Source organism: Lactobacillus sp. ESL0233 (assembly GCF_003692995.1).
Lineage (GTDB): Bacteria > Bacillota > Bacilli > Lactobacillales > Lactobacillaceae > Lactobacillus > Lactobacillus bombicola.
Window position 1 is genome coordinate 519045 of record NZ_REHH01000007.1, and the last position, 57671, is coordinate 576715.

Consider the following 57671-nt stretch of genomic DNA (forward strand, 5'->3'; position numbering starts at 1 on the left):
CAAAAATACCAATTTGCTTACCATCATGTACCTTTAATTTTTCTGCTTGAACCTCTACTACAGAGTTATTTTTTAAATCTTTTGCAATCGCAACCATTTTTCCCTCTATATTAAAGCACGTCTAATTCCTAATCCAATGCGGTTAGGTGTGTATATTTTAACTAAGCAATTTGCCGGTACCGTAATAAAACCAATACCACCAAATAATAAGTCACTTTTGACACTAGGATGAAACTCTTGACCCTTAAGTGCAGGCAAATTAGTAGTGTCTGCTGGCGGGGCGAGCAATTCACCTAAATGCTTTAGATAAAATTCATCAGCATTTTCCGTCTTAGTACGATGAACATATAAATCACGTGCAACATACACAGTAAAACTTGTAGGTTCACCTTTTAAGTAGTCGATTCTACCTAAACCAGCTAAAAATAATGTATTGCCGGGCCGTAATTGATATGTTGCTGGCTTCATTGGCTTTTGCGGTGAAATTACCGCTAAATCTCTTGCATTCAAACGCGTAGCCAGTTGATTTTCAGACATTATTCCAGGAGTATCAACTAAGAAATGACTATTTTCTAAAGGAATTTCAATTTTGTCAAGTGTTGTACCAGGAAAGCGTGAGGTTGTAATGAGATCCTTAATATCGCCCATTTGATTAATAATTGCATTAATTAAAGTTGACTTGCCAACATTAGTCATACCCACAAAATATACGTCTTGCTCTTGAGAACGCTTGTCTAAATATGAAATTAAATTAGCTAAATTTTTTTGTTTTTTGGCACTAACTAAAAATATTTTTTTAGGGAATAAGCCAACGCGATTTGCCTCTTGTCTCATCCAGTCTTTAATTTTACTTTGACGTGAGTTTTTAGGAAATAAATCAAATTTGTTACCAACTAAAATAAAATCATTATTCCCAATAAAACGAGTTAGAGAAGATAATAATGAATTCGTGAAGTCAAATAAATCTACCACGTTAACAATTAATGCTTTTTTTTCAGCTAAAGAATTAAGTAGTGCTAAAAAGTCATCGTTATCAATAGCAACTGGCATAATTTCATTATAATGTCGCAAACGAAAACATCTTTGGCAATAGATATCATTATCTTCAGTATCAATAGCATCTTTTAATCGCTTAGCTGGCAAGTATCCTGCTTCATTAATTTCATCAGATTGCAACACAGCGCCACAACCGATACAAATAATTTTGTCATCCATTTTTTAATGTCTCCTTAAAAGTTATCGGCTGGGAAAGTGCTAAAAAGAAAAAAATTATTTTTTCTAAAAAACGATTAATACGCGTATTCCACTTATCGGTCTTAACCAATGGCTTGACTAAAACTGATTTAACGCCAGCAAAATTTCCTGCCTGTATATCAGTAATCAACTGATCGCCAACCATCATTACCTGATTAGGTGCTAAACCCATTTTTTCCCTTTTTCTTGTAATTGCAAATGGTAAGGGTTTCCTTGACTTAGCGATAAATTCAATATGGTAGGGAGTAAGGACCTTGCTAATTCGTTTGGCATTATTATTTGAAATTACCACCAATTTAATCCCAGCATTTTTTAAACGCTGATTTAACATGTCCATTTCCTTAGCTGTTTCAAACTTATCCCAAGCCAAAAGAGTATTATCTAGATCTGAAAATACCGCTTTAATACCCATTTGATGAAGTACATTGGTATCTAAATGATAAATTGTATCAATTGTATAACATGGTCTAAATAACATTTAACTTTCCCTTCATTAACATGTCCATAGTCTAATATATCAGAGAATAAGCTTCAAGTGATAAATTTTGACATAAAAAAACGGCGCAACCGCGCCATTCTTTAACTTATTTTAAAGCATTTTTAGCTGTTTCAGCTAATTGTGCAAAAGTCTTTGAATCACTATATGCAATATCGGCTAACATTTTACGGTTGATATCAATACCCGCAACTTTCAAGCCGTGCATTAACTTAGAATATGAAAGATCATTTTGTCTTGCTGCAGCATTAATTCTCGCAATCCATAACTTTCTAAAGTCACTCTTACGTCTTCTACGATCACGGAATGCATATCTGTAAGATACAAATAATTGTGTACTTGCAGCTTTAAATTGCATATGCTTTGCGCCACGGTAACCCTTAGCGAGCTTCATAATCTTTTTACGACGTTTACGTGTTACTGTTCCACCCTTAACTCTTGGCATCTAAAATTCCTCCTAAATATCGCTGTTACTTTAATAATTAACGCATTTGTGAGAGCATCTGCTTGATGCGCTTCAAGTCGCTACGCGAAACTAAAGTAGCCTTTCTCAAATGACGACGTTGTTTCTTAGTCTTACCGTGGAAACGGTGACCAGTAAAAGCGTGATGACGCTTTAATTGACCAGAAGCAGTTCTTTTAAAACGCTTTGCTGAAGCGCGGTGGGTTTTCATTTTAGGCATTTCTAATTCCTCCAAATTAACTATTTATTTTTATCACTCTTGGGAGCGAGTATTAAGAACATTGAACGACCTTCCATCTTTGGCTTGCTTACAACAGTAGCAATGTCCGCAGTGGCTTCTGCCATTTTTTCTAGCACATCACGTCCTAATTCTTTATGAGTAATAGCTCGACCCCTGAATCTAATTGAAACACGAACATTAGCTCCTTCTTTAGTAAGAAACTTTTGCGCATGCTTTAATTTAGTGTTAAAATCATTGCCTTCAATTGTTGGACTTAGGCGTATTTCCTTCACACTAACTGTCTTTGACTTTTTGCGTGATTCTTTAACCTTCTTTTGTTGTTCAAAACGGTATTTACCGTAGTCCATTATACGAGCAACTGGTGGTTTGGCATTAGGCGAAATTAGAACTAAATCTAAATTTGCAACACTTGCTTGGCGTAAAGCCTCAGCTTTGGTTACAACACCAACTTGTTCACCATCTTCATTAATTAAACGAACTTCGCGTGAGCGAATTTGGTCGTTTAATATCAAATTCCTTGGTATAATTCTTCACCTCCATAGTTAACTTGAGGACAAGAAAAGAGCGGGTAATAAGTAACCCGCTCTTAATCAACAGAAAATATCGATTAGCCCAGAGGTCAACTTAACTTAGGCGAGAAGCGGGAAGCTTCTTCTTGTTCTCAACTAACGTGATTATACACGTCTTCTACTAACTAGTCAAATTGTTTTAATAAATAAAGTATTATATTTATTAAAGTAATATAAAAATTGTAGCTAATCAATTTAATTATAAAGAGTTTTATAATTAAATCCAGGAACTCGACCAAACCATTTTTTAATTAAACGGTTATATTGGCCATCATGTTGCATTTTTACAATTGCCCGATTAATAGCACGCTCGAATTTTTCTTGATGCTTGTTAATGGCAATTCCATAGGGTTCATGGGTAAAGGTCCCTCCGCGCACCTCTAATGTCGGGCTTTCAACCGCAAGACCATATAAAACACCGTTATCACTGGAAAGGGCATCCCCCTGACCAGCTTTTAATGCAACAACTGCTTGACCATAGTCTTGCATTTGCACCACCTTAGCTTGCGGGGCTATTTTTTTAATTACTTCAACTGAATTATCACCAATAATTCCAATAACGGTTTTCCCTTTTAAATCATGAACGTTTTTTATTTTAGAATCTTTTCTAACTAGCAAAGACTTCCCCGCAGCAAAATATGGACGTGAAAAGTTTACCAGTTTCTTGCGCTGCGGCGTAATAGTCATTGTGGCAATTACAGCATCCACATTACCATTTTTAAGAAGTGGAATTCTTGACTGAGCAGTTGCTAAAACAAATTTAGCTTGACTACGTGAGCCTAAAATTTCTTTCGTTACAGCTTTAGCCACATCAACGTCAAAACCTTTTTCCCGATAATCTCTAACATCTGTTAAACTGAATAGCCTGACATCACTTTCAATTCCCCATGTAATTGTTTTAGAAAATTGTGCATTCTTTAAAACATCTTGATCAGAAACTCGCTGACTGCAACCTGCTAACAAACATAGACTGATTAATACCGGAATTAGGTCAAAAATTTTCTTCATATTGACTCTCCCAATAATAAAACAACGGCTGCTCAACAAATTTCAAAGTAGCTCTTAATTACTTATTTTTTGCGTGAATAAGATTTAACATCTTGATCAATTTCTTGAATAAATTGGTCTAAACTTTTAGCTACTTCTTCCTCCGTTCCATAGCGCCGAACATTAACACCATTTGCCTTCATTTCGTTGTCACCTAAAACTAAGGTATAAGGAACTTTTTGTGTCTGCGATTCACGAATTTTATAACCTAATTTTTCATTACGTAAATCTGCTTCTGCTCTAAAACCACGCTTATTTAATTCATCACGAACCTTTTTAGCATAATCAGAATGCGCATCAAGATTAACAGGAATTACTTCAACTTGAACTGGAGCAAGCCACGTTGGAAAGGCACCTTTATAAATTTCAATTAAATAAGCAATAAAGCGTTCCATTGTGCCTACAATTCCGCGGTGCATCATCACTGGGCGATGCTCTTCCCCATCTTGCCCAATATAAGTCAAATTAAATCTTTCTGGTAACATAAAGTCGAGTTGAATTGTTGACATTGTTTCGTCAGCACCCAGAGCTGTTTTAGTTTGAATGTCTAACTTCGGACCATAAAAAGCAGCTTCACCTTCTGCTTCAACATAGTCAAGTCCCATGTCATCCATCGCTTTTTTAAGCATTGATTGACTTCTTTCCCACATTTCATCATTAGCAAAATACTTTTCTGTATTCTTCGGATCGCGATATGACAGTCTGAAATAGTAATCAGTAATATCAAAGTCCTTATAAACGTCCATAATTAATTTCAAAATCTTAGAAAATTCTGCTTGTACTTGGTCAAGCGTAACAAAAGTATGACCATCATTTAAAGTCATCTCACGTACTCGTTGCAAACCTGACAAAGCACCAGATTTTTCATATCTGTGCATCATTCCCAATTCAGCAATTCTAATAGGCAATTCGCGATATGAACGGATATGATGCTTATAAATTTGAATGTGTGACGGACAATTCATTGGACGAATTTCAAGCATTTCACCATCGCCCATGTCCATTGGAGGAAACATATCATCACGATAATGTGCCCAATGACCTGAGGTCTTATACGCATCTACATTTAAAAGAACTGGGGTATATACATGTTGATAGCCATCTGCAACTTCACGATCAATAATATAACGCTCAACTACGCGCCGAATAGTTGCTCCTTTTGGCATCCAGTATGGTAATCCTGCACCAACTTTAGGATCAACAAAGAATAAATCAAGATCACGCCCAATTGTGCGGTGATCACGTTCTTTAATTTCTTCACGGCGCTTTAAATCAGCCTCAAGATCAGCCTTTTTGAAGAAAGCCGTTCCAGAAATTCTTTGTAGCATTGGATTAGATGACTGCCCCTGCCAATAAGCACCCGCAACCGACAATAATTTAAATTGCTTAATTTTACCAGTATTTGATACCAAAATATCAAAGCCAAAATCAATAAAGTCACCTAACTTATATGCTGTAATTTCATCGCTTGCTTCAGCTTGCAGTAAATCAAGTTTAAAAGCATTATCTCTGAAAATTTCTTGAAGTTCTGCCCGTGACATTGTCACTGCTTCAATTTTTTCACCAGCCTTAATTAAATGCTTAACTGCTTTTTCAAGTTCAGGTAATTCACTAATCTTGATTTGGTTTTCTTTGTCAGTATCAACAAAGAACCCATCTGTCTCAGTGCCATGTTCACCTAAACGTAACTCTGGATAAGCTTTCTTCGCTGCTACTTCAAAAACAAAAGCTGCACTAGCTCTTAAAATATTTAAACCTTCTTCATCCCGATCAGTAATAATCGCCACCTCAGCATCTTGACTTAGTTCATATTCTACTGGATGAAGTTGTCCGTTAACTCTACCAGCAAGTGCTGCTTTGCCAAGAGAAGTTGAAATGCTGTATGCTAATTCACTAATAGTGACTGTTTGTTCAAAAGCTCGTTTTGATCCATCTGGTAAAATAATTGAAAAGCTCATATTTCCTCCAAATAATAAAAAAAGTCCCAGTGCATTATGCACTGGGACGTATTTAGCGTGGTTCCACCCAATTTAGGCTAGTTCTGTCTAGCCCACTCTTTCTGAATTGATAGTGGAATTCACCCAATTATTTACTCTTTAACAATGAATAAGTGGGGTGTCGACTCTAATGAAAAACTTCCAGAATACTGTCTTTCTCTCTGATACGAGCAACATCATGTTCATTCATTTAATACAATTATACATATTTAACATTTAATTGCAATAATTTTTTAAAAAGCAAAAACATCCACCAATATTTATTAAATTAACTACGCCGATTGGGTCCGGATACAATTATTTCTGTTGCGAGTGTCTTTACACGTTCCATCAGTCGCGCTGCTTTTACTGGGTCAATTGCATTTTTGGTTTCCTTAAAATGTTCTTCTAAATCTGCCATTGCAAAATTAGAGGAGAAAAAGGTCGGCAGTTCATTGTCCATTCGTGCCTGAAGAATTATGCCCAAAACCTCATCTCTTGACCATTGACTTAATATTTCAGCACCAACATCATCTAAAATCAACAAGTCACAGTGAGCTATACGCTGGACTTCATTGGCTAAACTGTTGTCGCCAAAATGACTCGCTAAGTTAGCAATAAAAGTTGGTAAATGCAAAAAAATAACCTGTTTATTCATCGCTGCTATCGAATTAGCAAGACCAGCTAGTAAATAAGTCTTGCCTACGCCAAAATCACCTGATAAATACAAACCCTTTTGATGAACATTTGTTGGATATTTGCGCAAAAATTCTTGAATTTTAGCAATAGCTGTTCTGCGGCCTGCAGTCACTTCCACTTGACTTAAACGTACATTATGCAAATTTAGTGGTAAATTAATTAAACGAACATGCTTTTTGATACTATGATCTCTATCTTGAGCTAATTTGCTTTCTTCAGGAACATACTTAAGTGTAATTGCATTGCTACTTAACATCAATTCTGGACGATAGCCAACAATCACCGGATCTTTATGATGTTGCGAGATATAAAATTCGTATAAACTAGAAAGGCTCGCATTAATCATTTCATCCGTTATTTTATCTTGGTAATTATTAATAAATTTTTGAATTTTAGGATCAGCTAAAATTTGCTTGCGAATCTCGTCAAAATTATTTTTCTTAGTTAGTTTTGAATTATTGTTAATTATTAGCTGATTTATTGCACGCATTTTTTACCTACTTCATACCATTTTCACTTTCAAAATTCTTAAAGAAGTTCTTTAAATCATCTACTGAAACATCAGTTTCATCCTTTGCCTGATGTCTACTCCAATCGGTACCCTTTTCTACTGATTTTTTACTATAGTTACGATAATGACTAACTTTATTCTTTTGTTTAGCCTGTTTTCTTTTAGCAATATATTCTAAAGCTTGTTCTCCTGAATGGACCCCATGTTGCAACCAATCATGTAAAATTGTATTAGTTAAATTATAAGAAAGCTTAGGGCTACTTTGCAGACAAATATACGTTAATATATTAAGCAAGTCTGCTGAGATACCTTTCTGGTTATATAAATTATCAAGTAATTGATACTCATTTGCATCAACAAAATCATGACTCTCATTTTTTAAGTAATAGATAAATTGCGCCGGAGTTTTTTCATGTGCTAATTGCAAAATTTCCTGTTCTTTTTTACTGAATTGCTTATCATTAAAAGTTGAATTTACTTGAATTGTCCGTTTTTGATTCTGTTGCTGTGTATCTGTGCCATGAATGGTGTTTGCAATCGTTCGCTTAATTAATGGCATGTTCAATTGATATTCACCGTGCAAACAAGATAAAGTTTCATCAACAAATTCTTGTTCGGCTAGACCATATGTCCGCATTAGACCGCGAATTGCTTCACGATTTTTATCAATTTCACTATTTGGGATTTGATATATTTCAAATTGCTGTTTCATAAAATCCCAATCAATACTGTCTTGTTGATTGATACTTGCTTGTTGATTTTGATCAACCTGGTTTTCACGCACTGCTTGTTTGACTTCTGGTGAAGGATCGATTGCCTCTGCTTTTGGCAAACTAAAAACATCCATAAATGAAGCGGATATATCTTGTGCATTGGCCAATCCGGTCACAGTATTTTTATTTTGCTTATTCTCATGTGCAAAATCACTACTTAGCTTTTGAAAAACTGTAACACCAACTTTTTCTTTTAATAAACTAGCTAATAATGTTGTGGCAAAAAATTCACTACTACTGGGCACTTCTGCCAAACGAAAAGTTAAAACTTGACCCATAATCTTATTATCGAGTAATTTTGTTTGAACTAATCCGACAGCTTCCAACTTATGTAATGCGCTAAACAAGCTTTTAAGGTCGCAATCTAGTTGTTCTTGTAGACTATACAGTCCATGTGCATCTGACAGAATCATTTGTGGATAGTAATCCTCATTTAAGCTTAGATATAAAGCTAGCGCTAACGCGCCAATTAATGGTTGATATAACTTAACCAGAATGCGTAGTGCAGTTACAGAAATTTCTACCCGATTAATAATTAAAAAAGGCTGTTTAGGATTGGGTGTCATAAACATGACTAATTACCCTTCTCTCTTTTTGCCATCATATCTTCCATTGTCTTCATAAAACTAGACATATCCTTAAATTCACGATAAATTGATGCAAACCGAATATAGGCAACATCATCTAATTCAGCTAATTCATCCATAACCAATTTTCCAATTTTTTTAGATGAAATCTCACTAATTCCTTGTTGTCTAATTTTATTTTCTACATGATCAACTAGTTGTTCAAATTGAGAACTAGTAATGGGGCGTTTTTGTCCAGCAGCCATTACACCATGAAGTATTTTTTTGCGGTTAAATGGTTCCCGTGTACCATCATTTTTAATTACTAATAAAGGTGTTGTCTCAATTCGTTCAAAAGTAGTAAACCGAAAACCACAATTTTCACATTCTCTTCGCCGTCTTATTGATCTATTTTCATCACTAGGTCGTGAATCAATGACACGAGATGCATTTTGTCGACAATTAGGACATTCCATACTCTGACTCCTTAATTATTTTACTAATCAATTTATCTAATTTAGTTTCTAAAACTTTTATTGTACTGGTATTTAAAATTACATAATCAGCCAACTTTGCTTTTTGGGCTAACGACATCTGGCTATTAATTCGAGCTATCGCATCTTTTTCAGTTAAATTGTCTCGTACCATTAAACGCTTGATTTGTTCACTTTCTGGTAAAGCAATTAAAATACTACAATCACATAAATTTCGAGCTTTAGATTCAAAAAGTAGTGGTGCATCAAGAACAACAATCAGCTCACCTACCTTTTTATATCGAGTAATTTTAGCCTGAATTTCTTTTAAAATCAATGGATGTGTAATAGCATTCAGCCTTTTCAATTGCTGCTTATCATTAAAAACTATTTGCCCAAGTTTTGCACGATTAATTGATTTATCTGAATTTAAAATATTACATCCAAATTCTGTCACTACAACTTTATAGCCTGCATAATCTATATTTAAAATCTCATGAGCAATTCTGTCACTATCAATGACTGGTATCTTCTTTTTACGAAAGAATGCATCTGCCGTACTCTTCCCGCTAGCAATTCCACCAGTTAAGCCTATCACGATAGTCACTTATAAATCACCTGACAATTGGGACAAAATGTAGTACCACGTCCTGATACCTTGATTTTTTCTAATAAAACCCCACAACGTGAGCAAGGCTCACCTTTATGTCCATATACCTTCAGTAATTTTTGAAAATCGCCCGTATCACCGTTTGCATCAAGATAAGTATGTATGGTTGTGCCGTGCTTTTTTATGGCCAAGTCAATTAGTTCATTAATATTATCGTGCAATTGATGTCCTTGAAACTGCGGAATTTGATTGGCTAAACTTAGTGGGTGAATTTTTGTTTGCCACAATACTTCATCAACGTAAATATTACCAAGTCCAGCAACAATTGTTTGGTCAAGCAGTACATTTTTTATATTCTTTTTTTTGCGACTAAGTGCATTCATCAAGTACTGTGTAGTAAATTCAGATGAATTAGGTTCGCAGCCCAATTTACTAATACCAGTTACTTCCTTTTCTGTACCAGTCTTAACCAATTGCATGCGTCCAAATTTACGGACATCATTATAGCGTAATGCTGTTTTGTCTGTAAAAGCTATTTGAACATGATCGTGCTTATCTTTAGGTGTATTAACCTCTACTAAATGATATTTACCTTCCATCCGCAAATGAGAAACAATAGTTAATTGACCACTTAAACGAATTAGTAAATATTTTGCATAACGATCTATCGTTTCGATTTTCTTACCTACTAATTGCTGAATAAATTGCTCAGAATCACTAGCAATAATTTTGGGATACCACACCGTAACTGCTTGAATCGTTTTTCCTTTAACCAAAGGAAGAAGAGTTCGGCGAACTGTTTCTACTTCTGGCATTTCTGGCATTGATCTATCTCCTTACTTTGCATCAAACCAATCATGACCATAGCCTGAATCAGCAACCAATGGAATATCTAAATGTACTGCTGATTGCATCACTGCAGGAACAATCTCTTTGATAGTTGCTAACTCATCTTTAGGAACATCAAAAATCAATTCATCATGAACTTGAACAACCATTTTTGTTTTTAAATGAAGTTCATCTAACTTGCGTTGCATATTAATCATCGCAATTTTAATAATATCTGCTGCAGATCCTTGAATTGGCGAATTAATTGCAGTACGTTCAGCAAATGATCGAATATTAAAGTTTTTAGCGTGAATATCTGGTAAATAACGCCGGCGATGCATAATAGTTTCAGCATAACCCTTTTCACGAGCTATTTGAACCGCTTTATCCATATATTCTTTAATTTGGGGGTATTGTTCAAAGTAATTATCGATAAATTCTTGAGCTTGCTTACGACTGATATTCAAATTTTTGGATAGGCCATAATCTGAAATGCCATAAACAATACCAAAATTAACTGCTTTGGCTCTACGCCTCATTAATGGGGTTACTTCTGCTGGAGATTTCAATTTGAAAATTTTCATAGCAGTATGCGCATGAATATCATAGCCAGTTCTAAAAGCTTCTTGCATTTGCTCATCACCAGAAACTTGAGCTAAAATCCGTAATTCTATTTGAGAATAATCGCAAGAAAAAATGTAACCAGCTGGATCACTTGGTACAAAGGCTTTTCTAATCTGCTTACCTTCCTGTGTCCGAGTAGGAATATTTTGTAAATTCGGATCAACAGAGGATAAACGCCCAGTTGCTGTTAAAGTCTGTAGATAGCGCGTATGAACTCGTCCATCATGCTTAATTACATCAAGTAACCCATTAACATAGGTTGACTGAATTTTGGCAGTTTGCCGATAAGTTAAAATATCAGCAATAATGGGACTTTGATCTTGCAATTGTGTTAAAACATCAACTGAAGTTGAATAACCGGTTTTTGTTTTTTTAATAGCAGGCAACCCCAACTTTTCAAATAAAATGTGACCTAATTGCTTCGGTGAATTAATATTAAACTCTTCGCCGGCCTCTTCATATATTTTTCTTTCTAAATTTTTGAGTTCAACGGCAAACTCTTTTTGCAAATCAGTTAAAGTATGGGCTTGAACTTTAATCCCGTTAATCTCCATAATTGCTAATACTCGAGCTACAGGCAGTTCAATACTTGCATATAAGTCATCTTGTTCATGGTCTTTAAGTTTACTCAAGAGCGATTCTTTTAAGCTAGCAATAGCTTCAACTTTGGTAGCAAGATGATTATACAGCAACTGATCATCAGCAGGTATTTGTTGACTTTTACCCTTACCGTATACCTCATGATCATGTTTTACTGAATTATCACCATACATGTTGCAAATCTCCGCCATATCATCAGAATTATTTTCATTATTAATCAGATATGAAGCTAAGAGCATATCGTATTCGATTCCTTGAACTTGAATACCTAAACGTCTTAAACCAACCATTGTTCTTTTTAAATCAAAAACATTTTTTTTGATTTTTTCATTCTCTAGGATACTTTTTAGTTCGTTATTCTTTAAAAGATTTACATCGCGACTAAGATAAACTTGCTTATCAATCGCAAAAGCAAAACCAACAAAAGTAGCTGAATGATAATTTGCCCCCAGCATTCCTAAATAAAAGCTAATCGTCTCAGTTTCCTTGACCTTTAAGGCGAGGTTTTTATCGGTTAATTCAGTAAATTCAACATTAGATGCTTGATAAGCACTGTCATTTGGTTCCAATAATTTAGGCGACGGTTCTAAATCATTTAGAAATTTACGAAAATTCATTTTTTCATAAAAATGACGTAATGCATCATAATCAACACTTCTCTTTTTCAAATCAGCAAGACCAATCGTCACCGGTGTACTGCAATTGATTGTAGCAAGCTTCTTAGCCAAAAAGGCCTTATCCTTATCCTTTATTAAATTTTCTTTTAATTTTGACTTTTTTAATTCATCAACATGTTCATATAAGCTTTCAATTGAACCATATTCTTGAATAAGCTGTGTAGCAGTCTTAGGTCCAACCTTAGTCACACCAGGATAATTATCTGAATTATCTCCCATTAGAGCTTTCATATCAATAAACTCAGTAGGTGTTACTCCATTAACCTCTTTCATATGTTCTGGCGTATATGCTTCCAGGTTCAGTACACCTGATTTAGTCACCATTACTGTTACTTTATCTGATGCTAATTGTGTTAAATCCTTATCCCCAGTTACTATGGTTACTTCAAAATTGTTTTTTTCACCAATTTTTGAAAAAGTACCAATTATATCATCTGCTTCATAATCAGTTAATTCATACGTAGCAATCCCCAAATCATGTAATAGTTCATGAATATATGGTAATTGCTCAGACAGTTCAGGCGGGGTTTTTTGCCTGCCACCTTTATAATCACTATACATGGCAGTTCTAAAAGTGGTTTTACCAGCATCAAACGCAACCAAAATATGGTCAGGCTGAACATCACTAAGTAAAACATCGAGCATATTTTTAAAAGTATAAATGGCATTAGTATGTAAACCATCTGCGTTTTTAAAATTTTCAAGTTGACGGTACAGGGCATAAAACGCCCGAAATGCAATCGAATTACCATCAATTAAAAGTAATTTTTGATTAGCCATTGAATCTCCTCACAAGTAAAGCTATAGTTTCCTTTATTCTAACAGTTTTTTTTACTTCTTGCAGAATGCAATCCTTTCCAAGAAAAAAATGACCAAACCAAAATAATAGGCAGTCAATTTGAAAATCTAAAACTTCAAAATAAAAAAGCAAATAATATTATTACTTGCTCATTTAATTAAACTAATTTATCAATCTTTACTATAATTAATCAAACACTTCTAAGTTAGAGCAATTTTTCAAAAGCAGCTTCATACTTTTGAATATCGCCAGCTCCCATAAAGACAATTACACAATCCTTAATTTTGGTTAAATCAGCAATGTTATCAAGATCAATCACTTCAGCATTAGGAATCTTTGCCACCAAGTCCTCACTGGAAATTGCTCCACTACTTTCTCTAGCTGAAGCATAAATTGGCGTGATATATGCTTTATCAACACCACACAAAATATCAATAAATTCATTAGCGTATTTCTTTGTTCTTGTGAAGGTATGCGGTTGAAAAACAACAACTAAATTTTTATCAGGAAACTTTTGCCGAGTAGCTTGAATGGTTGCCCGCATTTCCGTTGGATGGTGGGCATAGTCATCAATTATACTAAATCCACCTAAATCTTTTTCAGAAAAACGCCGTTTTGCTCCCTTATATGTTAATAAACCTTTTTGAATCGCTGCTAATGGAATATTCTCTGTATCTGCAACAGCAATTACTGCTGTTGCATTTAGAATGTTATGATCACCATACAAATGAATAGAAAATTGACCAATTTTTTCTCCATGGTGCAGAACACTAAAACTGGACCCAGCAGTAGACCGCCTAATATCTACTGCCTGAAAATCATCATTTCTATTAAAACCGTATGTATATTTATGGGCATTAGTATGTAATTTTTGTAAACGCTCATCTGCTCCCCAAACAAATAACCCCTTTTGCGTTTGATCAGCTGCTGTTTGAAAGGCAGCAGTATAATCCGCTTGATCTTTAAAATAATCAGGATGATCAAAATCAATATTGGTCATTATTTGATAATCAGGATGATAAGCTAAAAAATGCCGGCGATATTCATCAGCCTCATAAGCAAAAAAGCGTGATTCTTTAACACCTTTTCCTTCACCGTCACCAATCAAATAAGAGGTAGGCGCTGCCGTTTTTAAAACTTGAGCCAGCAAGCCAGTAGTCGATGTTTTACCGTGAGTACCAGAGACGCCAATACTGGTATGTAATCTAATGATTTCTTCAACTGTATCAGGATAACTTTGCCAAGATAGATTTTTTTCTTGACAAGTACTTACTTCAATATTGTCCTCTTTAAAAGCATTCCCTTTAACGATTACTTGACCGGTATCTTTAATATTATTGGCCGCAAATTTAGTGACTTTGATACCAGCTTCTGCTAAAGGAGTTTGCGTAAAAGTGTATTTTTCGATATCACTTCCCGCAACGTTATAGCCTAAATCATTAAGCAATAAAGCCAACGAAGCCATTCCTGTACCTTTAATTCCAATAAACCAAATTTGTTTATTCTTATCTAACATATTTTAAGCTCCAAAATTTCATTTAACACTGGTTATCATTCTACCATTATTTTTATCAAAAAAGCAGCACAGACTAATATTTCAGCATTAAAAAAGCCTCAAAAGTTAACTAACTTTTAGACTTATTTTTATACTATTTGTTAATTACAAACCAATCTTTCCGCTGGCTAATAATTCATCACATTCAGCAGGATCAAATGCTGCACCTACTGGAAAATCGTCGGGTACAACTAATATTCCTCGTTTTTGGGGAGCATGAACAAGTCCTAACTCGCGTGCTGAGCATATCATTCCATATGAATCAACATGCCGCAATGCCCCAGGCCAAATTTGTTGCCCATTAGGCATTAAGGTACCAGGAAGAGCTACCACAACCTTTTGTCCTTGAGCAATATTAGGAGCTCCACAAACAATTTGATATTCTTCATTATCGCCTACATTAACAGTTGTAACATGTAAATGATCAGAATCGGGATGCTTTTCACATGTCTTCACATAGCCATAGACTAGAGTCGGTTTACCATAGGCAAGCTGATCAGTAAAACCAACTTCTGCTAATTTTTGATTTAAAGCCGCCAAATCAGTTTCAGAAAGCTTAACTTGTCCATCAGATAAACTATTATAATCAATTAATTGATCAACATTAAAAAAGTTATAACCAATCACATTGCCTTGTTCATCAACAATCTGGGTAACATCGCCTTTTTCGTTATATTCACTTTTACCATGGTCTTGACCCAAAATCACAATTAAAGTCTTGGGATAACTACGCTTATTAATACTAGTAATCATTTAGCAAAATCCTCTTTCATTAGTCCAATGACCGCAAAAAATTTTCAACTTCTTCTTTGGTTTTACGATCCTTATTAACTAGTCTACCAATTTCTTGACCATCTTGGTAGACAACAAAAGATGGAATTCCCATAATATCCATTTCTTTAGCCAGGTCAACAGCTCCATCGCGGTCAATCTGATAAAATTTGCTATCAGCAAAATCTTTTTCAATTGCTGGTAAAAATTGATCCAAAAAACGGCAATCAGGACACCAATCAGCAGAAAATTCCAGAATTACTCGGCCACTTTTTGTTATTTCAGTTAATTTATCTTTATCAAATGCTTTAATTTGTTCCATCTTTAAAACCTCACGTCTTCCTAAAGTACTTAATTATTTTACCCCAAAATCAGCATGCAGAGCATAAATTGGATTACCCTTAGCTGCAAATTTATGCTCATATTCAGTTTCAATATTGTTTGCAATAATTTCGTGAACCTCATTATGCAAATCAACTGAAACAAAATCAAAATTCATACCATAATTATTCATACTTTGTACAGAATACGCAAATAATCCAGCATTATCTGTTTTAAATTCAAGATGACCATGCGGGGTGATTATTTTTTGATATTTCTGTAAAAATGATTTATAGGTCAGACGCCGCTTTTCATGGCGACTTTTTGGCCAAGGATCACTAAAATTCAAATATAATACATCAGCGCTGTCAAGTGCAAAATAACAATCTATATTAGCTGCATCAGCACATAAAATTTGCAAATTATTTAAATTTTTTGCTAGCTTCGAACGTAAAATCATTCCCGCCGCTGAAATTTGTAACTCAACTGCCACAAAATTTTTTTCAGGGTGTTGCTCAGCCAAGGTCGTAATGAACTGCCCTTTCCCTGAACCAATTTCAATTTCAAGTGGCTTAGTATCGTTAGCAAAACGATCAGCCCAATTTATTGTATTTTGTGGATCCGGTCGATCTAAAACACTCTCTGGATGTTGCTTAACTAAACTAACGGCCCACGGCTTGTTACGTAACCTCATTGATTATATCTTCCTTTGCTTAACTTTCCACGGTAAATACCAATGAGCAATTAGCCAGCTAAATAATAGTAAAAAGCTACTTGCTTCAAATAATTGCAAATTAACTGGTAGAATAAGTAACCAAAAAATGCTAATTATCACCCACTGCATAAATAAAGCTAAGGACAAGACTTTTAAAAGATCCTGTCCTCTTTTAATGTGCTCAATCGGATATACCTGATACATAATATTATTATCAAATTCGTTTGCCATTGGCAATAATTGATAAACCGTTAAAAAAACTACTAATGAGCATAAGGTCAAGGCCCATAGCCAATTTTGAACAAGCAAAGAAATTAAGCCAGCAAAAGCAGTCATTCTAACTAATAAATTCAAATTTTCTGGGTTGCGTAGTAAAGCCCGCCGATAAAGAAATTTATTAGGATTTTCGTTTCTGAGTGAGTTAGGAAGTAAAAAGTCTAAGTATTTACGTCGTCTAATTTTTACTTTTCGCTCTTTAACATCCGTAAACATGCTAAATACGCCATATACTTGATTTTTACGTCTTTGCTCTAGCTCTACTGCATATTGCCAATCAAACAAGGCAGCATTTTGTGGTTTAAAAGTTACTACACTAATAAGTATCGCTAATAGAATAACTACGAGAAGCATCGTCTTCGGCCACATCATCAATACTGCAAAAGTAATAAAAAATAACGTATTTACCAAAAAAAGGGATATTTTTTTATTATAAAACAAATTATATTCCATTACTTTTAGTTGGGCAATTTTGGCAAGGAAAACTGCTAAAACTGCTAAGCAATATAATAATATAGAAATTTTAGCTTTAATTAAGGCAAATGGAAATAAGATTCCAGCAATTAATACTAAACATATTAGAGGAACCAATAAACTATAACTGCGCATTATTTTTAAATATGCGCGCATATTTTTATCCTGAGGTAACAAAAATTGGATATCCGCAGCTTGAAGCAAGGTTACTAATTTGCCTATAAGTAAGGGCATACTTAAGATAAGGCCAACTAAAGGTTTGTAAAAATACAAATTTGGTGGCATTTTTTTCATGCTTTGAGCATACCAAAACATTAATGCGCCAAACAAAAAAATTATGGCTAAAATAAAAAAATCGTTAAAAACCAGGGTCAAATATTTAAGAGATTGCTGTAAATTTTTCTGCAATCTATTTTTAGCTAAATCTTGCATGCTGTTGCTCCTGATTAAGAATTTGATATATCTTATCAAATGAATCTGTCGCGGTTAAACCATAATGTAGCCGAATATCTGATATACTACCAATTACTTCAATCTCACCATTATTTAAAACTGCATAATTAGAAATTACCTGTTCCGCATCAGCCAAAATATGGGTAGACATTAACACCATTTTTCCAGTTGCAATCGCCTCTTTAATTAGATCAATCAAATTAGTTACGGCTAACGGATCAAGCCCTGTAAAGGGTTCATCAATCACTAAAAGATCGGTATCAGCCAAAAAAGCTGCTACAATCATGACCTTCTGCTTCATTCCTTTTGAAAAGTGAACTGGTAACCAATCCAATTTATCTTCGAGCCTAAATAATTGTAGCAGTTGCTGTGCTCTGACCCAGGCTTTTTCTTCATTTAACTGATAGCTAAGAATAATTAACGCTAAATGCTCTTTCAAAGTTAGTTCTGGATATAAAACAGGCACTTCTGGAATATAGGCGACCTGTCTTTTAAAAGCAGTTGGTTGTTTATTTAACGAAACTTCATTTAAAGTGATTTTTCCCTTTTGTGGTCGCAAAAGCCCTAAAATGTGCTTGATTGTGGTCGATTTTCCTGCACCATTTAGCCCAATAATACCTAATGCTTGACCTGACTTAATTGTCAAATTTATATCTTTAATTACTGGAACGCCTGCATAGCCGCCAGTTAAATGTTCAATTTTTAGAACCATAATCCCTGTCTTTCTTTTAATGAATTTACTCAATATATATGATAGCATGATATTAAAAGAAACTAAATTTTGAAATTAAGAGGTTTAAAGATGGACGAATTAGAACAAGACTGCCTATTTTGTAAAATCATTCGTGGTGAAGTACCAAGCTACACTATATTTGAAAATGAAGATGTTTATGCTTTTTTAGATTTATCACAAGTAAATCCAGGGCATAGCCTAATGATACCTAAAAAACATATGGTTAACCTATTTGACTATACTCCTAATGAGGCCCAAAAATATTTACAATACATTCCTACTATTGCTAATGCGATTAAGCAATTTGATTCAAAGATAACCGGAATGAATATTACTACTAATAATGGAACTAGTGCTGGACAAGTGATTATGCACTCACACATTCATTTTATTCCTCGTTTTGAAGGTGATGGCTTGACTACAGCTACACGAAATAACGAAAAAAAGTATACTAAAGCTGACTATCAAAAGATTGCCACTCAAATTAAAAGCAACTTTTAAGGAGAAATTATGAAACACTTTAATTTTAGTGTAGGATTAGTAATCGGTGCCGCAACGGGGACAATTTTGTCATTAATCCGTTTTAAAAATGGTCAACGCCTAGGTCAACCATTACAAGATCAATCTCAAGCTACTCAAAATGATATTAATAATCTCAAAGAAGCCCTTAACAACTTCCAAGAAGCTAAGCAAAAGTTAAATGATGCTTTACCAGCTGGTAAAAAAACTAGCGTTGAATTAGAAAATAATTTTAAATACTACCAGATGAAAGTTGATCGTATCCTTAAAAATCTAGCTACAAACCAGCAGAAGTTAAGTAGAAATTTTAGTAATAATAAAGAATAAATGGTAAAGAAAGTTTGAATTTTTTGATGAAAATTGGCAAATTAAAAACGTAAATTTCTAGTTTGTGTTATATTAGTTGCTGATGACTTAATTTATTAAGGATGTGGAGAGTTTATTTTATGAAAAAATATTTTAAAACATTTGCTACAGTTGCTGCTGTAGCCGGAATTGCATTGTCAACTACTGCTTGTTCTAATGGTGGAAAGGCTGTTGCTTCATATAAAGGCGGGAAAATTACTCAACAAGAGTATTACGATGAAATGAAGAAGTCACAAGCCGGTCAAACCGCTTTAGCAAATATGATTATCAATCATGTTTTGGATGAACAATATGGCAGTAAAGTTTCAAAGAAACAAGTTGATAAGCAATTTGATAATTACAAAAAACAATATGGTGCGCAGTTTAGTGCTGTCTTGCAGCAAAATGGGATGACTGTTTCAAGTTTTAAGCAAAATTTAAAAACTAACCTACTTACCGAGGAAGCTTTAAAAGATATTAAGAAAATTTCTAAGAGTCAAGAAGATAAGGCTTGGAAATCATACCAGCCTAAAGTAACTGTACAACATATTTTGGTGGCTAAAAAATCACAAGCGGAAAATATTATTAGTGAATTAAATGATGGTAAAAGTTTTAGTAGCCTCGTTAAAAAATATTCACTTGATACTGGCACTAAGTCAAAAGCAGGAAAATTACCTGCCTTTGACTCAACCGATTCAAGTTTAGATCCTGCTTTTAAAAATGCGGCATTTAAATTAAAAACCGGTCAGACAACTAAAGAACCAGTAAAATCACAATCAGGTTATCACGTGATTAAAATGATTAACCATCCATCTAAAGGGACGTTTGCTTCTCATAAAAAAGCTATTGATGAAGAGATTTATCATTCAATGGCGCAAGATCAAGAAACAATGCGTAGTGTAATTGCGACAGTTTTGAAGAAAGCTGATATTCAAATTAAAGATAACGATTTGAAGAATGTTTTATCTTCATACGTAAGTGCCGGTGACATCAATAAAAAGTAGTTAGATGAACTACTTAATTGAGGCTTATTGCAATATTAATTTCAATAAGCCTTTATTGTTAGCTAACAATAAACGGATCATTTATCCATAACCAAATAAAAATACTGTTAATGGTTTAATATAAATTCAACCACTAGCAGTATTTTTATTTTATCAATTATAGTTATTCCAGCTTCCGGGATTCTGTCAACGCTTGATCTTCCTTAGGGCGATAAAATTTTCTCCCTCCTTGACTCATAATATTTGCAGTAAAATTTCCTGGCTTAGTTTGCTGTAAGGCATTAGTTATTGCATATATCGATGCATCTAAATCGTCAATTCGATGGAGCAGCTCTGCTTCCAATAATGCGGGTAATTTAGGTGAACCATATTCATATTTCCCATGATGAGATAATACCATGTGGCGCAATAATAACAAGTCTTCCGATTCCGGACTAATTTTAAGCTCACGCGCGGCTAACATTATCTGCTCATCAATTAAAACGAGATGACCAATAAGATTACCCTCTGTAGTATATTGCGTTGCAGCAGGACCTGTTAATTCTAAAACTTTACCCATGTCATGCAAAATACACCCCGCATAAAGAAGTGAACGATTAACTTGAGGATAATTAGCAGTAAGCGCTTTAGCATCACGCAACATCGAGACTGTATGATATGCTAATCCACTACGTACAGCATGATGGTTACTTTTTCCAGCTGGATAATCAAAGAACGGCTGATTCCATTTTTTTAATAGATATTGAACAATTTTACTCCATGTTGAATTTATAATCTCCGAAGCATAATTATAAATTTCTGCCTTCATTACAGAAATTGTTTCAGGCGCAGCCTTAATAAACTGATCTAAATCATAACCCTCTTCAGGACCAACTACTCGCAAACTATATATTTTTAGTTGCGGCTGATTTTGGTACTCTTCCCGTTTACCATCTACTTCAACAATAGTTCCTTCACTATAACTAGCTGCATCCTGACTGCCAGCATCCCAGTAGTTGCCACGAATCTCACCCGAAGCATCACAAAAAGTTAAGGCCAAATACAATTTGCCTTTTTTAGTATGTAATAACTGTGAACTTTTTATCAATAAAACTAATTCTAATTCTTCGCCATCATTATAATCCAGCAAACGCTTGTACATTTTAGTTTCCTCTCGTAAAAGTTAATGGTTGTCGTTGCAATTTAGTAGCCAAATTAGCTTGCGCCGTAAAAATCAAAACTTGATTACTTTGTGCAACTTTATTTAATAACTGCGTAATTTGCTCAGTTCGTTGCTCATCAAAATTTACAAATGAATCATCAATTAAAATTGGCATATTAATTTGGTCCTTGATTTGCTCAATAAATGCTAACTTAAGAGCAAAATAAAGCTGTTCTGAAGTTCCGCGTGACAAATACTGCACTTTGATTTTTTTGCCATCATAGCGATTGACTGCTAATTTTTTTTCAATTTGAATATCATTATACCGATTATTAGTTAATAGCTGCAAATATTCTTTAGCCGTAATCAGCATTTTAGGAAAACGTTCATTAGAGGCAAGGTTAAGTGCCTGACTAATCCACTTAGCAGCACTTAAATTTGATAAGTATTCTGCTGATAAATTTTTAAACTGTGCTTGTGTGTTGGCTAGTTCTTGTTGCGCCGAAAAAACTGCTGTTGAGCTAGCTAGAGTAGCCATTTTTACTTTAATTTCAGCAATCTTATTTTGGCTAGCACTAATTTGCTTTTGCTCTTTAGCTATTTTTTGCGCTAAAGTCGTTAGTTGGTCCGTAAAAACTTGTGCATTTTGCGTCAATTCCTTTAACTTTGCTATATTTGGATTAAGATTATTATTTAAAAGGTCGATTTTTATTTTAAGTGCAGTTTGTTGCTCATTTTTTACTTGCTGGTTAGCATATTCAGTCATATTTTCAACTTGCGCCTGTGTCAATTCAGTTTGTAGCAGTGCGTTAGTTTTAGCCAGTAACTCATTATTTTCGATTAAATTAGACTGCAAGTCAGCTTTTACTTCTGAGTAATGATTAATTTTTGCTATCTTTTCTTCTAATTGATTCAATGCCTCGCTAACAGCAGAAAAATTGTATTCAACTGGTGCACCTAAGTTTTTACTTATTTGATCCGCCAGATGTTGCATTTTACCTAATAATTCTGCCTCTTGCTGTATAATAGTTGCTTTTTTTTGTTTTTGTAATTGCAATTGCCGCCAAGCACTCAGTAATCCTGTTAAATCTAGCTGAGTACTACTTAAACCATATTTTTGATAGAAAACCTCATGTTGCTGTTTGATGGCATTTACATTGTGTACTTCATTGACTTTTGCTACCCTTTGTTCTCGTTGCTGCTTTTGCTGCCATCCAATCGGCAAAATTGCCGTAATTAATATTAACCCACCAAATATTTTTGAGTTAGTAACAAATAAAATTAAACCTAAAATTATTAAAAAAATACCTAAGAATAAAAAATTATGGTTTTGCGCTTCCCCTTTTTCACTTACTTGATCAATACTGGGTAATTTTTGATAGTCCCTTTGTAAATTTATAACTTCAGCTTGGTTAAAATTAACAATTTTATTCAATTCTGGACTGATAGCTAATAACTCTTGTTGATCTTCTTGTAAACGATACTCTTCTTGCTTGCAATTCTTATATTCAGACTGCCATTGTAATAATTCTGGCCTTTCTTGTAGTATACGCTTAGATTCAGGCGCAATATCGGCTACCTTTCCCAGTTGATCTATTCTTTGCTGTAAATTTTCTTTATTTTCTTGTAAATTTTGAATTTTTAAAGCTAAAGTTTGCGCTACATGATACTTTTTTTCATCAAAATTGACGGGCTTAACTTGATCCTTCAATTCCAGCAATTCTCTATAACTAGGAATAAGATTTTCTAAGCGTTCTAATTGACTATACTCTTTTTGCAAATCAAAGAGGTCTTCCTCGTAAGCATTTTGTTTCTCTTGTAAGTTCGTATATTCTTTAGCTAAATTTTGATAAATAATAAATTCATTTTCAGCTTTGTTTACGTTGATTCTTTTTTCTTGTAACTCTTTGAGTAGACGATTAAGTGGTGGAACAGTTCCTGCCTTTTTAAATAAGTTACTTGCCTTTTTAGCAAAATCATTCCGCAAATCAATTAATTTGTCACTATTAGCTGCTCCTAAATAGTAAATGTGCTCTAACAAATCGGACTGTTGAATTTTATCTATTTTACCCAGCATATCTTGATTAAAGATAAAACTATCAGCATAAAAATCACCGTCAATATTTTTTATTTGATCAAAAAAAATATTTTCTGGTACTACTTGATTATTACGTTTGACTATTAACGTACCTATTTTTGAACCCCTACCACTCACATATAAGCGTTCCAGTTCATAATCATTTTGTTGATCGTCTTTAAAAAAGAGCGCGCCACCCATCGGACTTACGTGTGCAAGTGGCTTATAATCTTCAAAAAAGTCACTCGCATGTTTGGCTAAATGAAACCCAAACAAAATTTGCTTAATAAAAGCAACAATTGTACTTTTGCCTGCTTCGTTGACACCATAAAAAGCATTGAGATGGGAATTTGGTAATTCAACTGTAAAATTTGAAAATTGGCCAAAATTGACAATTTTAAGTTTAACTAATTTCATCGCTAATTCCTTTCAGCTTATTATTCAATTCAACTTCAGTCAGTTGTACAACCTCCTGTAAAAAATTTTCATCCTCAATGAGCTGACTAGCAAACTCATCCTTTTGAACCCAGTCTTTACAAAAGGCTAAAAAGTTATTTTTGTCAAAAACATCTTTTTTAGCCTGATTAAAGTAGGTTAAATCATTACTTGCAACTTCAAGCTGGCTATTGGAAGAGAAACGGACATCAACTAATTGTGAATTATAATCTAATTTACTAGAAATCATTTGCCAAAACTGGCTATCTTGAATTAAATCACGTTCTTTTTCATTTAAAAATTCTGCTCCATTAAGCTGTAAGCTATAATACGTAGTTGCCTTAGCTTTAGTTACTGTTAAAATTTTCTTTTGTAAATCAGTTGGGCTAATTGGGGCATTTAACTTAATATCGACTTGTTGCCAAATAATTGGACTAGTCTGCAAAAAGCTAATTTTTGTTTCTTTTGTGCGTTCGTCTATTTCGCCAAAATAACATCCCTTTGCGCCTTTTTCATTAATATGGCGCCCTTGAATATTACCCGAATAAGCAATCAATGGCTTCTCAGATAATATTTGCCGTAAATGAATATGACCTAAAGCAAAATAGTCATAATTTAGCTCCTTTAATTCAGTTAAATTAAAAGGTGCATATACATTTTGGTTACTTTTTCCTGATTTTTCTTGTGCGTGCATAATGCCAAAGTTATAATTGGCATTCTTTGCCGGAAAGGCTGCCACTTTATCAATTGTAATATGGTTATTAAGATACGAAAAGCCCGTAACGCTGTATTTAAAGCCGCTGTCAGTTTGTCGATTGATAGTTTCAATTTTTTCGCTATTACCGAGTAACTTAAAATAAGGACTATCAGGAACTAGCAAGTCGGTTTTTTGCATATGGTCATGATTACCAAAAATCATTACAACTTGAATCTTTGCTTTAGTTAAGCGTTCAACTTCACTTGCAAAAAGTAATTGGCTACTTGGATTAGGGCGGGGACTATCAAATGTATCACCAGCAATTAGTACAAGGTCCACTTTTTCTTTTATTGCTACATTAACAATTTGGGTTAGCGACTCATTAGGAGCTTGGTGAATTTGGGTAAAACTGTTAGATGGTAAAAAAGATAGTCCTAAAAATGGACTATCTAAATGCGCATCTGCTAAATGAATAAATTTCATCATTACTACTAATTTCTAAGACCTTCGTAAAGATCATTAATCGGCTTAGTAATTACTTTTTGAACATCATCCACTGTTTTATATAAACCTTGTTCAACTTGTAACAATTTTAAAATTTGTGAGTTTTTTTGCACTTGTTCATTCAATTTTTGATAATTTTCTTGTAATTCTGGTGATAGCTCTTTGCCTTGAGATTGAGTGCTAATAATTTCACTTTGCAACTTATCCATTTGCTTAAATAAGGATAAGCTTTCCTCATCACTCTTGACTTCAGCAATTGCCTTTTCTAAAGCTTTAAATTCATCGATTTGTTGTAAATCACTAGCCAATTGATTAGCTGAATCATAAATATTTATCATAGTAATCCTCCTAAGTTAGTGGTCGAAAAGACCTTTGACATCATTATACCATTCATTAAGTTTTTGACTTGCCGATCCAATGGTTTTTTCAATTTTATTACTAAAGCCATTAGTCCAATCTGAATTAGCACCATTATTTTTAATAATTTGACTGGGTGCCTTTTCAATAAACTGATTTTGTGCAGTATATGGTAAAATTCCTTCCATTTCTGCTTTATAAAGGCGAGTTATTCCAGTTTCAGAAACGCCACGCATAAAATGCTTTTTATCTGTTCGATCAAACCCAACCCAAGTAGCAACAACAACATCAGGCGTATATCCAACAATCCACTGATCCTTAGTCCCAAAACCATAAGAATTAGGAACCTCTGTCGAACCAGTTTTACCCGCTACCCGGTAACCAGCAGGTTGCGCTGATGCACCAGTACCATTAGCAAATACACCTAAAAGCATCGTCGTCATTTCTTTAGCCGTATTTTCTGAAATTATACGATGATGCCCGTGATTGTGATTTTCTGCAATTACATTACCACTGGCATCAGTAATCTTAGTAATAAAAAATGAGCTGTCAGGGAAATTACCTTTATTGGCAAAAGCCGAGTAGGCCCGGGCCATTTGGACTGGTGAAACTCCAGTTGACAATCCTCCTAAAGCTAGCGCTAAATTTTGATCTTCCTTTGGTATTTTTATACCAAAATTATTTGCGGACTGAACACCTTTAGCCACGCCAATTCGATCAAGTAACCAAACAGCTGGCACATTTTTACTTTGAGCCAAGGCGACAAACATGGGAATTTTATCAGAATAGCCATTATCAACATTATGTGGTTGATAACCATTACGCCCAAAACGTTGTAATTTGTTGGATAACAAGGAGTCATAATGATAGTCTTGTTGTAATGCTGGAGCATAAGTAACGATTGGCTTAATTGATGATCCTGGCTGTCTTTTCATTTGCGTGGCACGATTATAGCCGCGAAAGACATGCTCATTTCGCCCACCAATTACGGCTCTAACAGCACCTGAAGTAGGATCCATTACCACACTGGCTGCTTGTGTTTTAGTGCCGTCAGCTGCATTAGGTGGAAAAAGCCAAGCTTGAGCAAATTTTGCTTGAAGTTGCTTTTGATAATTTTGATTTAAAGAGGTATATATCTTTAAGCCTTTATTCATCACATCTTCTTCTTTCAACCCATAGCGACTGATTGCTTCATTTACAACTGCATCAAAGAAATAGGGATAACGATAACCATCTTGATTATGGTAGGTGTCGCGCAAATTCAAACCTTGACTCTGCTCAACTTTAGCTTGCTGAGCAGTAAGTTTGTTATTTTGCACCATTAAATCTAAAACAACATTGCGGCGCGCAAGCGAATATGACATATGATCAATTGGATTATACTGACTAGGATTTCTCAAAATGCCTGCAAGAGTTGCTCCTTCTCCTGGTGTTAGTTGACTTGCATTTTTACCAAAATATTTTTGACTAGCATCCTGCACCCCCCAAACACCATTACCAAAATATGCTTTATTAAGATACATCGTTAAAATATCTTTTTTTGAATAGACATGGTTAATTTCCACAGCAAAAAAAAGTTCTTCGATTTTCCGTGAAAAAGTCTGCTTTTGCGTTAAAAGCGCATTTTTAGCTAGTTGCTGCGTGATCGTTGAACCACCACCAGCAATTTGTCCACGATGGGCGATCAGTCCTAAGGCAGCTCTAGCCATGCCTTTAATACTGAAACCAGGGTTTTTCCAAAAAGTTCTATCCTCAGTAGAAATGACTGCGTTCTTGACATTTGCCGAAATTTTATTATATTCAACAAAGGTGCCTTTTTGAGAATAAAGCGACCCTGCCTTTTGATTTTTATAATCATAAATGGCAGTAGTGGTCGACAAAGAGGCCTTTAAGTTAGAAATATTTGAAGTTTTAACCTTAACGGTATAATAAGCACAAACCAAAAGAGTTAAGCTAAGCACGATTAAAATTAACCAGCGCCCGATAAAAAATCGATTATCAAATCGGTGCCAGAGGGCTTTTAGTCCCCTTTTTTTTGGTTCATTATTTTCCATTAGACAATGCTCCTTTTAGAAACAATTGAAATTGTATCATATCCAAAACTATTATTTATATTTAAAAAGAAGATTTAATAAATATTTATGAGCTATTATTTTACACTTACCTATCCGCCCAATCTTGCCCCTTGCTCAATAAGCAATCTGTTACGCTATTTGTTAATACCTCGAAAATGGCGTCATTTTTTACGAACAGAACAAAAAATATTAATTAATGGCCATTATCGCTATTTTAATCAACTTGTTTTGCCAAATGAAAAAATAGAATTGCAACTTGATCATGTTGATTCCCTGCAAGGAGTATATCCACCGAGTGGGCGTTTGCCAGATGTAGTTTATGAAGACCATGATCTGTTAATAATAAATAAGCCCACGGGACAAAAGACTCATCCCAATTTACACGAAACAGATACGGCGTTAAACGATTGTACAACTTATTTAAAGAACACGCCCTTTATTGTACACCGTTTAGATATGCTGACCAATGGCTTACTACTAATAGCTAAAAATCCAGCCGTTGTCCCCATCCTAAATAGAGAATTAGCTCAAAAAATTTTCCACCGAGAATATTTAGCGATTGTTGATCATGCCCAAAATTTACACAATGCTGGGACAATTAATTTACCAATTGGTCACGACCCACTCGACCAACGTAAACGTAAGATTCGCAATGATGGTTTAACCTCTATAACTAATTATCAAGTTTTGCAGCGTTACGCTAACAATTCGGCTTTAGTCAAACTAAAGCTAGAAACTGGTCGAACGCATCAAATTCGCGTTCATCTAGCTGCACTAGGCAGCCCAATCATTGGTGATCCACTTTACAATTCAGAATTTACCGGTAGTGAGTCACTTCAGCTAACAGCTTACCAAGTATCTTTGACTAAGCCATTTTCTTTTGAGCAAATTAAGGTTACTTTGCCTTTTAGCAAAATTAATTTAATTAATAACTAAAAGAGTTGGATCAATTATTGACCCAACTTTTTTTACTTACTTTTTACAGCAATATTTGACGGCTCATAGGAATCAGGCTGGTTTTTTTGCATTATTTCAGCATAATGATTTACTTTGCGGTTAATTGTTGCTAAATGTTTTTTTAACTCTGAAATTTCGGCAAGAGTATCTTGCTGCTGCCTAAGCATAATCTGGTACCGTTCAGAGACTGTTTGTTCACCTTCTTGCACTAACTCTAAATAATGCCGGATGTTTTTTAAGGGCATCCCAGTTTCACGAAGACAAACAACAATTTGTAGCCACTCTATATCCACATCATCAAATAAGCGATTATTATTTTGGTCCCGTTTAACAAAAGGAATCAAGCCATTATCATCATAATATCTTATTGTATAAGGAGTTAATCCCATTTTGTGTGCTACTTCTTGAACTGAATAAGTCATTGTTTCACCTCTTCATAAAAAAAGTATTGCATTCAAGCTACTATAAGGAGCTAAAATGATTTTAAATCAAATTAGAAAGGAATTCAATTTTGATGAAAGTATTAATAATTGGTGCCAGTGGATCGATTGGTCAAGTTACTCGGCAATATTTTTTGCAACATTCTAATGATACGCTAACTTTGATGGCACGACATACCCAAAATTTACAGGTAAGTCTTGATCCTACAAGAGAACAAATAATTACTGGTGATGCGCTCAATCAAACACAATTACAAGCGGCACTAAAAAACCAAGACGTTGTTTTTGTGGCAGTCAGTGGTGCAATTGAACAAATCGCACAAATCTTAGTTAAACAAATGCCACTTTTCCATTTGAATCGGTTGATTTTTATTACATCAATGGGGATTTATAATGAAATTCCTGCGGCTATTGACCCAAAAGGCAATTTAATAACTAACCCAATTTTAACGCCCTACCGCAAAGCAGCTGACATAATTGAAAGTTCCAGCCTTAATTACACTATTATTCGTCCCGGCTGGTTTGATAACGGAAATGATACTGCTTACCAGCTCACACAAAAGGGAGAACCTTTTGGTGGACATGATGTTTCCCGCTTAAGCATTGCTGATTTGGTATTAAGACTAGTTCATGATCCTAATTTAGGTAGAAGGAAGAGTTTAGGAATTAATCGGATTAATTAAGGAGATAAATAAAATAAAAAAACAAGTAATGTTAGTCATTGGTGCCGGCCAAATCAGTCAGGCCATCGCGCGGCGCTTAGGTGCTGAGTATACAATTGTTGTAGGTGACAAAAATTTTAACCATGCCCAAAAAATTGCTCAAACGTTATTAGAAGCTGGTTTTGATGCCAAACCAACCACAATGGACTTAGCTTCACGAACTTCAATACGCAAGACAATCGCTTTTGCTCAAACTTTTGGTGAAATTGCAGCCTTGGTTAACGATGCCGGCTTATCACCTAGTCAAGCCAGTATTGAAGATATCTTGCAAGTTGACTTATATGGTACCGCAGTTTTACTTGAAGAAGTTGGTAAAGTGATTACTTATAATGGTGTGGGGGTAATCATTTCTAGTCAATCAGGGCATCACATGCCAGCCCTAACTCCTACACAAGACAAAGCCTTGGCCATGACTCCAACTGAAAATTTATTAGCTTTAGATTTTCTGCAACCGGAAAAAATTACAGATACTCTCAAGGCCTATCAACTTGCCAAACGTTGCAATGAAAAGCGGGTAATGGCTGAAGCCATTAATTGGTCCCAACGAGGAGCGCGACTTAATGCAATTGCCCCCGGAATTATTGTAACGCCGCTGGCCTTAGATGAATTTAATGGACCGCGCGGTGATTTTTATAAAAAAATGTTTGCCCAATCACCTGCTGGTCGACCGGGAACTGCTGATGAAGTTGCTAATGTAGCTCAACTATTAATGAGTCCACAAGGTGCTTTTATTACTGGAGCAACATTTTTAATTGATGGTGGTGCCACTGCTAACTATTTTTACGGTCAAAAATAACTACAACAAAAGAGTGTTTCATAACAAATCGACTATTATGAAACACTCTTTTTTAAACTAACTTAGTCACCTTGAAAAGTCCCATCTTCTACTTCACGAATAAAATCGGCAAGATGCTTGTAATATACTTCAGGATTATCAACCATATGGTGATGACCAGCATTAGGGGTTGTCACTAAGCGAGAATTAGGTATTTCTTGCTGCATAATTTTAGCTGTTTCTAATGGCATCGTATCCTCTTCACCAAAAGTTAGCAAAGTAGGCATAGTTATTTGTTTTAAATATTTTCTAAAATGCCATTCTTTTAATTTGCCGGTTACTACAAACTCATTATCGCCTTGAAAGGCATGATAAACAGGCAAGCCGCCTATCCGCTTAAGATGATATAGCTTGCACGGTTGCCGCCGATCAAGAAAGTTAATATTCAAAATTTGTACATCTTCTTGATAACGCTGGTTTTGATAATCATTATTTGCTTCACATTCACGCATGAAATCAATTTCACTTTGTGGAAAAATTTGCTGGCGGCGCCGATTAATTGATGCAATATAGTCGTCGGTATCGTCAACCATTGATGAAATAATCGTTCCCTTCAGATGTTGTCCGTATTTAACAGCGTACTCTTGCGCTAGTAAGCCACCCCAACTTTGACCGATTAAATAGAAATTATCTAACCCTAGCTTTGCTCTAACCTCATCAACTTCATCAAGAAAATATTCATAAGTTAGATATTTTTCAGCAATTTTGGGATCTTCATAATCTGGTTGATCAGAGTATAGCGAGCCTAGTTGATCATACATTGTTACTTGTACTTTTAGATCTTGTTTAGCCAATTGATCAGCTGCATCTTCCCAATATTCATGATTTCCACCAGGTCCACCGTGTAAAGCTAAAAGATGAATGTTCCCCTCGCCTTGCGTACTTGTCCATAAATGATAGCCATTATCAAGTGTAATAATTTTGCTTCCTGTTCTCATCAATAGCTCCTTTATTTCACATAACTTACGTTATACCATAGTGGTTGACCACTATTATTTTTGGATGGTTTAAAGGAGTACCCAGTTATTTGATTATTGACTGCTGTAATCTGATATGAATTGTAAATTGGAATATAATACGCTTCTTCATTCATATATCTTTGCCATTCATGAAACTTTTGCACCCGATACTTATGGTTAAAGGCTTTTTGTGAATTCATGTCCTCAAGCAATTTAGTATTCTTTGCCGTTACAAAACGGCCCATATTAAATGGTGCTGACTCACTATAGTATGACTGTGGCGACGGTTCCGATGGCATCGACCAGCCTCCAATATACATATCAATTCCTTTATCATCATGCTGAAGTTTGTCATAGAATGAATTATGCTCAATTAAACGACCAGTTGCTAATTGGACATTCAACCCAATTTTCTTCCACTGCTGAATATAATTTTGCGTAATTGGTTCTTGCGTAGCATCCCCACTCATTGCTGCTATTTTTATGGTCAATGGTTTGCCATTAGGTTGAGTACGCCACTTGCCCTTTTTCTTAAAACCAGCTTTATCTAAAATATCATTTGCTTTTTTCAAACTATAAGGAAAACCTTTTGCATCCTTATCAAAAAAGTCACCAAACTTAGAAGGAATTAATGTAGTTACTCTAAAGGATAATGAACTGGTGTAATGTTTATTAACTTCATCAACATTCATTGCATAGCCAATCGCTTGTCTTAACGCCTTATTGTTCATTTTAGCATTTGGATTTTCGACATTCCTATTTAACTTATTATCCCATTTACCAACCTTAAATCCTAAATAACGATAGCTTAAAGGTATTTGTGCCACAAAATTAACATCTTTTGTATTTTTAACTTGATCCCATTGAGTATTAATAACTTGAATTACATCAAATTTGTGACTTTTAATTGCTTGAGTCGCAGAATTCGGTGAGACAACTGAAATTACGATTTTGTCTAATTTTGGCTTTCCACGCCAATAATGTTCATTGGGTACCCAAGTAGCTGATTGACCACGAACTAATTTAGCCAATTTAAACGCGCCAAAGAATAATGGATTTTTTCGAATTTGATCAGATGATTTTAATTTAGAAAATGGAATATTCTTTAAATAATGATACGGCTCAACTGATGACCACAAATATCGGTTACCGGCATTATACATAGTTGGACTTAAATGCGAGAAGTGCAGTACAATTTTTCGACCATTTTCACCATCAGGCATTTCAATTCCAGAAATATTTTTTGCCTTGCCTTCATGATATTCTTTTAGACCCTTTAAGATTTCAAATTGGTTAGTATATCTTGGGCACATTGTCTCTTTGTTAGCTAAAATTTCATATGCATATTCATAATCTTTAGCTACTACTTGTTTACCATCAGACCATTTAACTCCCTTTTTTATATTAATAGTAGCTGTGTTATTTTTTAAATTTAATTTTAAGGTTGCTGGACCCTTATCATTTATTTTGTAATGATCATCACTATCAAATAAGGTCTCTTGCCCTGGTGCCCCAACTTGTGCATCCACATCTTCAGAAGATAATTCATTAGAGAAGATACCAGAAAAAGGGGTATCTGTTTCTACTGCAATCTTAACTACTCCTCCTTGCTTTGGTGTTTTTATAGGTGTTTCCACGGGAAATTTAGCAACTGTTTTGGTTTCATTTTTAGTAGCATTATTCTTACCACAACCGGCTAAAGTCATGGCAGCCATGCTTAAAATACCTAAAGAAGCTAATATATTTTCTCTTTTCATTGTAATTTTTCACTTCCATTTAAATTTTGTTTAATTATTATAATAAATATATCATATTAATATATTTAATTCATTATTTAATTAAAAATATTTAATTATTTTTTATTAAGGAGTAAAATATTAGTTAACGATTTGCTTATAAGCATCTATATAAAGGAGTAAAAATGGATAATAGCAAAATTAATCACTTAGCAGAAACAATGATTTCTAAATTTAACTTACCCAGTCTGGGAATTGGAATTTATCATGCCAATGATCGCTATAGTCAAGTTTACGGTGCAGCCGAACAAAATAGTTTGTATCCACTAGCATCTATTTCAAAAACATTTCTAGCAACCGCAATCTGCCAATTAGCTGATCAGGGAAAAATCAACCTAGATGATCCATTAAAGAAATACTGGACTGATTTCAAATTAATTGATAAACAGGCCGAAAATCATTTAACCTTTAGAGACGCTCTCAGTCATCAAAGTGGCCTCCCTGCTCATGATCTGATGCGTTTTACCAATATGAATAAAAATGACCTTTCTTTAAAGGAAAAAGCTGAACATGTGGGCTACTTAGAACCCAATCATGAATTACGATACAAAATGCAATATAGTAATTTAATTTATGCCGTAGCTACTTATGCAATGGAACAGGCAATTGGACAAGATTATGGTGCTTATGAACGGGAAAATTTGCTTAAACCACTACGACTGAATAATACTTTTATTAATCATCATGAAGCACCTCGAGCACGAATTGTAAAACCCTTTATTCGCGATAATAATCTTACTCAAGAAGTACCTTTTATTGCACCAGGTAAAGTTGGTGGCGCTAGCAGCATGTTAGCCACAATTGCAGATTTACTCACTTGGGCTGAATTTCAATTGAAAACTCAAAAAACCACTTCAACTGAGATTACGGCGCAACGATACTTACCACAGTCAATCATGGCCCCTAGTCGCAATTATGGTGGGGCTAACTTTGCTGCCTACGGTCTAGGCATGATGATGGAAGATTATCGGGGACACAAGTATTTCTATCACAGTGGTTCTTATATTGGATATTGTTCATTCTTAGGCTTTGTTCCTGATTTTGACTTAGCCTTTGTGTTTACAACCAATTTGGACTCAACTGATGCTATTTTTGCATTGGCCTATCAAACAATTGACGAAGTAATGGGTATAAATGATACCGATTGGGCAGATAAAGTAAGTAAAATTATGGCAACTAAAGTCACTACGCATGAATCTCACTTAGCCAAGCTAAAAGGAAATGCATCCCACCGATTTAATACCATTCAAGCATATTGTGGTGACTATTATCACCGCGGTTATGGACTACTGACAGTTAGTGATGATAATGGTTACTTAGTAGTTAAAATCGGCAAATGGAATTATCCGGTCATTGTTAATGATCGCGCTGAAATGTTTGTTGAAGAAAGACTATACCAGCATGAACTATTACCAATTCAATTTAAAGCAAATAAAATTTTACTTATGACTGAGCCAGCATTAAATAAGCCGACAATTTTTAAAAAACAAGTTTAAATTTAAAAGAGATTATTAAGTACTTTTAGGGACTAACTTCTAATATTTGATTAGAGCTAGTCTTTTTAATTTGATCTTGTCTATTTTTGTTTGTAATCAATATGATTTTACTTATTTTAAAAATATTATTTAGAATTTAAGTTGCTATCAAAATAAAAACTCTCTGACTTTAAATTTAAATCAGAGAGTTAACATTATGTGTATTAATATAGACTTTAATTAATCATATTTGAAATAACAACTATTTGATTTTAGATAGTGAATCTTTTACAGCCTCTTTGATTGCACGACTAGTTTGAGAAGCACCAGAAATGGCATCAACATCATAAGTATTTTCTGCAATCATTTTCTTTGGCAATTCCTTTACAGCCTTTAAACCATAGTCATCACTTTCTGTTTGTTTTAGTATTTCAACGTTCTTTATCTTTCCTTCATTATCAACAGTTGTACGAACTACTACACCATCGCCCATGCCTTGATTACTGAAGCCCAAGTATTGATTTTTGCCAACTGAATATTGTTGTTTATCCTCATCACTTGTAGAATTAAAATCATTATTTATAACTTCCTCATTCAAATTTAAGCCGCCAGATAGAGGTAGGTCTTGTTTAATAGTGGCCGCATTTTCACCTGCAATTTTACCTGAAATTAAACAATCGGCAACATTGCCACCTGTTGTGTACTTATTAACAAACGGAGCACCTAACTCACCTGCTTCATATAAATGTGGGATTGGCTGACCATCTGGATTTAAGACTTGAGCATGGCCATTACGGCGACCGCCACCTTGAGTATTAAGCATATTTTGTCTTAAAGCAATCGCGTAATAAGGTCCCTCAGCACTAAATGTTCGTAAAGTTTTCGGATCACGATGAAAGGCATAATCTTTACCTTGTTGAGCCATGAAATTAAACTCAGTAACTGTCATTTGCAACTTTTCTTGTCTTTTACCAATTTTTTCTGCTAGTTCAGCCAGCGTATCTGCTTTAATCGCTTTTTCCAAGTAACCAGGTACCTTAAAACTATTTTCTGGTTCATTTTTAAGTTCGTCATACTTTCGTTGATCAAAAATCATATATGGTCGATTCTGATTTAACGGAACTGCCCAATCACCATGGTTATAAATATGACCATGACGGTTCATTTCTGCTTCATTGAAATAACGTGTGCCATCATCACCCACTACAATTACACTACCCATAAAACTTTCTTGCCAAAAGACATTGAGTGCATATGTCGACCGTAAGCCCTCTTTTTGCCGTAATGATAAACCATGAAATTGTCCTAAAGATTCGAAAGAACGCATATTCCAGAGTTGCGCATTAACTTCCTCAAGCATTTTAATGCCATCACCCTTGTTATATAAACTGCCAATTGGTGACAAATAAGGTGCTTGCAAGAATGTTTGAATCATTTCTTTGTTATTTTCAAAGCCCCCTGTAGCAAGAACAACACCATTCTTAACCTTGATATTACGTAAAACATGATCACGTTCAATTTGCACACCGATAACTGTCTTAGTTATCCCATCTTGAATTAAGTGTTTAGCAGGTGAAGCATACCAAATATCAATTTTTTCTGACCGCTCTAAAACTTTTTGACGCAAAATTTTCCATAAAGCTGCATCATCAACTCCTTCGTGAACCAAATAATCATCGTATGAATCTGCATCGGGCAATTCAGGATATTCAGTTACATAAGCCGTCGAAGGCATGCCCGCTAATAACTTCTTCATACTAACGGGCTCAACATCTAAATACTTTCTAAAGTAGTCCCCCATATTAGCCATTCCCTCAATCAAAGCTGTAAAAGCTTCATGATCTGGTTTTAATGGAGCAGCCAAATGTTGGTGGTAATTTTTCAGCCTCTCATAGTCAGTTCCAGCCCCAACCATTTGACCTGAGTAACGGGTATTTCCTCCTTCATGACCTTCAGGCGCACTGTCAACTAGTAATACTTTTGCTCCTTGATCGGCAGCAAATCTGGCAGCAGTAGCACCAGCACCACCAAAACCCAAAACTGCCACATCATAGATTGCATCCCATTGAAATTTTTCATTATTAGCCATTATTTAAACTCCTTTTCAATATATTGTTTACGCTTTCATTAAACAATATAATATGAAGTATGTGAAGTACTTAATTATTTAAATTGCTATAATAAAAAAGCTTTAATTTTAGATTATTTGCGCCCTAATAAAAAAATTTATTGTAATAATCACTCAACTATTTGGAACAAAAAATAGTCGCATATCCATTTTAATGAATATGTGACTAAGTTAAACTTGTTATATAAATATGTAACGTAACACTAGAAATATTTCATGTTCTTACAGCTTGCCACCAAAGACTGGAAAATGACTAGCTGACCCATAATCTAATCCGCTAAGTTGCGCTAGGGATTCCATATCCTCATCAGTAATTGTAAAATCAATTTCGGTATTTTGCTTAATGTGTTCTAACTGCGTAGCTTTTGGCAATACTACTGTATCAAGCTGCCAATCATATCTAATGCATAATTGTGCAACCGAAACATGATATTTTTGCGCCATCTTTACAATTATAGGATTATTTAAAGCCGCTCCATGAGCAACTGGAGAAAAAGACTCAACTATTATGCCATTATTTTGCGAAAAATCAATTAAATCTTTTGGCGTTGCTCCAATATGACACAAAATTTGGTTTACCATCGGTTTAGTGTCACTGTTATCAATTAAGTTTTGTAAATCTTTTGCCTCAAAACTAGAAACACCAATTGCCCGAAGTTTTCCAACTTTAACAGCATCTTCTAAAGCTCCCCAAGTTTCAAGATTTCCTTGATAATGACGATCCGTTGATTGATTAACTTCTACCCATGGTTGAGGATTATGGATAATCATCATATCAAGATAATCTAAATCCAGCTTTAGTAAAGTATCATCAATTGATTTTTTGGCCTCAGCATAATTTTTAATTTCGGCTGCTACTTTAGAATTAACAAAAATTTCTTCACGCTTAATTCCAGAATTTTTGACACCTTTCCCAACTCCAGCTTCATTACCATAAGCCTGAGCCGTATCAATGTGACGATAACCCATTTGAAGTGCCATTTTAACTACATCTGTAACTTGTTGATTAGATATTTGCCAAGTTCCTAAAGCTAGCTTAGGAATTTTAACACCATTATTTAAAGTTAAGTTTTCATTTAATATCATAATTTTACCTCCATTATCTTAGTTTAACCCTTCAATTCAACTTTAAGTCAAGTAAAATTAATCACTTTAATGTTAAAGAACATTGCTTATTTTGCTATTCTTTCGCTACAATAAAGTTTAAACTTAAATAAAAGAGGTATTAATTATGAAATCAATTTATTTAGTCCGCCATGGTCAAACCTTGTTTAATGTTCAGCATAAAATTCAAGGATTTTGTGACTCTCCACTAACAGAACTTGGTATTAAACAGGCCCAGGCTACTAAAAAAAAATATTTTGAAAAACTAAATATACCACTAGATGAAGCCCACTGTTCTACTTCTGAAAGAGCAGTTGATACATTGAAACTAATTACTAATTTGCCATTTAAAGTGCACAAAGATTTACGTGAATGGAACTTTGGTACTTATGAGGGGGAAGGTGAACACCTTAACCCACCGCTGCCATATAATGACTTTTTCGTACAATTTGGTGGTGAATCACAAAAACAATTAACCGAGCGCATCAATCAAGCTATTACAACTATTGTCACAACTTCTACCAAAAAACATATTCTAATCGTTTCTCACGGCGCGGCGATTGCGAATTTTTATAAAAAATGGGCTGCATATAATTCCTTTGAACGTAAAGATCGGATCAAAAATTGTTCCGTTCTTAAATATAATTTTAGTAATGGGGTTTTTCACTTCCAAGAAATATTTAATCCGGATTGTTAATTATAAAAACAGCACTAAGCTATAAGATAGCTTAGTGCTGTTTCACTTATTATTTAACATCCATTTCAATAAAGTTCCTCATTGATGGTCGTTAGGCTATTTTATCTTATTTAAAGCATCATTGACTGCATCTTTTAATCCACGACTTGAACTCGATGCTCCTGATACTGTATCAACATCTACTTTATTTTGCCTTATCATCTCAGCTGGCATCGTCTTAATGGCCTTTAAGCCATAGTCATCAGATTCTGCCTGCTTTAAAACTTCAATATTTTTTAAATTTTTCTCTTCATCCACTGTTACACGAACAACTATTTCGTCACCCATCCCTCGACTAGATCTACCTATGTATTGATTCTTAGTGGTCGGATAATCTTCTTGTTTGAGATCTGAAGTTAGACATACCTCATGTTCTGAAGTACCAGTAGCAATATCCACAGAAGCGTCTCCTTCTTTTCTTTGAGCAGCTTCTTCACCAGCAATTTTACCCCAAATCAAACACTCAGCTAGGTTGCCTCCACCTTGATATTGATTTGCGCATAGTCCTCCTAATTCACCTGCTGAATACAAGTGAGGAATTGGTTTCCCTTCTGTATCTAAAACTTCAGCTTTAGTGTTTCTTCTTGGTCCACCTTGAGTATTAAGCACTGTTTGTTCCAAACCAACAGCATAAATCTTTTTACCAGTTAGTGCACAAATCGTTGTCGGATCACGTCGAAATTCTGGATCATTTTGTTCTTTCGCTGATTGATTAAATCGTTTTAGCGTATCGCTAAGAATTTCAGGATCAACATCAATTTTTTCAGCTAATTGCTCTATTGAATCTGCAGAAACCACATTTTGAGTATATATCTTGTATTCACCAATAATTTCATCAGCATCAAGTTCTTTCTTTTTTGTTTCATCAAAAATAAGATACGGATGTTCTTGATTTAATGGCACTTTCCATTGACCATGGTTTTTAATATGTCCATGTCTATTTTCTTCAGCTTCATTGAAATATCGTGTACCGTCATCACCAACAACTAATACACTTCCTGTTGAAACAACTTTATTTTGCTGACCAAGGAGTAAACGAGCACGCTCACCTTTTGGCACTGCAAAAGCCATACCATGAAGTAATCCAAGTGCTTCGAAATTATTCATATGCCAAAAATCAGCCCCAACTTCTTGTGACATACGAATACCGTCACCCTTATTATAAAGTGTACCCAATGGTGCTAGATTTTTAGCCCCTAAGTAATCTTCTACCATTTGTTGATTATTTTCGAAACCACCAGTAGCCAGAACAACACCATTTTTTGCTCTGACACAAAGTAACTTCCCATTACGCTTGATAGCAACACCAGTAATTTGATGGCTTTCGTTATCCTGGACTAACTTTTCAGCAGGTGTATTATACAAAACGTCGATTTGATCTTGACGTTTAATTACTTGATCTTTTAAAACTTGCCACAAAGATGCATCAAAATAGCTTTTACGAACAGTTGTGTAGTCATATGATTCAGAGCCCTTTAATTCGGGGTATTCTCGATAAGAGACACTTAGTTCAGGTGCATATTCTTTTGCACTGCATGGTTTTGTTTCTAAGTATTTAGCAACAAAATTAGGCATATCAATCATTCCCTTAACAAAAGTATCAATCATATCTTCGTCAAGAGACATTGGTGCCGTTAAATTTTGGTAATATTTTTTAGTACTAGCAAAATCGCTTCCTGTACCAATTAATTGAGCTGAATAACGTGTGTTACCACCCTCATGTCCTTCTGGCGCACTATCTACTAAAAGAACCTTTGCACCATTATCTGCAGCAAATCTGGCGGCAACAGCACCAGCACCACCAAAACCTAATACAACGACATCATAAGTTGCATCCCATTTAACTTTTTTTGTATTAATCATAAAATTTCTCCATTTATTAATTAATCTTGCCTACATTTTCATTTAACACTATAATTTAATGTATGTTAAATGCTTAGTTATTAAAATTAATATTACTAAATAGGAATAGGCGCTAAATATGAATAATCGATTACTACTGTTTTTAGAAACCATTGAAACTAGTAATTCTATTTCTGAAGCCGCACAAAAGCTATATTTGACACAGCCATACATTAGTCGCGTTATAAAAAAATATGAACAAAAATATAATGTTATTTTAATTGATAGAAATTCATATCCAATACAAATAACTCCTGCTGGTCATCTTTTAATTAGACACTTGCGTAAAAGTTTACAATTAGAAAGACAATTTGAAGTAGAAGTTCACCAATTCCAAAATAAGCATTTTTCTACTTTACGAATGGGTATTACCCCTCCTTTAGGTCAAAACTTCAACTTAACAATACTACCTAAATTATTAAAAAAATTTCCTGCTTTAAACACCAAAACTATTGAAATAGGCACGATAGAAGCAAAAAAAGCATTTAAGGACTATCAACTAGATTTATTTGTTGGCAATATTATTCATCTTCCTAATACTGAATGTGAACAAATATATACCGATAAACAGGTCTTGGTTTTAAGCAAAAACTCCCATTTATATCACCCTCATAAAAAAGAAATTCAAGTAAGTCCACAAGAACTGCAACAACTTAATCACGAAAATTTTATTGTAGTTGATAGTCAGCAAGGCTATCAAGAAATTGTTGATAATTATTTTTATGAAATGGGAATTAGTTTTTACCCTAAAATTCATGTTCGAGATTCCATCACTGCTCTCAAGCTTGCTGGAAAAGGACTTGGCAATATGTCAACTTGTTTAGAAGCTGTTCAAAATACTTGCTACAGCAATATTAACTACATTAAATTACCTTCTGATAAAGTTAAAATTGACTTTTCTATTACTACCGCTAAAACTAACAAAAGTCTATCACTTGAAATAACCTACGTTAAAAACATATTGAAGAAATTATTCATATCAAATATTCTTGTATATTGATGTTAATTTTAAATAACTATTTAACGCAAGGATATCTGAAAAGGTATTAATTCTGAAGAAAAATATGATGAAATTTTTGTACTAATATTTACACCATTAGATAAAAAAGGCCAACTCCTTAATCGAGTTAGCCTTTTTATATATTTTATAAACTAAATAGCAATTATTCTAAGTTTAATGAACTCTTATCAAAAGCAACAGACTTGATTTGATCATCGATTGATGGAGTACCAAGCCAAGTAATCATTTCCTTCATTGAGTTAGTGATTGCTTCAGTACCAGGAAGAAGAAGTTTACGTGGGTCATAACCCTTGTTAGCCTTGTCTTCATCCTTATGAGCTTCAAAGTACTTACGAGTTGCTTCTTGGAAGGCTAATTGGAATTCAGTGTTGATGTTAACCTTTGAAATACCAAGTGAAATAGCCTTCTTAACTTGTTCTTCAGGAATACCTGAACCACCGTGTAATACAAGAGGAACTGAAACTGCATCAGCAATTTCCTTTAACCGATCAAAGTTTAATCCCTTCCAATCACTTGGGTAAACACCGTGAATGTTACCGATACCACAAGCAAGCTTGTCAACACCAGCAGCTACAAAGGCCTTGGCGTCTTCAACAGAGGCAAGTTCTCCACCTTCTGAGCCTTGGTTTTCACCAATTTTACCAATTTCGGCTTCAACCGAAATTCCACGTTCATGTGCTAATTTAACAATTTCCTTAGTCTTGGCTAAGTTTTCTTCAGTTGGTAAAGCATGACCATCAAACATAACAGATGAATAGCCAAGAGCAATACATTCTTTAGCTGCTTCAAAGTCACCGTGATCCAAGTTCAAAACGACTGGTACAGAGATTCCCATTGCGTCAATTGAATCTTCAACAATATCCTTAGCTATCTTGTAGCCACCCATATACTTAGCTGCACCCATTGAAACTTGAATTAATACTGGAGTTCTAGTTTCTTCAGCCGCTTGTAAAATTGCACGTGTCCATTCTAAGTTGTTAGTGTTGTATGCACCAACTGCATAGTGGTTCTTACGCGCATCTTTAAAAATTTGGTTACCATTATCTAAATATGCCATTGATAATTTCCTCCTATAAAACTTACAGTTTCATTGTACCGTAATAATTAATTGTTGAACAAGCTTTTAATCAATGTAAGCGTTATTTTTTAAAAATGATTAGTTTTACATTTCTTTAGGAGCATTGACACCTAATAATCTAAGTGCTTCTGTTAAAACAATTGATGTTGCCTGAACTAGAGCTAGACGGGCACTAATTTGCTGATCATCAGTTAATATTTTTACATTGGCATAGTATTTATTGAATTTTTTGGCTAAATCTAACGAATATTTAGCAATGACTGATGGCTCAAATTTGTCACAACTACGGGCAATTATTCTTGGAAAATCAGCTAAAGCTTTTGCTACGGCAAAAGACCAATCATCATTAAGAGCAATATTGTTCAGATTTGGCTTTTTCCCTAATTTTGCTGCTTTGCGCAAAACACTTTGGGCACGAGCATTTGTATATTGAACATATGGACCAGTATCCCCTTCAAAACGGACAACTTCTTCTAAATCAAAGTCAAAATTTTCTGTCCGCTCATTTTTTAAATCATGAAAGACAACTGCGCCAACACCAACATCATGAGCAACCTGTTCTTTATGTGCTAAGTCGGGATTTTTTTGTTCAATTTGTTTACCAGCCAAGCTAACAGCATCCTGTAATACTTGATCAAGAAAAATTACGTTACCTTTTCTTGTAGATAATTTCTTGCCATTCTGAGTAATTAAACCAAACGGCACATGGTATATCTCATCTGCCCAGTCATAACCCATCTTTTTCAAAACAGTCTTTAATTCTACAAAGTGATGTGATTGTTCATTACCAACTACATAAATCATCTTTACAAAATGATAAGTATTCATTCGGTATATTGCAGCAGCTAAATCACGTGTTAAGTAAATACTAGTACCATCAGATTTAACAATCATGGCTGGATTTTCATCTTTACCCATATCAACAACTTGGGCACCTTGAGACTCATGCAAAAGTTTCTTTTGCTTCAATTCATCAATTACTGGTTGCATTTTATTATTGAAAAATGCTTCCCCTTTATATGAATCAAAGGTTACACCTAATTCTTGATATATCCGTTTAAAATCAGCCAAAGAAACTTCACGGAACCATTGCCATAGTTCAACTGCTTCTTGATCTCCTGCCTCAAGTTTTTTAAACCATGATCTGCCCTCATCATCAAGTTCTGGATTCTTTTCCGCTTCTTCATGAAATTTAACATAGTATTTAAACAGACTCATAATCGGATCTTTTTTAACGTCTTCTTCGACACCCCAGTGTTTATATGCCGAAATCAATTTACCAAATTGAGTACCATAATCACCTAAGTGATTAATTTTAATTGGATTATAACCAACCTTTTTTAAAGTTTCAGCAATTGAATTACCGATCACAGTTGACCGCAAATGACCCATTGACATTGGCTTGGCAATATTAGGGCTAGACATGTCAATAGGTACATTACCTTCACCTAATTTTTGATCACCGTAGTGCTCTTTTTGCGCCAAGACTTCCTGCAAAGTTTGTGTAATTAATTTTTCGTGATTAATTGCAAAATTGACATAGGGGCCAACTGCTTGAATAGTTGAAAAGTCTGCACTCTTGAGATTTGCAGCAATTGATGTGGCAATTTCAACTGGATTTTTGTGTACTATTTTAGCTAAGGCAAAAGCTGGAAAAGCATAGTCACCCATTTTTTCATTTTTCGGTCTTTCAATTAATTGATTAATTTTCTCTTTTGGTAAATCGACTTGACTTGCAACTAGGTCAACTACCTTACTTTTAAAATCCATTTTTACCTCCAAAATAATAAAAAAATCTCTTCCTTCTTTACAAAGGAAGAGACGAGATTTTACCCGCGGTACCACTCTAATTGATACAAAGTATCCGCTTTAACTTTTTTGTTTTATCAGTTAGACACGCCTTCATACACTAATCTAGTTCGTCTTACACCAACGCGAACTCGCTAAATAGATTAGATGCTTACTACTTCTAACAGCTTCAAAGTGATTATAGCAGGAAAATTTATCTAAGCCAATACTTTTAATTATTTTTGATAATTACTTTCGTACCATAAGGAATATTTTTCATTAACCAATTTGAATCAGAAACACTTAAGCGAATGCAACCATGAGAACCTGCCTTAATTCCCAATTTTCTTGCTTCTGTTATATTATATCGACCATTACTTTTTGTCGGTACGGAATGAAAAAGATACTCATCTTTTTCATCCCAGCTAGTCCAATTATTGGCTCCTTCATTTAATTCAGGGTTATAAAATGAGGTGCCACGATTATAGTTAATCTTAAAATTACCAGTAGGAGTTAGCGATTTGCCATTTTTATAAATACCACTACTTGCCAACATTGTATATACTCGCTGACCATCTCGCAAAATATATACTCGATTGCCCTTAAGCGAAACTCTAATTGTTAAATCATTTTCTAATCGCTTAATATTAGGATATCGCTTCATTTCACTTGACTTACGCCAATTATAGGGCCGACGCAAATCTTCAGGGTCTTTATAGGGGCGATAAGAAGCGGCTGTCTTTTTTTTAATTATTGTTTGATGTCTTTGATTTACTTCATTTGCAGTAGGTGGCATAGAAATTCGCGCTAAACTGATAATACCAATTAATATAATCAAACAAATTGTAAGCGGTTTTAAAATATTATTTTTCATTCTGCGTAAACCTCTACTAATTATAATAAACTTTATTCCAGATAATTATTATTTATGTACTCTAATTAGCGTATTTTTTCATTAATTCAGGTAGCAATGCACTAATCCTTGTCGGACGAACTATATAATTGTTACTTGCAAGTTCATCACCTGCTAAAGAATGTAAATAAACTGCTGCTAAGACTGTGTCAATATTTGACCCAAACTGGGCAACAAAACCACCAATTATTCCAGTTAAAGTATCGCCCATTCCACCTACAGCCATTCCAGGGTTCCCAAGTGGATTAAGATAAACATTACCTTTAGCATCATAAATCTTAGTATGATTACTTTTTAAAACCAGAATAGCATTTTCACGAGGAAAAAGAGTCTGTAATGCAGTCAAGTTAGCTTGATCGGCTTGAAACGGAATATGAATTTGACTAAGACGTTGCCATTCCATTTGATGCGGCGTAAGTACCACTGTGCCTGCACTACTTGGAACTAAGCTATGATCTTGCGCTAGCAAATCTAAAGCACTAGCATCCAAAATTAGAGTTTGTGTTTTAGTAATCGTTTCTTTAATCATAATTAAAATGTTTTGAGCAAACAAACTATTACCCAGACCAGGTCCACATACAATAACATCCATTTTTTTGATTATTTCAGCTAAATTGCGCTGGCGCCAGTCGACATACATTACTTCAGGAAGTCGAGCATGTAAAGCAGCAGCATTGAGCGAATGGGTTACCACGGTTACTAGACCTGCGCCACTATTTAATGCACCTTCTGCTGACATAATGATTGCTCCGCCATAATTTTCATTACCGCCAATAAGTAATATCCGACCAAAATTACCCTTATGTGTATTACTGGAACGTTTTCTAATTACTCTGGTCAGTATTTCTTGTGAAATTTCTATCACTTAAATTATCCCCCAAAAAGCCAACGCCAAAATCTAACTAAAAAGTTAACCCGATCAGTCGCTTCCAAAGCTTTAGCAGGTATTTTTAGACCATTAGGATTGGTCAAAGAAATTAATTTCTCTGGTCCAGCTTCAAAACTATATTCACTGACAACCTGATTTTCTTTTATCGGTGCCTCTACAGCAGTTTGCGTTAAATTCACTTTTAATTTTTGATCGATCGGTACCCAAACTTCACTAGCCTTTTTAATTCCTATGCTAATTTGCTTAGCTTTACCGGAGTTGACTTGTATACCGGTTCTACCCATAATTACTTCATTTTTCCTAAAAATAACCGGATGATAGTGTTTGAATATATATCCAAATAACTTACTCGTTTCTTCAAAGCGTGAAGGATCTGTCCCATTAATATGATGCGCCCCCATGACTACTGTTATCAATCTAACTCCCTTATGCTTTGCCGTAGCTATAAAACAAGCACCTGCAGCATCAGTTGTTCCTGTCTTTAAGCCATCAACATTTATTTTTGAATGATATTGCGGCAAAGTTTTCAGCATCCAATTAAAATTAATCATTGGAGTCTTAAAATTTTGATCAATAAAATTTAATCGCGGCAATTTGGTTGTTTTAATTACAAATGGGTAGTCATTAACCAAATGACGTCCAACAATCGCCATATCCTTGGCTGACATAGTATTTTCAGCATTATTTGTTGCTTGCGGATAAGCATCTGAACCAACACTTTTGTTTGGTAACCCACAAGTTGTATAAATCTGAGCGTCTGTTATGCCCCATTTTTGCAGTTGCTCACGCATCATTTTGACAAAAATAACTTGTGAACCGCTGATTGCTTGGGCTAACATCATTGCTGCACCATTTGCAGATTCAATTAAAGTTGCTTGATAAAGTTGCTTGATAGTATATGAATGACCATAACGTAGCGGTACATTAGAAAAATCACGATTATTTGAAATTGATACAATTTGATGCGTGGGTTGAACAGTAGTTGTCCAAGTGATTTTCTTTTCTTCAATTGCTTTTAGGGTCAAATAAACGGTTACTAATTTTGTCATAGAAGCGATTGGTAAAGGCTGATTAATATTTTGTCCGTATAATAATTGACCGGTTTTGCTATCAATTGCTATCGCCGATTTAACTTTTAAGTTTAACTGATTGTTGCAATAATTATTGGGTAGTTCTTGAGCGATAACTACTTGAGTGGGTACCATTAATCCCCAAACGATTACAAGTACTCCAATTATTTTTTTAATTTTATGCTTCAAAATAATAATCTCCTTTCAAAGCAAAATTTCAATTTATTTCCGTTTTATGCTTACATTTTACCAAATTTTTGGTATTATTATTACTAGATTAAAAATATTAGGCCCCGATGGCGGAATTGGCAGACGCGCAGCGTTCAGGTCGCTGTTTAGGTAACTAAGTGAAAGTTCGAATCTTTTTCGGGGCATATAGATTCCAGGTAAAAGTTAAGTGGTTTTAACTTTTTTATTGCCTAAAAAGATGGCAAACCAATTAATATTGATAATTATAAATAAAAATCGTTGAGTAATAAAACTCAACGATTTTTATGCTTTAATATGTAATTTTTGTAGTATTAACACGATCTTATCGCCCAAAATTCGCTGAGCTAAATTCGATTTAATTGCTGCTATACTGTAAACTGCTGCACCAATAACTACAGAAACTAGAACGATTACGACTGCTTGCCAACGATTAGAAACTTGTAAAAACAACCCTAATCCTTTTTCAGTTATTAAAACCGCTATAAACATCATTATCGAAAAAACAGTAATACCAATAAAACGTCTACTTGTGCGATTTTGGTTAAAGTTGAATGTAACGCGCAAATGCCTAAGAGCAAAAAAGATAATAGTAAGCATCCCCAAATTAGTTGCAATCAAAGGACCATAAATTTTAAATAAATAAACCATTGGATATTGCACAATTAATTTGATAACTAACCCTAAGACTAAATACTTAATAGCTAACAAATTTTCTGAAAGTCCCTGTAAAATAGCCATTAATACAGTAAATAACCCTAGCGTAATTGCTGTAAAGGATGACAGATACAACACATTCGAGCCCAATTGATCAAAGCCATAAAAAATTGTATAAATGGGTGTTGAAATAGCAGCCATACCAAAAGCAGCTGGTATCATAATAAATAAGAATAAATCAAGTGTACTGCTTACTTGTTCAGAAATATTTTTGATATTTTTTTTAGCTTTTGCTGCTGACAAAAGTGGAATTGCTGTTACTGCCATAGCACTGGCTAAAGATACAATAATCATAATTAACTTATTTGCATTAAGTGCAAATAACGCATACCAAGTTTCAATTGTATTATCACTTGCTTGCACCAAACTAGCAATCATTGGATGAAAAGTATACTGGTCAACCAAATAAAATAACTGAATTCCAGCATCAATAATAATAAAGGGGATGGCTTGGGCAATTATTTCTTTAAACAGTGATAATGTAGAAACTTGAATTTGATTATTTGAGTTTTCAACTAAATAATTGACTTCTTTGCGTCTTGACAGTAAAAACCAAACTAAAATTGCAATACCAAAAATAGCGCCTATTGCAGCTGCCAAGTTTGATTGGACAACTGCACTAACAAAATCTCCATGTTGCACTTGCATGATTATATATGCCGTTAAAAGCATCCAGATTACACGAGCCAATTGCTCGATAAATTGTGACATGGCTGAAGGCATCATATCAGCATATCCTTGAAAATATCCCCGCATAATACTTAACACAGGAATAACTAAAATTGCATAAGACAAGCTACGCATTACTGCAACCTGTCTAGGATCACTACGTGATCCATTTGAAGCTAAAAATGGAGAGGCAAAATACATAATACCTGCCGAAATTATTCCCATGATAACCATTAAAATTAATCCACGACGAAATAATTTTCGACCTACTCCATATTCATTTAATGCATTATATTTTGCTACCTGTTTAGCAACAGCACCAGGAATACCAGCAGTTGAAATTAAAATAAAAATACTATAAATATTGTAGCTTCTAGCTGTTAATGCATTAGCAATATTACCATACTGCCCCATCCAACTGAACCACGGAATAATGTAAAGCGCACCTAAAATACGTGAAGTAATAGAGCCAAAAGTCATCCATGCACTTCCCTTAATAAAGGTGTCTTGCGTGTTGGGTTTGGTTAAATTATTTTCTTTCATTAATGTTTCCTAAATCTAATGTACTAATAACTATCTTATTTTGAAGCAACAGTTATAATTAACAACAACTATGATAACTACTTTAGGAAAAATTAACTTTATTTAGCTACAATATTGACAATTTTGTTGGGTACAACGATTATTTTTTTCACTTCTTTACCGTCCAAAAACTTTTGAACATGTGGTAAAGCCAGTGCTTCTTTTTCTACTTCAGCTTTAGGGCTATCTTTTGCCACCTTGAAATTGCCCCGCAATTTACCATTTACCTGAACCATAATTTCAACGTTAGTTTCAATTAACTTTGCAGGATCATAAGTTGGCCATTTAGCAAATGTGATAGATTCTTCATGACCCAAAATTTGCCAAATTTCTTCCATCATATGAGGAGCAATTGGCGCAACTAATGTAATAAACCCTTCAGCATATTCCCGTGGGATTGTTTGCACTTTCTGCGCCTCATTCACAAAAACCATTAATTGAGAAATTGCCGTATTAAAGTGCAGGGCATCAAAATCTTCAGTAACTTTTTTAACCGTTTCATTATAAACTCTGTCTAGTGCACCATCATTATCTGCTACAATATTTTCCTTTGGAATTGCTTCAAGATCAAGATCGTTAACAAATAAACGCCAAATCCGGTCTAAAAACTTCTTAGTTGAAGCGGGACCATTATCATCCCAATCAATTGAAGCATCTAGTGGTCCCATAAACATCTCATACATTCTAAGACTATCTGCACCATATTCTTCAATCACTTCATCTGGATTGACAACATTTCCCTTCGACTTAGACATTTTTTCATGATCTTTTAAAATTAAGCCTTGATTATAAAGCCGCTTAAATGGTTCTTCCTCTGGTACAACTCCCAAATCATATAAAACCATGTTCCAAAATCTTGCATAAAGCAGGTGGCGAACGGCATGTTCAGCCCCACCAATATATAAATCAGTCGGCATCCACTTTTTAAGCAATTCATAATCGGCTAATTTTTGATCATTGCGAGGATCAATATAACGCAAGAAATACCAGGAAGAACCTGCCCAATTAGGCATGGTATTAGTTTCACGCTTACCTTTACGCCCATTTTTATCTACCACATTAACCCAATCAGTTAAATTAACTAAGGGGCTCTCTGGAGTTCCAGAAGGTTTAATGTCAGTTGCATGGGGTAAGACAAGTGGTAGCTCGTTTTCAGGAACTAAACTAGTTTCACCATCTTCCCAATGGATAACTGGGATCGGCTCGCCCCAATAGCGCTGACGCCCAAATTCCCAATCACGTAACTTATAATTGACCTTTTGTTGACCAACATGATGTTCTTCCAGCCAAGCTAGCATTTTTTCCTTAGCATCGGCAATGTTTAATCCATCTAAAAATTCAGAATCAAAATGAACCCCATCAGCTGTGTATGCTTCTTGATTAACATTTCCACCTTTAATAACCGCTTTAATTGGTAATTTGAATTTTTGCGCAAATTCATAATCCCGCGTATCGTGAGCAGGTACTGCCATGACAGCTCCCGTACCATAACTTGCTAAAACATAATCGGCAATCCAAATTGGAATCGGTTGATCATTTACCGGATTAATTGCATAAGCGCCAGTAAAAACACCGGTTTTATTTTTATTAAGATCGGTTCTCTCTAAATCAGACTTTGATTCAATTTCTTTTAAATAGTCCGCTACATCTTCTTGATGCGCTGAAGTCGTAATCTGTTTAACTAGTTTGTTTTCCGGTGCTAAAACCACGTAAGTAGCACCAAATAAAGTGTCGGGTCTAGTAGTAAATACATTAAAGGTGGCAGCTGAATTTTGCACCTTAAAGGTAATTTGTGCACCTACCGAACGGCCAATCCAATTACGTTGCATTTCCTTAATATTTTCTGGCCAGTCAAGATCATCTAGTCCGGCTAAAAGACGATCAGCGTATTTAGTAATGCGTAACATCCATTGCTTCATATTGCGTCGATAAATTGGAAAGCCACCACGTTCAGTTTTACCATCAACAATATCCTCATTGGCAACTACTGTCCCTAAATCTGGCGACCAATTGACTGGAACTTCAGCTTCATAAGCCAAGCCATTTTTATACATTTGTTCAAAAGTCCACTGCGTCCATTTATAATATTTTGGATCACTAGTAGAGACTTCACGATCCCAATCATACGAAAAACCTAATTTATTTAGCTGACGCTTAAAGTTAGCAATATTTTCTTTAGTCACAATTGCAGGATCTTGACCAGTTTGCAGAGCGTATTGTTCAGTGGGCAACCCAAAGGCATCCCAACCCATTGGGTGAAGAACGTTATATCCTTGACTACGTTTCATCCTTGAAATAATATCGGTAGCAGTATAGCCTTCAGGGTGCCCAACATGTAAACCCTTACCAGATGGAAATGGAAACATATCTAAAGCATAATAATTTTTGCGTTTTGGATCTGTTCCTGTTTTAAAAGTATGATTTTTAGCCCAATACTTTTGCCACTTTTTTTCAACAACTTTATGATTATACATAATTTACCTCATAAAAAAATCCTATGAAACATCATAGGACGAATAATCGCGGTACCACCTAAGTTTCACGCCTCTAGCGTGACCCCTCATTGCTCCTTAACGCGGATAGCATACGTTAGGTATTACTCAGGCTAAGTTCACTATCTATTCTGCAAGTCTTACACCACCCGACTCTTCTCTGTAGCAAAATAAAATAGTTACTAGTTCCCAATCCTTTACTTAATTAATGATTATAATTTACCACATTTACTAAAAAAAGCAAAGAACTAAAAATTTCTATTAATTATCAGCTTTCGCTATTTAATTTTCGGTGTTACCAATTACAGGTCATGACCTACTTTATTTTTTAATGAATAATGATTATAATTTAACAGAAATGCAAAAAAATAAAAGGAGAAAGTTATTGATTACTGACAATCATTCAAAAAAAGATACAATCATACCGGCTACTATTTTTTTAATTTTATATTCGGTTTGGGCAATGCTCGTTGCATCTGGAACTCAGCTTATCCATCATTTCGATCAGAATATTATTGCCATCATTTGTAATAATAATCCTGCCAATATCAAATTTGCTGCAACATTTACAGTTATAGGAAATACAAGTGTTATAACATTTATAACAATTATCATTTGCTTAATTTTATTTATTTTTAAAAAATACGCTTATACGTATTTTACTGCTGGCACAATGATTGCCGCAAATGGCTACAACTGGATTAGCAAGCATGCAATTGCACGTCCTCGTCCTTCTGTGCACCATCTAGTTGAAGCACATGGCTATAGTTTCCCATCAGGCCATTCAGTTGGTAGTGCCACCCTCTTTGGAATTCTAATTGTTTTAACACTTTTATTAGTAAAAAATAAAGCCGTAAAAACTATTCTCTGTATCGTTTGGCTTTGCTTTCCGCTTTTAATCGGTTACACTAGGATATTTAATCATGTGCACTATCCTTCTGACGTACTAGGCGGATTTTTAGAAGGAATTACTTTTGTCCTAATAGGATATTCTTTTTTATATCATTATCATTTAGAAAATTAAAAAAGGCGTCAACCAGTTAATGGTTAACGCCTTTTTTGTTATTCTATTTTACTTGATCAATTAATGTTGTCGCTTTTTATAAATAAAATTGAAAATAATTGATAGACCAATTGCTACTAAAGAAATAAAATAAACACCCTTTAAGCCATCAAAGAGAACTTGTCGTAACTGCGGAATAAGATGAGGTGCTAATTCTTTTGCTTTTTCAGCAGAGACAATTTTATTCATCATTGCTTGAGTCAATTCTGGTTTCTTAGCTATCTGACTAGTAACTACCGTATTAAAAGTAATTCCATATATTGATACTAACATTGTCTGACCTAGATAGCGCATTAAGGTATTAAAAGATGTAGCAACTCCAACATTTTTGGGCTCAACTAAAACCTGCGACCGTACTTGTGCAGCCGTGATAATTGAACCAAAACCAAAGCCATTCATAGTAGCAATTACACAAAATAGCCAAAATGGTGTCTGCAAAGGTAGCAAAAGTAATAACACATCAGCAACTAAAAGTAGTGCTAACATTCCAAATAAGGTTCTCCGTATACCCCAGCGACTCAATATTGCACCAATTACAAATGAACCCACTACCCACATTACAGAACTAGGAGTGACAGCAAAACCAGCAACAGTTGCTGATGTACCGTTAATCCCCTGCATCCAAGTTGGAATATAAAATTCAAAACCAATAACAACACCAGAAATTAGTAATGTTATCATATTTATGGCTTGAAACTCGTGATCTTTTAAAATCGATAGCGGCATAATAGGATCAGTAGCATGCTTTTCTACTATATAAAACGCAATCGCACTTATAATAACAAAGGCAATTAGCAAGCCCACAAAAATGGGATTTAACGAACTCAATTCTTGCAGGGTAAACATTAATGCCAAAAGCATCGTAACTAACCAAAATGTGCCCTGAATATCCAATTTATTTCTCTGTTTCTCTCTTGCTTCGTGCAAAAAGATCACTACCAATACAAAGGCAACAAAGCCAATTGGAACATTGATATAAAATACCCAGTGCCATGACAATTTTTGTACAATAAATCCACCCAAAAGTGGTGCAATTACTGAAGCTACACCCCAAAAACCAGAGTTAAGTCCCAGCATCTTGGCCCGCTTATCAATGCTATATAAATCAGCGATAATGGTCATAGCAACTGGTTGAACTGCACCTGAACCTAATCCTTGGATAACGCGGAATAAAATCAACTCAATCATATTATTTGCTTGACCACATAAAGCAGAACCAATAACAAATAAGGCTATCCCAAACAAAAAAATAGGTTTACGACCAATGCTATCTGCTAATTTTCCGTATAGAGGAGTTGATACAGCAGTCATAAAGAGAAAGATAGAAACCACCCAATTCATGATTTCTAAACCATTAAGATCAGAAACTATTGTGGGCATTGCCGTTGAAACTATCGTCCCTTCAATAGCAGTCATAAAAGTGGTCATAAAAATGGCAAGTGTAATTATAGGTACATTCGTTTTTTTCAAAATAATCTATCCTTTATTTTTTAATATAATTCAATATATCTTGAACTTTATCTGTTTTCTCCCAAGGTAAATCAATATCGGTACGACCAAAATGACCATAAGCAGCCGTCTGCTCATATATGGGCCGACGCAAATCAAGCATGTTAATAATTCCTGCTGGCCGTAAATCAAAAACGTGCCGCACAGCTTCAGTTAATAATTCATCACTTACCTTACCAGTTCCAGCAGTGTCAATCATAATTGATACTGGATTAGCCACACCAATTGCATAAGCAAGCTGCACTTCGCAGCGATAAGCCAAACCCGCTGCTACAATATTTTTTGCAACATAACGAGCAGCATAACTAGCACTACGATCAACTTTAGTTGCATCCTTGCCTGAAAAAGCCCCTCCACCATGACGTGCATAGCCACCATATGTGTCAACGATGATTTTTCGTCCAGTTAGTCCAGAGTCACCTTTAGGACCTCCAATTACAAAACGACCAGATGGGTTAATCAAGAAGGTAGTTTGATTATCAAGATACCTAGCAGGAATAACTTTTTTAATCACTAGGTTAATCATTGCCTGTTGAATTTCTTCATTCGAAACTTCAGCATCTGTTTGCGTTGAAATAACAACAGTATCAACGCGTTTAGGCTTATTGTTTTCATCATATTCAACTGTGACTTGAGCTTTAGCATCTGGCTCTAGCCAAGTTAAAGTATTATCCTTACGTAGCTTAGCTACTTGTTGCATTAATTTATGGGCTAAGGAAATCGGCAATGGCATTAATTCAGGAGTCTCTTTGACGGCAAAGCCAAACATTAAACCTTGATCTCCTGCCCCAATTTGATCTAAGCCATCAGCACTAGCCTTATTTTCACGAGTTTCTAGCGAGTGATCTACGCCGTCAGCAATATCTGCTGATTGCTCATCAATATCTAACAATACAGCACAGTTATTGCCGTCAAAACCCAATTCAGGCTTATCATAACCTATTCTTAAAACAGTCTTTCGAACAACTTTTTGAATATCAACGTATGCACTAGTTGATATTTCGCCAAATACATAAACAATACCGGTGTTCACAATTGTTTCACAAGCCACATGGGCATCAGGATCTTGGGCAATAATCGCATCTAAAATTGCATCTGAAATTTGATCAGCAACTTTATCAGGATGACCTTCAGAAACTGACTCTGAAGTAAATAAACGTTTTTCCATAATAGTCCCCCTATAGATTTAAATAGCTCTTCGGTTACAAGGCATCTCCAACATTGGATCCTTTCAGGACTTGAACCGATATAATAAATTCGTTCTTACTACAAAAAAAGACTACCGCAGATTCGGTAGTCTAGAACGATGGAGGATACAGGGTTCGAACCTGTGACCTCCTGCTTGTAAGGCAGATGCTCTCCCAGCTGAGCTAATCCTCCAAAGTGTGACCCGTACGGGATTTGAACCCATGTTACCGCCGTGAAAGGGCGATGTCTTAACCACTTGACCAACGGGTCAGATGCTGAATCCGAGTAAATTCAACTATTAGCTTAGAAGCTAAAATTAAAAATACGCGCACCCAATTTATATTATTCCATAAATAACGCTAATTACCGTTATTTATGGAGGATACAGGGCTCGAACCTGTGACCTCCTGCTTGTAAGGCAGATGCTCTCCCAGCTGAGCTAATCCTCCAAAAAGGTGACCCGTACGGGATTTGAACCCATGTTACCGCCGTGAAAGGGCGATGTCTTAACCACTTGACCAACGGGTCGTGTTCTGAATCAAAAGCACATTCAATAGTATACTAGATAAGAAACAAAATGCAAGAGTAAAACTTAAAAAACTTATTAATTTAACTAATAATTGCAAAAGCAATTCTTTACATAAAAAAAGATGTATTCCTACATCCCTCTAATTATAATGGAGGATACAGGGCTCGAACCTGTGACCTCCTGCTTGTAAGGCAGATGCTCTCCCAGCTGAGCTAATCCTCCAGTTATTAATAATTGCTACTCTTAAAACTTTAGCATAAGATTTATTTTTTGTCTAGAATTTTTTATTTTCAGAGGGCATATTCATTTTTTAAAAACTATGAGAAAATTATTGCTTAGGAAAACAATTTTGCATTGTCATATCTACTTATTAAGGAGGATTAAATGCTCTATTTCTTGAAAAATACTTTTACTAGTATCACTTTCTATCAATTTTTTCTTGCTCTCTTACTCATTATTATTCTTTTTCATTGGCGCCAGCAAGCCTTAAATTTACTTAAAAGAATCTTTTACCTTGGTAACACTTTTAAACAGCACTATCATTTCTTACAGTCAGCTTGGTTTTGGCTGGGAATTGGCTTTATCTTATCCACATTGTTTTTCAGTTTAGGCCTAAATTTAACAAACAATGATATTACAGCTATTGCAACTATTGTAATTAATTCACTTACAGCACTAGGAATACTGGCAGCTGTTTGGACAAACCTTTATCTTTACCATAAAGACTCCCAAAAGAAAGTAGCAGTGAATGTTGTCAGTACTTATAGTGCTCAAGCCGCGATAGAAACGCTGATATTAATTTTGAAGCCTATGCAATTAATCTTTCCAAATTCACTTTAAGATTAAAGTTTGCTGGTTTCATACTTTCCGATGGTTATGGTAACTATGATGTAAAAGGTGGCAGCGAGCATGCAGAATTGGTTAAAAACGGCGGTCAGACTAAAATTTATTTTGCGCATAATTATAGTATCCAGCAAATTTTGAAAAAAATACAAGTTCAGCGTTTAGCTAACTATTCAACTGAACAATGGCAAGGGCTTAATCAAGATCAATTCAAGTTAATTGCTGTTTTTCATGAAGAGGACAGTACTGAGCAAAACTACTCTTTTACAACAAATATTGATTTGACTACAGCTGAGTTTTGGCAAGAAATTAAACATTCCGCTAGCCCAAAGCAAAGGCGGCAACAAAAACTTAGATAAATATAGTTACATTTACTTTATAATATTTATGCTTTTGCAGTT

Annotated in this window: 52 protein-coding genes, 6 tRNA genes, 1 riboswitch and 1 other annotated feature (1 of these 60 only partly in view); of the genes, 13 read left to right on the forward strand and 45 right to left on the reverse strand. The window is 34.8% G+C overall.

From position 1 onward, the window contains the following. From F5ESL0233_RS05670 to F5ESL0233_RS05765, 20 genes are all read right to left on the reverse strand, one after another. A protein-coding gene (locus F5ESL0233_RS05670; RefSeq protein WP_090092880.1) for a nicotinate-nucleotide adenylyltransferase crosses the window boundary here: on the reverse strand, positions 1-97 show its 5' portion. 545 nt of this gene lie to the left of the window's left edge; 97 of the gene's 642 nt are visible here — the first part of the coding sequence; it begins with the start codon at positions 95-97; its stop codon lies off the left edge, out of view. A gap of 8 nt (positions 98-105) precedes the next feature. Further along, a complete protein-coding gene (yqeH, locus tag F5ESL0233_RS05675; protein ID WP_090092882.1) occupies positions 106-1215 on the reverse strand; it encodes a ribosome biogenesis GTPase YqeH in 1110 nt (369 codons plus the stop codon). Further along, positions 1208-1732 (reverse strand): YqeG family HAD IIIA-type phosphatase, encoded by a 525-nt coding sequence (locus F5ESL0233_RS05680; RefSeq protein WP_090092883.1) that lies wholly within the window; start codon positions 1730-1732, stop codon positions 1208-1210. The genes yqeH and F5ESL0233_RS05680 overlap by 8 nt, the downstream gene beginning before the upstream one ends. A 106-nt stretch (positions 1733-1838) precedes the next feature. Beyond that, positions 1839-2195, reverse strand: coding sequence for a 50S ribosomal protein L20 (rplT, locus tag F5ESL0233_RS05685; RefSeq protein WP_090092885.1), 357 nt, complete (start codon positions 2193-2195; stop codon positions 1839-1841). Between the two features lie 37 nt (positions 2196-2232). Next, a complete protein-coding gene (gene rpmI, locus F5ESL0233_RS05690; RefSeq protein ID WP_090092886.1) occupies positions 2233-2433 on the reverse strand; it encodes a 50S ribosomal protein L35 in 201 nt (66 codons plus the stop codon). Between the two features lie 20 nt (positions 2434-2453). Further along, positions 2454-2966 carry a translation initiation factor IF-3 gene (gene infC, locus F5ESL0233_RS05695; RefSeq protein WP_090092887.1) on the reverse strand — a complete coding sequence of 171 codons (513 nt, stop codon included), beginning with the start codon at positions 2964-2966 and terminating at the stop codon, positions 2454-2456. Positions 2967-3004: 38 nt separating this feature from the next. After that, positions 3005-3117: a sequence feature (ribosomal protein L20 leader region), on the reverse strand. Between the two features lie 101 nt (positions 3118-3218). After that, positions 3219-4031 (reverse strand): transporter substrate-binding domain-containing protein, encoded by an 813-nt coding sequence (locus tag F5ESL0233_RS05700; RefSeq protein WP_122059191.1) that lies wholly within the window; start codon positions 4029-4031, stop codon positions 3219-3221. Between the two features lie 62 nt (positions 4032-4093). Next, entirely contained in the window at positions 4094-6028 is a 1935-nt protein-coding gene (gene thrS / locus F5ESL0233_RS05705; protein WP_122059193.1) for a threonine--tRNA ligase, read from the reverse strand. A gap of 307 nt (positions 6029-6335) precedes the next feature. After that, complete coding sequence (dnaI, locus tag F5ESL0233_RS05710) at positions 6336-7235, reverse strand: primosomal protein DnaI (RefSeq protein ID WP_090092891.1); 900 nt, start codon at positions 7233-7235, stop codon at positions 6336-6338. A gap of 7 nt (positions 7236-7242) precedes the next feature. Further along, entirely contained in the window at positions 7243-8601 is a 1359-nt protein-coding gene (locus F5ESL0233_RS05715) for a DnaD domain protein (RefSeq protein WP_090092892.1), read from the reverse strand. 2 nt (positions 8602-8603) lie between these two features. Next, positions 8604-9071 (reverse strand): transcriptional regulator NrdR, encoded by a 468-nt coding sequence (nrdR, locus tag F5ESL0233_RS05720; RefSeq protein WP_090092894.1) that lies wholly within the window; start codon positions 9069-9071, stop codon positions 8604-8606. Then, the gene (gene coaE, locus F5ESL0233_RS05725; protein ID WP_090092895.1) at positions 9058-9675 is read right to left on the reverse strand and encodes a dephospho-CoA kinase; all 618 of its coding nucleotides are present in this window, start codon (positions 9673-9675) and stop codon (positions 9058-9060) included. The genes nrdR and coaE overlap by 14 nt, the downstream gene beginning before the upstream one ends. Next, positions 9672-10502, reverse strand: coding sequence for a DNA-formamidopyrimidine glycosylase (gene mutM, locus F5ESL0233_RS05730; RefSeq protein ID WP_090092897.1), 831 nt, complete (start codon positions 10500-10502; stop codon positions 9672-9674). Before mutM ends, coaE begins: the two co-directional genes overlap by 4 nt. A gap of 12 nt (positions 10503-10514) precedes the next feature. Continuing rightward, the gene (gene polA, locus F5ESL0233_RS05735; RefSeq protein WP_122059194.1) at positions 10515-13187 is read right to left on the reverse strand and encodes a DNA polymerase I; all 2673 of its coding nucleotides are present in this window, start codon (positions 13185-13187) and stop codon (positions 10515-10517) included. A 224-nt stretch (positions 13188-13411) separates the two neighbouring features. After that, a complete protein-coding gene (murC, locus tag F5ESL0233_RS05740; RefSeq protein ID WP_122059196.1) occupies positions 13412-14722 on the reverse strand; it encodes a UDP-N-acetylmuramate--L-alanine ligase in 1311 nt (436 codons plus the stop codon). A gap of 144 nt (positions 14723-14866) precedes the next feature. Beyond that, positions 14867-15514: a YtpR family tRNA-binding protein gene (ytpR, locus tag F5ESL0233_RS05745; protein WP_122059197.1), complete on the reverse strand. Its 648-nt coding sequence runs from the start codon at positions 15512-15514 to the stop codon at positions 14867-14869. A gap of 19 nt (positions 15515-15533) precedes the next feature. After that, complete coding sequence (locus F5ESL0233_RS05750; protein ID WP_090092903.1) at positions 15534-15854, reverse strand: thioredoxin family protein; 321 nt, start codon at positions 15852-15854, stop codon at positions 15534-15536. Between the two features lie 33 nt (positions 15855-15887). Then, the gene (gene trmB, locus F5ESL0233_RS05755) at positions 15888-16547 is read right to left on the reverse strand and encodes a tRNA (guanosine(46)-N7)-methyltransferase TrmB (RefSeq protein ID WP_122059199.1); all 660 of its coding nucleotides are present in this window, start codon (positions 16545-16547) and stop codon (positions 15888-15890) included. 3 nt (positions 16548-16550) lie between these two features. Beyond that, a complete protein-coding gene (locus tag F5ESL0233_RS05760) occupies positions 16551-17750 on the reverse strand; it encodes an ABC transporter permease (protein ID WP_122059200.1) in 1200 nt (399 codons plus the stop codon). Continuing rightward, positions 17734-18483 carry an ABC transporter ATP-binding protein gene (locus F5ESL0233_RS05765; RefSeq protein ID WP_122021989.1) on the reverse strand — a complete coding sequence of 250 codons (750 nt, stop codon included), beginning with the start codon at positions 18481-18483 and terminating at the stop codon, positions 17734-17736. Before F5ESL0233_RS05765 ends, F5ESL0233_RS05760 begins: the two co-directional genes overlap by 17 nt. Before the next feature lie 90 nt (positions 18484-18573). Between F5ESL0233_RS05765 and F5ESL0233_RS05770 the strand changes: the two genes are divergently transcribed. From F5ESL0233_RS05770 to F5ESL0233_RS05780, 3 genes are all read left to right on the forward strand, one after another. After that, positions 18574-19005 carry an HIT family protein gene (locus F5ESL0233_RS05770; protein WP_122021990.1) on the forward strand — a complete coding sequence of 144 codons (432 nt, stop codon included), beginning with the start codon at positions 18574-18576 and terminating at the stop codon, positions 19003-19005. A gap of 9 nt (positions 19006-19014) precedes the next feature. Then, entirely contained in the window at positions 19015-19350 is a 336-nt protein-coding gene (locus F5ESL0233_RS05775; protein WP_122059202.1) for a hypothetical protein, read from the forward strand. Positions 19351-19469: 119 nt separating this feature from the next. Further along, a complete protein-coding gene (locus tag F5ESL0233_RS05780) occupies positions 19470-20372 on the forward strand; it encodes a peptidylprolyl isomerase PrsA (protein ID WP_090092913.1) in 903 nt (300 codons plus the stop codon). Between the two features lie 163 nt (positions 20373-20535). On the opposite strand, the gene F5ESL0233_RS05785 is transcribed toward F5ESL0233_RS05780, so the two are convergent. The 5 genes from F5ESL0233_RS05785 to F5ESL0233_RS05805 are packed head-to-tail and all read right to left on the reverse strand — an operon-like array spanning position 20536 to position 27637. After that, on the reverse strand, positions 20536-21513 hold the full coding sequence (locus F5ESL0233_RS05785) for a 3'-5' exoribonuclease YhaM family protein (protein ID WP_103716072.1): 978 nt from the start codon (positions 21511-21513) through the stop codon (positions 20536-20538). A gap of 1 nt (position 21514) precedes the next feature. Then, entirely contained in the window at positions 21515-24007 is a 2493-nt protein-coding gene (locus tag F5ESL0233_RS05790) for an AAA family ATPase (protein ID WP_122059203.1), read from the reverse strand. Further along, positions 23994-25205, reverse strand: coding sequence for a DNA repair exonuclease (locus tag F5ESL0233_RS05795; protein ID WP_122059205.1), 1212 nt, complete (start codon positions 25203-25205; stop codon positions 23994-23996). Before F5ESL0233_RS05795 ends, F5ESL0233_RS05790 begins: the two co-directional genes overlap by 14 nt. An 8-nt stretch (positions 25206-25213) precedes the next feature. Then, positions 25214-25564: a YlbF family regulator gene (locus tag F5ESL0233_RS05800; RefSeq protein WP_090092919.1), complete on the reverse strand. Its 351-nt coding sequence runs from the start codon at positions 25562-25564 to the stop codon at positions 25214-25216. 15 nt (positions 25565-25579) lie between these two features. After that, on the reverse strand, positions 25580-27637 hold the full coding sequence (locus F5ESL0233_RS05805; RefSeq protein ID WP_122059206.1) for a PBP1A family penicillin-binding protein: 2058 nt from the start codon (positions 27635-27637) through the stop codon (positions 25580-25582). An 87-nt stretch (positions 27638-27724) separates the two neighbouring features. On the opposite strand from F5ESL0233_RS05805, the gene F5ESL0233_RS05810 reads away from it, so the two are divergent. Further along, complete coding sequence (locus F5ESL0233_RS05810) at positions 27725-28594, forward strand: RluA family pseudouridine synthase (RefSeq protein ID WP_090092922.1); 870 nt, start codon at positions 27725-27727, stop codon at positions 28592-28594. Positions 28595-28626: 32 nt separating this feature from the next. Here F5ESL0233_RS05810 and F5ESL0233_RS05815 read toward each other — a convergent pair whose 3' ends face one another. Beyond that, the gene (locus tag F5ESL0233_RS05815) at positions 28627-29037 is read right to left on the reverse strand and encodes a MerR family transcriptional regulator (RefSeq protein ID WP_090092923.1); all 411 of its coding nucleotides are present in this window, start codon (positions 29035-29037) and stop codon (positions 28627-28629) included. 89 nt (positions 29038-29126) lie between these two features. Here F5ESL0233_RS05815 and F5ESL0233_RS05820 point away from each other — a divergent pair, with 89 nt between their 5' ends. Together F5ESL0233_RS05820 and F5ESL0233_RS05825 are read left to right on the forward strand one after the other, a co-directional pair. Further along, positions 29127-29738, forward strand: a complete 612-nt coding sequence (locus F5ESL0233_RS05820; RefSeq protein ID WP_122059208.1) for an NAD(P)H-binding protein — start codon at positions 29127-29129, stop codon at positions 29736-29738. 13 nt (positions 29739-29751) lie between these two features. After that, positions 29752-30573 (forward strand): SDR family oxidoreductase, encoded by an 822-nt coding sequence (locus F5ESL0233_RS05825; RefSeq protein WP_122059209.1) that lies wholly within the window; start codon positions 29752-29754, stop codon positions 30571-30573. Between the two features lie 62 nt (positions 30574-30635). On the opposite strand, the gene F5ESL0233_RS05830 is transcribed toward F5ESL0233_RS05825, so the two are convergent. Together F5ESL0233_RS05830 and F5ESL0233_RS05835 are read right to left on the reverse strand one after the other, a co-directional pair. Next, entirely contained in the window at positions 30636-31550 is a 915-nt protein-coding gene (locus tag F5ESL0233_RS05830; protein ID WP_122059211.1) for a proline-specific peptidase family protein, read from the reverse strand. Between the two features lie 11 nt (positions 31551-31561). Continuing rightward, the gene (locus F5ESL0233_RS05835; protein WP_090092929.1) at positions 31562-33328 is read right to left on the reverse strand and encodes an oligopeptide ABC transporter substrate-binding protein; all 1767 of its coding nucleotides are present in this window, start codon (positions 33326-33328) and stop codon (positions 31562-31564) included. Positions 33329-33492: 164 nt separating this feature from the next. Between F5ESL0233_RS05835 and F5ESL0233_RS05840 the strand changes: the two genes are divergently transcribed. Further along, entirely contained in the window at positions 33493-34863 is a 1371-nt protein-coding gene (locus F5ESL0233_RS05840) for a serine hydrolase (protein ID WP_122059213.1), read from the forward strand. A gap of 241 nt (positions 34864-35104) precedes the next feature. Here F5ESL0233_RS05840 and F5ESL0233_RS05845 read toward each other — a convergent pair whose 3' ends face one another. Both F5ESL0233_RS05845 and F5ESL0233_RS05850 read right to left on the reverse strand, forming a co-directional pair. After that, on the reverse strand, positions 35105-36931 hold the full coding sequence (locus F5ESL0233_RS05845; protein ID WP_122059214.1) for an FAD-binding protein: 1827 nt from the start codon (positions 36929-36931) through the stop codon (positions 35105-35107). 261 nt (positions 36932-37192) lie between these two features. Continuing rightward, complete coding sequence (locus F5ESL0233_RS05850) at positions 37193-38056, reverse strand: aldo/keto reductase (protein WP_199692578.1); 864 nt, start codon at positions 38054-38056, stop codon at positions 37193-37195. Between the two features lie 145 nt (positions 38057-38201). On the opposite strand from F5ESL0233_RS05850, the gene F5ESL0233_RS05855 reads away from it, so the two are divergent. Then, positions 38202-38771, forward strand: coding sequence for a histidine phosphatase family protein (locus F5ESL0233_RS05855; RefSeq protein WP_370448343.1), 570 nt, complete (start codon positions 38202-38204; stop codon positions 38769-38771). Between the two features lie 96 nt (positions 38772-38867). Here F5ESL0233_RS05855 and F5ESL0233_RS05860 read toward each other — a convergent pair whose 3' ends face one another. Further along, positions 38868-40673 (reverse strand): FAD-binding protein, encoded by a 1806-nt coding sequence (locus F5ESL0233_RS05860; RefSeq protein WP_122059219.1) that lies wholly within the window; start codon positions 40671-40673, stop codon positions 38868-38870. A gap of 118 nt (positions 40674-40791) precedes the next feature. On the opposite strand from F5ESL0233_RS05860, the gene F5ESL0233_RS05865 reads away from it, so the two are divergent. Next, complete coding sequence (locus F5ESL0233_RS05865; protein ID WP_122059220.1) at positions 40792-41712, forward strand: LysR family transcriptional regulator; 921 nt, start codon at positions 40792-40794, stop codon at positions 41710-41712. Between the two features lie 163 nt (positions 41713-41875). Here F5ESL0233_RS05865 and fba read toward each other — a convergent pair whose 3' ends face one another. The 5 genes from fba to F5ESL0233_RS05890 form a co-directional block, all read right to left on the reverse strand. Further along, positions 41876-42790 (reverse strand): class II fructose-1,6-bisphosphate aldolase, encoded by a 915-nt coding sequence (gene fba / locus F5ESL0233_RS05870; protein WP_118896372.1) that lies wholly within the window; start codon positions 42788-42790, stop codon positions 41876-41878. A 105-nt stretch (positions 42791-42895) separates the two neighbouring features. Next, positions 42896-44581 (reverse strand): arginine--tRNA ligase, encoded by a 1686-nt coding sequence (gene argS / locus F5ESL0233_RS05875; protein ID WP_122059222.1) that lies wholly within the window; start codon positions 44579-44581, stop codon positions 42896-42898. 250 nt (positions 44582-44831) lie between these two features. Further along, positions 44832-45473, reverse strand: coding sequence for a L,D-transpeptidase (locus F5ESL0233_RS05880; RefSeq protein WP_090092939.1), 642 nt, complete (start codon positions 45471-45473; stop codon positions 44832-44834). Between the two features lie 61 nt (positions 45474-45534). Beyond that, complete coding sequence (locus F5ESL0233_RS05885; protein WP_122059223.1) at positions 45535-46377, reverse strand: NAD(P)H-hydrate dehydratase; 843 nt, start codon at positions 46375-46377, stop codon at positions 45535-45537. A 5-nt stretch (positions 46378-46382) separates the two neighbouring features. Next, positions 46383-47666: a D-alanyl-D-alanine carboxypeptidase family protein gene (locus tag F5ESL0233_RS05890; protein ID WP_370448349.1), complete on the reverse strand. Its 1284-nt coding sequence runs from the start codon at positions 47664-47666 to the stop codon at positions 46383-46385. 95 nt (positions 47667-47761) lie between these two features. On the opposite strand from F5ESL0233_RS05890, the gene F5ESL0233_RS05895 reads away from it, so the two are divergent. Next, a tRNA-Leu gene (locus F5ESL0233_RS05895) sits at positions 47762-47845 on the forward strand. A gap of 118 nt (positions 47846-47963) precedes the next feature. On the opposite strand, the gene F5ESL0233_RS05900 is transcribed toward F5ESL0233_RS05895, so the two are convergent. Continuing rightward, positions 47964-49607, reverse strand: a complete 1644-nt coding sequence (locus F5ESL0233_RS05900) for a polysaccharide biosynthesis protein (RefSeq protein ID WP_090092943.1) — start codon at positions 49605-49607, stop codon at positions 47964-47966. Positions 49608-49705: 98 nt separating this feature from the next. Next, positions 49706-52120 (reverse strand): leucine--tRNA ligase, encoded by a 2415-nt coding sequence (leuS, locus tag F5ESL0233_RS05905; RefSeq protein ID WP_090092944.1) that lies wholly within the window; start codon positions 52118-52120, stop codon positions 49706-49708. Positions 52121-52496: 376 nt separating this feature from the next. Here leuS and F5ESL0233_RS05910 point away from each other — a divergent pair, with 376 nt between their 5' ends. Beyond that, positions 52497-53162: a phosphatase PAP2 family protein gene (locus F5ESL0233_RS05910; RefSeq protein WP_233554973.1), complete on the forward strand. Its 666-nt coding sequence runs from the start codon at positions 52497-52499 to the stop codon at positions 53160-53162. Between the two features lie 60 nt (positions 53163-53222). Here F5ESL0233_RS05910 and F5ESL0233_RS05915 read toward each other — a convergent pair whose 3' ends face one another. From F5ESL0233_RS05915 to F5ESL0233_RS05945, 7 genes are all read right to left on the reverse strand, one after another. Continuing rightward, entirely contained in the window at positions 53223-54671 is a 1449-nt protein-coding gene (locus F5ESL0233_RS05915; protein WP_122059226.1) for an MDR family MFS transporter, read from the reverse strand. Positions 54672-54684: 13 nt separating this feature from the next. Then, complete coding sequence (metK, locus tag F5ESL0233_RS05920; protein WP_122059228.1) at positions 54685-55878, reverse strand: methionine adenosyltransferase; 1194 nt, start codon at positions 55876-55878, stop codon at positions 54685-54687. Beyond that, positions 55876-55959: riboswitch (SMK box riboswitch) on the reverse strand. Its footprint overlaps the gene before it by 3 nt. A gap of 58 nt (positions 55960-56017) precedes the next feature. Beyond that, positions 56018-56090: transfer RNA gene (locus F5ESL0233_RS05925), tRNA-Val, on the reverse strand. A 6-nt stretch (positions 56091-56096) separates the two neighbouring features. Further along, a tRNA-Glu gene (locus F5ESL0233_RS05930) sits at positions 56097-56168 on the reverse strand. Between the two features lie 106 nt (positions 56169-56274). Continuing rightward, positions 56275-56347: transfer RNA gene (locus F5ESL0233_RS05935), tRNA-Val, on the reverse strand. Positions 56348-56354: 7 nt separating this feature from the next. Continuing rightward, positions 56355-56426, reverse strand: a tRNA-Glu gene (locus tag F5ESL0233_RS05940). A gap of 150 nt (positions 56427-56576) precedes the next feature. Further along, positions 56577-56649: transfer RNA gene (locus F5ESL0233_RS05945), tRNA-Val, on the reverse strand. A gap of 162 nt (positions 56650-56811) precedes the next feature. Here F5ESL0233_RS05945 and F5ESL0233_RS05950 point away from each other — a divergent pair. Both F5ESL0233_RS05950 and F5ESL0233_RS05955 read left to right on the forward strand, forming a co-directional pair. Further along, positions 56812-57267, forward strand: coding sequence for a hypothetical protein (locus F5ESL0233_RS05950; protein WP_122059230.1), 456 nt, complete (start codon positions 56812-56814; stop codon positions 57265-57267). Positions 57268-57344: 77 nt separating this feature from the next. Further along, on the forward strand, positions 57345-57629 hold the full coding sequence (locus F5ESL0233_RS05955) for a hypothetical protein (RefSeq protein ID WP_122059231.1): 285 nt from the start codon (positions 57345-57347) through the stop codon (positions 57627-57629). The last annotated feature ends 42 nt before the right edge of the window (positions 57630-57671 follow it).

Excerpts from the sequence above, each read along its gene's own strand:
- yqeH (WP_090092882.1), bottom strand. The coding sequence starts at position 1,215 with ATGGATGACAAAATTATTTGTATCGGTTGTGGCGCTGTGTTGCAATCT.
- F5ESL0233_RS05680 (WP_090092883.1), bottom strand. The coding sequence starts at position 1,732 with ATGTTATTTAGACCATGTTATACAATTGATACAATTTATCATTTAGAT.
- rplT (WP_090092885.1), bottom strand. The coding sequence starts at position 2,195 with ATGCCAAGAGTTAAGGGTGGAACAGTAACACGTAAACGTCGTAAAAAG.
- rpmI (WP_090092886.1), bottom strand. The coding sequence starts at position 2,433 with ATGCCTAAAATGAAAACCCACCGCGCTTCAGCAAAGCGTTTTAAAAGA.
- F5ESL0233_RS05700 (WP_122059191.1), bottom strand. The coding sequence starts at position 4,031 with ATGAAGAAAATTTTTGACCTAATTCCGGTATTAATCAGTCTATGTTTG.
- thrS (WP_122059193.1), bottom strand. The coding sequence starts at position 6,028 with ATGAGCTTTTCAATTATTTTACCAGATGGATCAAAACGAGCTTTTGAA.
- dnaI (WP_090092891.1), bottom strand. The coding sequence starts at position 7,235 with ATGCGTGCAATAAATCAGCTAATAATTAACAATAATTCAAAACTAACT.
- F5ESL0233_RS05715 (WP_090092892.1), bottom strand. The coding sequence starts at position 8,601 with ATGTTTATGACACCCAATCCTAAACAGCCTTTTTTAATTATTAATCGG.
- nrdR (WP_090092894.1), bottom strand. The coding sequence starts at position 9,071 with ATGGAATGTCCTAATTGTCGACAAAATGCATCTCGTGTCATTGATTCA.
- mutM (WP_090092897.1), bottom strand. The coding sequence starts at position 10,502 with ATGCCAGAAATGCCAGAAGTAGAAACAGTTCGCCGAACTCTTCTTCCT.
- polA (WP_122059194.1), bottom strand. The coding sequence starts at position 13,187 with ATGGCTAATCAAAAATTACTTTTAATTGATGGTAATTCGATTGCATTT.
- murC (WP_122059196.1), bottom strand. The coding sequence starts at position 14,722 with ATGTTAGATAAGAATAAACAAATTTGGTTTATTGGAATTAAAGGTACA.
- ytpR (WP_122059197.1), bottom strand. The coding sequence starts at position 15,514 with ATGATTACTAGTATTAATAAGCGTAGTTATCCCAAGACTTTAATTGTG.
- F5ESL0233_RS05750 (WP_090092903.1), bottom strand. The coding sequence starts at position 15,854 with ATGGAACAAATTAAAGCATTTGATAAAGATAAATTAACTGAAATAACA.
- trmB (WP_122059199.1), bottom strand. The coding sequence starts at position 16,547 with ATGAGGTTACGTAACAAGCCGTGGGCCGTTAGTTTAGTTAAGCAACAT.
- F5ESL0233_RS05760 (WP_122059200.1), bottom strand. The coding sequence starts at position 17,750 with ATGCAAGATTTAGCTAAAAATAGATTGCAGAAAAATTTACAGCAATCT.
- F5ESL0233_RS05765 (WP_122021989.1), bottom strand. The coding sequence starts at position 18,483 with ATGGTTCTAAAAATTGAACATTTAACTGGCGGCTATGCAGGCGTTCCA.
- F5ESL0233_RS05770 (WP_122021990.1), top strand. The coding sequence starts at position 18,574 with ATGGACGAATTAGAACAAGACTGCCTATTTTGTAAAATCATTCGTGGT.
- F5ESL0233_RS05775 (WP_122059202.1), top strand. The coding sequence starts at position 19,015 with ATGAAACACTTTAATTTTAGTGTAGGATTAGTAATCGGTGCCGCAACG.
- F5ESL0233_RS05780 (WP_090092913.1), top strand. The coding sequence starts at position 19,470 with ATGAAAAAATATTTTAAAACATTTGCTACAGTTGCTGCTGTAGCCGGA.
- F5ESL0233_RS05785 (WP_103716072.1), bottom strand. The coding sequence starts at position 21,513 with ATGTACAAGCGTTTGCTGGATTATAATGATGGCGAAGAATTAGAATTA.
- F5ESL0233_RS05790 (WP_122059203.1), bottom strand. The coding sequence starts at position 24,007 with ATGAAATTAGTTAAACTTAAAATTGTCAATTTTGGCCAATTTTCAAAT.
- F5ESL0233_RS05795 (WP_122059205.1), bottom strand. The coding sequence starts at position 25,205 with ATGAAATTTATTCATTTAGCAGATGCGCATTTAGATAGTCCATTTTTA.
- F5ESL0233_RS05800 (WP_090092919.1), bottom strand. The coding sequence starts at position 25,564 with ATGATAAATATTTATGATTCAGCTAATCAATTGGCTAGTGATTTACAA.
- F5ESL0233_RS05805 (WP_122059206.1), bottom strand. The coding sequence starts at position 27,637 with ATGGAAAATAATGAACCAAAAAAAAGGGGACTAAAAGCCCTCTGGCAC.
- F5ESL0233_RS05810 (WP_090092922.1), top strand. The coding sequence starts at position 27,725 with ATGAGCTATTATTTTACACTTACCTATCCGCCCAATCTTGCCCCTTGC.
- F5ESL0233_RS05815 (WP_090092923.1), bottom strand. The coding sequence starts at position 29,037 with ATGACTTATTCAGTTCAAGAAGTAGCACACAAAATGGGATTAACTCCT.
- F5ESL0233_RS05830 (WP_122059211.1), bottom strand. The coding sequence starts at position 31,550 with ATGAGAACAGGAAGCAAAATTATTACACTTGATAATGGCTATCATTTA.
- F5ESL0233_RS05835 (WP_090092929.1), bottom strand. The coding sequence starts at position 33,328 with ATGAAAAGAGAAAATATATTAGCTTCTTTAGGTATTTTAAGCATGGCT.
- F5ESL0233_RS05840 (WP_122059213.1), top strand. The coding sequence starts at position 33,493 with ATGGATAATAGCAAAATTAATCACTTAGCAGAAACAATGATTTCTAAA.
- F5ESL0233_RS05845 (WP_122059214.1), bottom strand. The coding sequence starts at position 36,931 with ATGGCTAATAATGAAAAATTTCAATGGGATGCAATCTATGATGTGGCA.
- F5ESL0233_RS05850 (WP_199692578.1), bottom strand. The coding sequence starts at position 38,056 with ATGATATTAAATGAAAACTTAACTTTAAATAATGGTGTTAAAATTCCT.
- F5ESL0233_RS05855 (WP_370448343.1), top strand. The coding sequence starts at position 38,202 with ATGAAATCAATTTATTTAGTCCGCCATGGTCAAACCTTGTTTAATGTT.
- F5ESL0233_RS05860 (WP_122059219.1), bottom strand. The coding sequence starts at position 40,673 with ATGATTAATACAAAAAAAGTTAAATGGGATGCAACTTATGATGTCGTT.
- F5ESL0233_RS05865 (WP_122059220.1), top strand. The coding sequence starts at position 40,792 with ATGAATAATCGATTACTACTGTTTTTAGAAACCATTGAAACTAGTAAT.
- fba (WP_118896372.1), bottom strand. The coding sequence starts at position 42,790 with ATGGCATATTTAGATAATGGTAACCAAATTTTTAAAGATGCGCGTAAG.
- argS (WP_122059222.1), bottom strand. The coding sequence starts at position 44,581 with ATGGATTTTAAAAGTAAGGTAGTTGACCTAGTTGCAAGTCAAGTCGAT.
- F5ESL0233_RS05880 (WP_090092939.1), bottom strand. The coding sequence starts at position 45,473 with ATGAAAAATAATATTTTAAAACCGCTTACAATTTGTTTGATTATATTA.
- F5ESL0233_RS05900 (WP_090092943.1), bottom strand. The coding sequence starts at position 49,607 with ATGAAAGAAAATAATTTAACCAAACCCAACACGCAAGACACCTTTATT.
- leuS (WP_090092944.1), bottom strand. The coding sequence starts at position 52,120 with ATGTATAATCATAAAGTTGTTGAAAAAAAGTGGCAAAAGTATTGGGCT.
- F5ESL0233_RS05910 (WP_233554973.1), top strand. The coding sequence starts at position 52,497 with ATGCAAAAAAATAAAAGGAGAAAGTTATTGATTACTGACAATCATTCA.
- metK (WP_122059228.1), bottom strand. The coding sequence starts at position 55,878 with ATGGAAAAACGTTTATTTACTTCAGAGTCAGTTTCTGAAGGTCATCCT.
- F5ESL0233_RS05950 (WP_122059230.1), top strand. The coding sequence starts at position 56,812 with ATGCTCTATTTCTTGAAAAATACTTTTACTAGTATCACTTTCTATCAA.